The sequence below is a fragment of the Butyrivibrio sp. INlla14 genome, assembly GCF_900102515.1.
Lineage (GTDB): Bacteria > Bacillota > Clostridia > Lachnospirales > Lachnospiraceae > Butyrivibrio.
Genome location: NZ_FMVS01000006.1, coordinates 90198 through 147868 on the forward strand (window position 1 = coordinate 90198; position 57671 = coordinate 147868).

The following is a 57671-nucleotide window of genomic DNA, read 5'->3' on the forward strand; positions in this document are numbered from 1 at the left end:
ATGGGAAATGAACCAGGATACATGCGGATTTGTAATCTAATGTGTATGGCATGTACAATGCTCGATGGGAAATAAACCAGGATACACGCGGATTTGTAATCTAATGTGAATGGCATGTACTACGGCATGTACCAAGCAAAAGCTGGAATTGCGTACTATGCCAAAAACGGGAATTGAACTAGGATACACATAAAATAGAAGGAAGCATTTAATGGAATTAATTCAAGGAATATCAGGAAAAACAGATATAAAATCCCTTACTCTTTCTGAACTGACACAGGCTATGAAAGACCTGGGAGAGCCAGCCTTCAGGGCCAAGCAGCTCTATGAGTGGATGCATGTTAAAAAGGCCAGGGACTACGATGAGATGACCAACATTTCCAAGGCTCTCAAGGAAAAATGCAGGGAGAACTTTGATTTTGTTTCTCTACGAGCTGAAATGGTGCAGGAGTCCAAGCTTGACGATACCAAGAAATTTCTGTTTGTGCTCTCTGATGGAAATATGATCGAGAGTGTCTTTATGAAATACAAGTTTGGTGTCAGCGTATGTATCTCATCTCAGGTAGGATGCAGAATGGGATGTAAGTTCTGCGCTTCAACAATTGACGGTGTTGTGAGGAACCTTCTGCCATCTGAAATGCTAGATCAGATATATGCAATATCAAGGATAACTGGCGAAAAGGTGGGAAGAGTTGTTGTTATGGGAAGCGGCGAGCCTCTTGATAATTACGACAATCTTCTTAGATTTATTGAGCTTTTGTCCAATGAAGATGGAATGAACCTGGGACAGAGAAATCTTACGGTTTCTACCTGCGGAATTGTTCCAAATATATTAAGACTTGCTGATGAGAAGCTTGCTATCAACCTGGCACTTTCTCTTCATGCTTCCAATCAGGACAAGAGAATGGCACTTATGCCAATAGCCAACAAATATAATATAAAAGAAGTGCTGGATGCCTGCAGAACCTATTTTGACAAGACAGGAAGACAGCTAACCTTTGAGTATTCTCTTGTGGCTGGAGTTAATGATACTGACGAGGATGCAAGGGAATTATCAGAATTATTATCAGGTTTTAACTGTGTTGTAAATCTAATTCCTGTCAATCCGATCAAAGAGAGAGACTTTAGGCCTACAGACCGCACCACTGCGGTGGCGTTCAAAAATAAACTTGAAAAAAGTCGAATAAATGTTACTATTAGAAGAGAAATGGGCAGGGATATTGACGGGGCCTGTGGACAGCTTCGAAGGCGCCGTTTAGAGGAAAGTTAGTATTTCTGCTTATTTTGTGTTGATGAAAAAAGTTGTGTGATGCACACAAGGTTGGAGGGAACCTCTTGTTAAAAACTTTTTCCGTTACGGATATTGGAAAAAAGCGAAAATTGAATCAGGATTACGTTTTTTCTTCAGATAGAAAGATAGGTAATCTTTCAAACGTATTTATTGTTGCTGATGGAATGGGCGGACACAACGCCGGTGATTATGCTTCAAGATTTACTGTTGATACTATGGTAGAGGAGATAGAAAGGTCTTTTGAACAGAGCCCTGTCAAGATTCTTGAGAAGGCTATCAAGACAGCTAATTCCAAACTCCGCACCAAGGCTGCCGAGGATCCCAAGCTTTTCGGAATGGGAACTACAGTGGTAGCATGCACAGTTTTAGGAAGATATCTTCAGGTTGCCAATGTTGGGGATTCCAGATGTTACGTTATAGCAGGCGACAAGATCACTCAGATCACAAGAGATCATTCCCTGGTTGAGGAAATGGTGAGAATGGGCGGAATTGATAGAGAAACCGCCAGAAATTCTCTTGACAAGAATATTATTACAAGGGCCATAGGTGCAGATGAAACCGTGGACGTTGACTTTTTTAATGTGGAACTTAGTAAAGGGGATATAGTCCTCATGTGCTCTGACGGACTTACCAATATGTTAGAGGACGAAGAGATTCGCATGATAGTAAGTGGCCAGAGAGACATTATCGAGAAAGCTCAGAAGCTTGTTATCGCGGCCAATAACAATGGGGGGAAGGATAATATAGCTGTTATCCTTATAGAGCCGTTTGCTGAGGAAACGGCCCATGACGGAGGACTAAATGATTAAGATAGGAATGGTGATCGGCGATCGCTATGAGGTGCTTGAGAAGATTGGCACTGGCGGTATGTCTGATGTATATAAAGCAAAAGATCATAAGCTTAACCGCCTTGTGGCTGTTAAGGTCTTGAAACAGGAATTCTCAGAAAATGAGAACTTCGTTTCCAAGTTTCGTGTAGAGGCCCAGTCCACAGCTGGACTTATGCATCCTAACATCGTTAATGTTTATGATGTTGGTGATGAGGATGGCGTCAACTACATAGTTATGGAGCTTGTTGATGGCATCACTCTGAAAAAATATATTGAGAAGAAATCAAGGCTCTCTGTCAAAGAGGCTGTTAGTATAGCAATACAGGTTGCTATGGGACTTGAGGCTGCCCATAACAACAATATTATTCATAGAGATATCAAGCCTCAGAATATCATGATCTCCAAGGAAGGCAAGGTTAAGGTCACAGACTTTGGTATAGCCAAGGCTGCCACCAGTAATACTATAACTTCCAACGTAATGGGATCAGTTCACTACACATCACCGGAGCAGGCAAGAGGCGGATACAGCGATGCCAAGAGCGATATTTATTCACTTGGTATTACCCTGTTTGAGATGCTTACAGGCCGCGTGCCATTTAATGGTGATACTACAGTAGCTATTGCTATCAAGCATATTCAGGAGGATCTTCCAAGCCCTGCTGATTATAATGATGATATTCCTATAAGCGTTGAGAAGATTGTACTTAAGTGTTGCCAGAAGAGCCCCGACAGAAGATATCAGAATGCCGCAGAGCTTATTGCAGACCTTAAGAGATCTCTTATCACACCTGACAAGGATTTTGTTGCTCTGGTAGATCCTGATGAAGAGGGCGCTACAAGAGTAGCTACCCAGGATGAGACAAACTCTGTCAAGTCTGGTAACGGAAGACTTTCTGATACTGAGCAGATGAGACTCAAGGAAGATGCAGAAAGAGATTACGACAGGGATTACAGAGATAATTCCGATGAAGATTACGACAGAGACAGAAGACGCAGAAAACGTGATTACGAGGATGAGGAAGATGACTTCCTTGAGTATGACCGTAACAGATACAGAAATAAAGATCCTCAGGGACCTGGCAGAATAGAGAAGCTTACAATTGTCATGGCAATCGTACTTGCTGTGCTTATCGGATTTATGGGACTATTACTGGTTGCCAGAAAGATAGGGTTCATGGGAGGCTCAGATGCTGGTGCAGAGGGATCAAGTGCTGCTTCCGTGGCTTCATCAGTTACAAGCAGCGATACAGCAGAAAATGCTGATGGCATCATTATTCCTGATGTTAGTAACAAGACCTATGCAGAGGCTGTTTCTGAGCTTAATGCCAAGGGCTTCAAGGTAGAAAAGGGCGATGATGCTAATAGCACTCTTGCTAAGGGCGTTGTTTCCTACACTAATCCTGCTGCTGGAAACAGAGCTAAGAGCGGAGCTACAGTAAGCGTTTTTGTCAGCACAGGTGCTAATGCTTCTAGTACAGCTGCAGCTGCTGCTACAGAGGTTTCCGTAGCCAAGGCAGATGGACAGGTTAGTGTTCCTAACGTGATCGGAATGAGTTCTGAGGACGCGGTTATTACCCTTGTTGAGGCAGGACTTACAGCTGGAACAGTTGTTGAGACCAGCAATGAGGATCCTAACCTTACTGGTAAGATCTGTGCCCAGAGTATTGCCTATGGCACATCTGTTTCTGAGGGAACTACCATCAATATGGAGCTTTCAACAGGACCAGCAAGCGTTACTTATAGCTATACAGCAGACATTTCTGCTCCTACTGAGGGAGAGAATTACCAGAGTGGCGTTTCAGTACATGTAACACTTGTTACTTCAGATGGAACAACACTTCTTAATACAACAACATCAGATTTCCCTATCCAGATGAATTCCAAGGGAATTACATCACCTACTGGTACACTTACATTTGTGTACACAGCTACAGCCCCAACCTCCACCAATCCTGAAACTGGTGAGACAACTGGTGGCGAAACCAAGGAAGTTACAGTAACAAGAGCAGTTACTTTCACACAGGAGAATTAAGGACCTTTGAAAGGACGAATAATTAAGGGAATCGCCGGCTTTTACTACGTAGAGACCTTCGAGAAAAAGGTATACGAATGTAAGGCAAAGGGCGTTTTCAGAAATCAAAAACTAAAACCGCTGGTGGGCGATGATGTGGAAATCGACATTATCGACGAAGAAAAGAAACTGGGAAATATCGCAGATATACTTCCTAGAAAGAATCAGCTACTTAGACCGCCTGTTGCCAATGTGGATCAGGCGGTTATTTTGTTTGCAATCGTCAAGCCAAATCCCAGCTATAACCTGCTAGACAGATTCCTTATCATGATGCGTCAGCAGAATCTTCCTGTAATAATCTGTTTTAATAAACAGGATATTGCAACAGAGAAAGAGCAGAGAGAACTCTATGATGCCTATGAAAAGTGCGGCTACAAGGTTCTTTTTATCAGTGTCAGGGAGGAAAAGGGGCTTGATGAGCTAAAGAAGCTTCTAAAGGGCAAGACTACAACTCTGGCGGGCCCTTCTGGTGTTGGCAAATCCTCACTTTTAAATAAGCTTGTCCCTGATGCCCAAATGCAGACTGGAGAACTTAGTAAAAAGATTGAGAGAGGCAAGAACACCACAAGGCATTCGGAACTGTTCTTTGTGGATGATAGTGAAATTGCACTTGCAAGTGAAGATGATGCTACAAGTGCAGGAACTTTAGGTTCAGAAATTAAAACACCAGAAGGCGGAACATATGTTATTGATACCCCGGGCTTTACATCTCTTGAAATGAGGAATGTTACCCCTGAAACTTTGATGACCTACTATCCTGAGTTTGAAGCCTACGAGCCAGAATGCAGATTTGGGGGCTGTGCACATATGGCTGAGCCTGACTGCGGCGTAAAGAGAGCTGTAGAGGAGGGCAAGATTGCCAAAGTCCGCTATGACAACTACAAGCTCCTCTACCAGGAGCTCAAGAACATGAGACCGGATTATAGCAAGAAAGCCAAGAGAGAAGCAAGATGAAAATATACCTCACAAGGCACGGGCAGACTGATCTAAATGCTAAAAAGCTCATGCAGGGGAGAAGTGATATCCCCCTTAATGAGATGGGAAGATCTCAGGCCAGGGCTGCTCATGATAAAATTGCAGATGTGAAATTCGATGCTGTTTATTCAAGTCCTCTTGATAGGGCAATTGAAACAGCTGAGATCATAAGCGGAGTTAGCCGCTCTCAGATAATAATCGATGAGCGTATCATAGAAACTGACTTTGGCAAATATGAGCAAAGACCCTATGCCACAATGGGGCTTCCAATGAACCTTTATTGGATGCTTCCGGAAGTATTCAAAGCTCCAGAGACTGTTGAGTCAACAAAAGGGATGATAGAGAGAGTGAGATCTTTTTTTGAAGATCTTGAGAAAAAGAACTACGACACAGTTCTGATTGCCTGCCATGGCGGGATCATCCGCGTTATAAGAGGTTATCTTGAGGGCGCAAAAAGAGGCTACATATGGAGACCACGTCCCAAGAACTGCGAGATCAGGATATATGAATCCTGTAATGAAGAATATAAGCTTATTCAGGATATTTTAATCTAGAGTAAAAAATAAAAATGATAGTGCGGTATTACATATGCAGATGTTATAATAAACTGAATAAGGATTTTTCAGGAGGCTTGCATATGAAGAGAATATTAATTGTTGATGACTCGAGAGTTTCCCGTAAAATGCTCAGAAATCTGCTGGAACTAAGTGGATACGAGGTTGTGGCAGAAGCTGTAAATGGAAAAGAGGGACTTGAACTATTTGAAAAAATGAATCCCGACATTGTTCTTATGGATATAACTATGCCTGAAATTAATGGGATAGAGAGCCTTAGAGCAATCAAGAAACAGAGGGAGAGCGCTAAGGTTATCATAATCTCTTCTGCTGGACATAACCAAAGGAAAATCGAGGCCATTAATGCCGGCGCAGAGATTTATATCACCAAGCCATACGATGACAACGAAATCCTGGAAGCGTTACAAAACTGCTAATCATAAAAAAACAGCAAAATGAGAGAGCCATTTTGCTGTTTCTTTATATTTATTCCATTTCCTCAAGCATCTTCTTGGCTGCTGTAAGTCTTACGCAAACTGTGAAGATATCCATTGCTGTGCGAAGATCTGCAAGAGAAGGATATGTTGGAGCAATACGGATATTGCTGTCATGTGGATCTTTCTTGTAGGGGTATGTAGCACCGGCGTTTGTCATTGTAACGCCAGCCTTCTTGGCCCTGTCTACGATGGCCTTGGCACAGCCATCTGGAGCATCAAAGCTAATGAAGTAGCCGCCGTTTGGCTTGGTCCAGTCCCCAATTCCACAAGGAGTAAGGTCTCTGTCCAGGATCTCAAGAACTGCTTCAAACTTAGGCCTGATAATATCCGCATGTTTTCTCATGTGGGCTACCATTCCATCAATGTTTCCAAAGAATCTTACATGACGAAGCTGGTTAACCTTGTCGTGGCCTATTGTCTGGTTAGTGAGCTGAGCCTTGATATCATCAAGGTTATTAAGGGAAGTAGCAAGGGCTGCGATACCACTTCCAGGGAATGTAATCTTGGAAGTAGAAGCAAACTTGTAAACCATATCTGGATTACCAGCCTTCTTGCATTCTTCGAGGATCTCAATCAGGTAATCCTGGTTGTTATCATAAAGATGATGGATTCCGTAGGCGTTATCCCAGAAGATCCTGAAATCCTTGGCAGCAGGCTTAAGTCTGGCAAAACGTCTTACTGTCTCGTCTGAATAGGAGTAGCCCTGAGGATTTGAATACTTGGGGACACACCAGATACCCTTTATTGACTCATCTGAGGAAACCAGTTCCTCAACACGGTCCATGTCAGGGCCAGTAGGAGTCATGTCCACATTTATCATCTCAATTCCAAAGTACTCAGTGATCGCAAAGTGTCTGTCATAGCCTGGAACAGGGCAGAGAAATTTTACCTTATCAAGCTTGCACCAGGGAGTGTTACCCATGATACCGTGAGTATACGCTCTTGAAACTGTATCATACATTACGTTAAGAGAGGAGTTGCCGTAGATGATGATATTTTCAGGCTTGTTCTCCATCATGGCACCAATAAGCTCTTTGGCTTCATCGATACCGGTAAGAACACCATAATTACGGCAGTCTGTGCCATCTTCACAGGAAAGATCGGCCTCGGAATTAAGGGCATCCATAAGACCCATGGAAAGATCTAGCTGTTCTCTGCAAGGCTTACCTCTTGCCATATTGAGATTAAGGTTCATCTCCTGAAACTTCTTGTACTGAGCCTTGAGTTTGACTACCTCTTCCTCAAGCTCTTGTTTGTTCATTTCTGCGTACTTCTTCATAACGGCTCTCCTCACTTACATATGAAATTCTTTCGTAAAAACACTACGACAATATTACACGGACACCCGTTAAAATGCAAGATGATTTATCACGTTAAAACAATGAAATCCGCACACTCTTTTGAAAGGCTTTTTTTGTGGAATTTCAGTTATGTTATTCCAAAGCTTTTTTGGCATAAGGTTATCCTTTTTCTATGAGTGATTTCGTAAAAAATACTCAACGTGACAGATACTCTGATCCTGCTGCGCGGCCAAGCTCATAGACCCTTGTTATCTCCTTGGGATCTTTTTCTACAGCGCTTATATTAAGTGGCTCCTTGGGCCTTATCACACGGACTTTTCCAAGCTCTTCCTGATGCCTTATGTACTTCTTTTCCTGGTTGTACATAAGGTATCTTTCTTGCATGCACTTTATCATATTGGGATATTTGCGGAGACTAAAGCGCACAAGTGGCATGTATTTCTGAGGCTCTTTCACATAGTCTATTGGCTGGGTCTCTATTACAAGAATGTCGTCATAGCCCTGATCTTCCATGAATTTAAGGGGGATGGAGTCAGAAATCCCGCCGTCGAGATACACGCCGCCATCAATATGCACAGGCCTTGAAACAAGTGGCATGGAGGCAGATGCCTGGATCCAGACGATGTCTTCTTTTTTGCCAGTTTCGCATTTGTGATACACAGGCTTGCCGGTTTCTATATCAGTTGCAACGCAGTAAAATTCCATGGGACTTTTTTCAAAGGCTTCTATATCCCACTTATCAAGTTTGTAGGGGAGCTCGTCATAGCAGAAGGGAACATTGTAGATATCTCCAGTTGTTATAAGGGAGCGGATGCTGTGATACCTTGGGTCAGAGCAGTACTTTTTATTATATCTGTAGGCACGGCCTATTTGACCGGATTTTAGATTGCAGCCAAAAGTTGCCCCTGCAGACACTCCAATAGCGCCGTCAAAGGTCACTCCATTCTCCATAAGCACATCCAAAACGCCACAGGTAAACAAGCCTCTCATGGCGCCGCCTTCCATCACAATACCCTTCTTCATAAAACCTTCCTCCTACAAACATTATTAAATTGCACCAAATATAACCGTAGTTCATATTTTACACTCCCCACCTCAAATTACAACCACTTCACACAAATGTCATTTACACCTTTCACTATCCCTCCCCGCCAGAAGCAAGCAGATTTGATCGCTCGTCCTAAAAGTTTTTTTCGTCGGCTCCAGTTCGGGTATTCAAGGCCTCCTGGAGAGGGCATAAGAATTCTACTGTTCAAAGCTGCCCTCTGGTGCTCAGACATGTTGAACCGAAGCAGAATTCTTATGCCCCTCCAGGAGGCTCATGAATACTCCCTCCTTGCACAGACGAAAAAATACTTTCATGGACATCGCTGTAGCTGCTTGCTCTGGCGGGGAGGGGCGTGGAAACTGTAAATGACTTGGCTTTCGCATCTAGCTTTATTGGGAAATGTAGATTAAAATTGATATATTGGTGCGAGAGTTATTCGCGAGAAGGAAAAATTAATATGGAGCATAGACAAGATATGGACAAAAAACTAGAACCTCTTTTTACTCCTTGGAAAATTGCCACATGTCAGATCAAGAACAGGATTGTTCTAACATCCATGGGAGGAACAGATCTCTTTGGATGGATGGAGAGAAATCACTTTGACAAGGCAGGCGCTGACTTTATTTTAGAGGTTGCTAAAAATAATGCAGGACTGGTACTTCCTGGATGTCAGCCTATTTATAATCCAATGTTTGGGCAATGGCTTTATTCCAACAAGAAAATGTACCAGGATCTGGCTAAGTGGATGCCTGAATTTCACAAGACAGGAGCCAAGCTATTCGTGCAGCTGACTGCAGGATTTGGCCGTTCCTTTACTATTTCTCCCATGATGGAGAAACTTTATACCAATAAGTTCTTAAGAGTCCTGTCAAAGCCCGTTATGGACCTTGATAAGATAACAGCTTCTGCAAGTGAAGCCCCTAACAGATGGTCAGATAAGGTTCCATCAAGGGCTCTTACTGTAGAAGAGATTAGAGAGTACATAACAGCCTTTGGTAAGACTGCTAAACTTCTCAAAGAGGCTGGAGTTGACGGCGTTGAGATCCACGCTGTCCACGAAGGATACCTTCTTGATCAGTTCACTCTTAAATACGTCAACAAAAGAACTGACGAATACGGCGGATCTTTTGCTGGAAGATATCGTTTCGCTGTAGAAATAGTTCAGGAGATAAAAAGGCAGTGCGGCCTGGATTTCCCTGTTTCTCTAAGATACAGCGTAATATCAAAGACAAGAGGCTTTAGACAGGGAGCACTACCTGGCGAAGATTATGATGAAGTAGGACGTGATTTTGAGGAGTCCAAGAAGGCTGCCAAGTACCTGCAGGAAGCTGGCTACGACATGCTAAACTGTGACAATGGAACCTATGATGCCTGGTACTGGGCTCATCCACCAATCTATATGCCTGAAAACTGCAATTTAAGCGACGTTGCGGCCCTTAGGAAATACGTAGACATTCCAGTTGTATGCGCAGGCAGAATGGATCCAAGAGTTGCTGCTGAGGCAATAGAAAAGGGAGACATTGACGGAGCAGGCTTTGCAAGGCAGTTTTTGGCAGATCCAAGGTGGGTTACCAAGATGATGCACGGCCAGGAGGCTGATATAAGGCCATGTATCCTGTGCCACAACGGCTGCTTTAACATGTGCCATTACAAAGGCGTTCCTAACGATCAGGAGCTTTCTGATTCACTGCATCTTGCCCGCTGCGCTGTAAACGCAGAGACCATGCAGAAGGACAAGCACTATATAAAGCCCACCAAGCACCCCAAGAAGATCATCATTATCGGCGGTGGCATAGGTGGTATGGAGGCTGCCAGAGTACTTAAAAAGCGCGGCCATGAGCCTGTTATCTATGAAAAGAGTGGAGAACTGGGCGGAACCTTTATTGCTGCCAGTGCTGAGTCCTATAAGGGTAAACTCAGAGATCTTCTTGCCTGGTATCGCAGACAGATGAAGCTTCTTGAGATAGAGGTTCATTTGAATACTGAGATAACTGATGTAAGGCAGTTTGGCAAATCAGATATTATAATAGCTACAGGCGCTGTTCCCAGGAAACTTATGATGATCCCAGGAAATGAGCTTATGATAGAAGCCTGCGACTTCTTAAGAGGAGCTGAAGTTGGCGAAAAGGTAGCAGTAGTTGGCGGTGGCCTTACAGGATGTGAGATAGCCTATGAGCTGGCACTTAAAGGCAAGAAGCCTGTAATTGTAGAGATGAAGGATGACCTTATTTCTCAAAAGGGAGTATGCCTAGCTAATAGCTCATATTTAAGAGAATGGTTCGAACTCTACAGGGTGCCTGTATATCTTGAAACCACTCTCAAGGAAGTCTGGGAAGACTGTATCGTCTGCACAGACAAAAATGGCAAGGAATTCACCATAGAGTGCGACAGCGTTATATCAAGCGCAGGCTACATTCCTAATCCTCTTGTAAAAGAGAATGACAGGGAGAGCAATATGGACTACGTAGGTGACTGCAAGGCAGTTGGTAATCTTAGAAGTGTTATCTGGAGAGCCTACGAAGTTGCTATGAGACTATAAAGCAAAGTCAACATGCACAGACATTTGACTTATGGCGCATATATCATAAATTTAATGCAAATTTAATATTTTTTATTCTTTATATAGAGCATTGATTGACGGTAAAATGTTACAATTTACTTGTGGCATTTTATCGTTTTTTTTATGATATAGAAAATTTCTCCGAAATTCCTATATCATAAAAAGCGCTCCGCTATGGATGCGCACTCGCGCGATAGGTAAATGTTGCATAAATGCAACCGCGCTCGGCACGAGCATGTTGCAAGCAACATGCTTTCTAGTTGTAAAAAAATAAGTTAAGAATTGTCAACCAGAGCATAAGTTAGGAGAATGATATGAAAATCTTTTATGGTAAAAGTACTTCTGGAAATATCGCTGAGGCGACAAGAGGACTTGGTAATCCTAAGCTAATTATCATGGTAAGTAATGGAGATAGCTTTGAAGCTAATGTTGCGGCCATCGAGAAACAGTTTCCTGGAGTGCCCAGTATTGGCTGCGTTGGAATGGGATATGATACGACTGTTGTAGAAAATGGCGTTTCTATCACTGGTTTCGTTGACGGAGTTACAGTACAGACAGGGGTTCTTGAAAAGGTTTCAGTATCTCCTGCAAGGCATGTTGCAAGACTGGAAAAGGACATTCAGGCTGTTAAGCCGGGAAAAGAAAATACTGCGATCATAGACTTCTGCGCTGGCAACGACGCAGCTGTTTTGACGACCTTAAGTGGCCTTGTTACCAAATATAATCTTCAGGTTATGGGAGCCACAGGCGATGCAGGAAAGGTTTCCGTAAATGGCAAGGTTTATGAAGATGGAATGGCTTATGCTGTTGTTAAAAATGATGGCGGCAGGGTTAAGACCTATAAAGAGAATATCTACGAGCCAATAGATAAAAAGCAGCTTATTGCCTCTAAGACAGATAAGAGTAAATACTATCTTGGAGAACTAAACGGTAAACCTGCCAAGCAGTTCTACATGGATCTTACAGGCTGCAGCGAGAGCGGTATTGTGGATCAGACCTTCAAAAATCCATTTGGAAAGATGATTGGTGATGACGTATGCATCGCTTCTATCAAGGCTGTTTCTGGCAGCGGACTTATTCTTTACAGACAGATCAATGACTCGGATATCCTGACACTACTTGAAATGCGTGATCCAATGGAAATAGCTCAGCATACTGTTGACAGAATCCGAAGCGACTTTAATCATGTTTCAGCTATTTTCTCCGTTAACTGTATCTTCAGATACCTGGTATTAAAGCAGAGAAATGAGCTTAATGCTTATCTTGATAAGATTGGAACTTTAGGTACCAGCTGTGGACTGGTTGGCTATGGCGAGCACTACAATACCCAGTTTGTTAACCAGACCATGACCTGTGTTGTATTTGAATAATAAGGAGAAGAAAATGTTTGAAAATATCTTTGCCAAGAAAAATGATCAGCAATATACAACTACAGTAAATACAGTAGCTACAGGGACAGCTGTACCTGACTTTGAGGAAAGAAGCCGTTCCCTTGTTTACATCGCTGAATCTATCAAGACTTATCAGAAAAAACTTGTTGAGAACGAGGTAAACTCTCTTACAGAAATCCATGACATGAATGAGGCCGTAGGAAATGTGATTGAGAGTAATGCAAGACTTCGTGAAGATATGGATAACTTCAATGAGATGTTTGACGCAGTCAACAGAAGTGCTTCCAAGTTTGAGGATGTTAAAGTTAATATCTTAAATAGCGTGAAGAACGCTCAGAACAAGGTAGATGTCCTTAAGGATAGCTCAAATGAAGTAAGAGCAAGCTTTGATGATATGGCTAAAGGCTTTGATACATTCAAGGAGTCTGTTGACCAGATTTCTGATTACATGAAGAAAATCATCAATATCGCATCCCAGACAAACCTTCTTGCCCTTAATGCCAGCATAGAAGCAGCAAGAGCAGGGGCAGCAGGTAAGGGCTTTGCAGTTGTTGCTACAGAGGTAAGAGAGCTTGCTGACGAGATCAAGAACATGATCGATCAGGTAAATGCTTCTATTGCCAACGCCGGCAATGAGAGTGAGAATCTGACAGCACTTATGGAGAAGTCAATTGAGGCTATGGACAAGAGCCTTCAGGAGGTTGACGAGACCAAGGCTACTTTTGATGAGATCATAGAAAGCGCAAACGGAGCAAACGCTGTTCAGCAGGAAATCGCTGATACTGCAGATTCAGCTGCAGGAGAACTTAAAAAGATAGGCAGCAGGTTTGATGATATCAATAGAGAACATGACGATCTTGTTAATCAGCTTGATAAGGTTAATTCCCTTGGAACTACCAAGAGTAGCGTTTTCGAGCACATTGACAATCTGGTTTCCCAGATTGAACCTATTGTCAAGGAATGATAACTGCTTTTAAGGCAGAAACGATTCGGAATCTGAGGTAACAAAATTGAAATATTGGTACTAACATTAAGGAACTATAGGTGGTAAAATACCTATAGTTTCTTTTTTTACATTGCATTTGCAGGAAGGAAAAAGGTATATGGAGTTTATTTGTAAAGAAAACGCACTTATCTGTCGCAGACAGGGTGAGACACTAAGAATTGAGGCGTGGGGAGAAGATTCACTTAGAGTCCGCGCAACTATGAACAGAGATTTTACTGGAAGAAACTGGGCTCTTACAGAGAAGATAAAAGAGACAAAGGCTTTAGTTAAGACCTATATAGTACCAGAGAAGACCGGCGAAGGGACTATCGCAGAAAATGAGTGGGCCAGCATCACAAATGGCCGCATCAGAGCAGAAGTAAACTATGCTGGAGTTCTTTCTTTTTACAGGGATGACAAGCTCTTTTTACGTGAGTATTTCAGATCCTATGGAGGAACTATTTCCAAGGAGAGCCGCTGCCTTAAGCTGGTAAACAGAGAGTGGAAGGGCTTGTACGGCGGTGATAACTACTCACTTAAGGTTCGCTTTGAGAGCAATGACGGCGAGAAAATCTTTGGTATGGGACAGTATCAGCAGCAGAATATGGACCTTAAGGGATGTACCTTAGAGCTTGCCCAGAGAAACTCTCAGGCTTCAGTTCCATTTGCTGTATCCAATCTTGGCTATGGACTTTTATGGAACAATCCAGGAGTAGGCCAGGTTACATTTGGTAATAACATGACCTTGTGGGATATGAGATCCACCAAGGAAATGGACTACTATATCACAGTTGCAGATACTCCTAAGGATATCGTTGCAAATTATACACTTGCATCAGGACATGCAGATAAGTTCCCTGAGGAGCTTATGGGTTTGTGGCAGTGCAAGCTTCGTTACCGTACACAGGAAGAAGTTCTTTCTATTGTCAGAAAGTACAAGGAACTTGGAATCCACATCGACCAGATCATCATCGATTTCTTTCACTGGACTTATCAGGGCGACTGGAAATTCGACAAGAAGTACTGGCCAGATCCCAAGGCAATGGTTGATGAGCTCCATGAAATGGGCATAAAGGTCATTGTGTCAGTTTGGCCTTCAGTTGATAGAAAGAGTGAGAACTTCTATCCGATGCTTGAGAAAGGTCTTTTGATAAAGACTGAGAGAGGTGCTCTTCAGACCTATGACTATCAGGGAGACTGTGTAGAGATCGATGCCTTCAATCCTGAGACCAGGGATTATGTATGGGAAATCTGCAAAAAGAACTACTATGAGTTCGGAATTGACGGCTTCTGGCTTGATAATTCAGAGCCTGATTACGGCGTATATGACTTTGAAAACTTCCGCTACAGTGAAGGAACAGCTCTGGAAGTTACAAATATGTACCCTCAGATGTATTCAAGAGCTTACTATGATAAGATGAAGGACCTTAGAGATGGCAAGGTTGTTAACCTTCTTAGATGCGCATGGGCAGGCAGCCAGAAGTATGGCAACGTTGTATGGTCAGGAGATATCCCTAGTACCTTTGAGTCTCTGCAGGATCAGATCCAGTGCGGACTTAACATGGGTCTTGCAGGTATTCCATGGTGGAACACAGACATCGGTGGCTTCATGACTGATGATGTTGAGGATCCTGACTTTAGACAGCTCCTTATCAGATGGTATCAGTTTGCTACATTTACTGCAGTTATGAGACTTCACGGAGATCGTGGCCCTTACAATATTCCAGCTCTTGATGACAGAGACTGGGGCGGCGGATATCTTCACACAGGCCAGGACAACGAGATGTGGAGCTATGGCGATGATAACTTCAAGATCATGAAGAAGTATTACGACATCAGAATTGGCATGAAGGATTATCTTAAGAAGCTCTTTGACGAAGCTCATGAGAACGGCTCACCTCTTATGCGTGCTATGTTCTATGAGTTCCCTGAGGATGAGAAGTGCTGGGATATCAAGGATCAGTACATGTTCGGTGACAAGTACCTTGTAGCTCCTATTCTTCACCTCAATGAGTTTGAGAGAGAAGTATACCTTCCAAAGGGAGAGTGGACTCTTACAAGTGATGGTACCAAGTATACTGGCGGGCAGACTGTAAAGGTAAGCGCACCAATAGACTATATGCCATTATTTGAGAGGGCATAAGAAAAACATATAATGTGTATCTGGCGGGGATTCCGGGGGAGTAACTATTAACTTTTAAGGCAATGGAGGATTTATGACACAGAAAAAGATAAGGGAACTCCTTTCACAGATGACGCTGGATGAGAAAATTCAGATGATACACGGAACAGGCTTTTTCCACACAGGTGAGGTAAAAAGGCTTGGGATTCCGCAGCTTATGACTTCTGATGGCCCAATGGGTGTCAGAGGCGAATTCTATGATAATAAGTGGGTATTTTTAGGTCATAACGATGATTATGTGACATATCTTCCCTGCAACAGTGCTCTTGCCTGTACCTTCAACAGGAAACTTGCCGAGATGGCAGGTTTTGTCCTTGGAGAAGAGGCAAGGGGACGTGGCAAGGATGTGATACTGGCTCCTGGCATCAACTTAAAGAGAAGCCCTCTATGCGGCAGAAACTTTGAGTATTTCAGTGAGGATGGATACCTTACAGCGGAGCTGGCTATTCCCTTTGTGAGGGGAATACAGAAAAACGACGTAGCTGCCTGCGTCAAACACTTTGCCGTCAACAATCAGGAAACACAAAGGCTTGAAGTGGACACTGAGGTTGACGAAGAAGTTTTAAGAGATACTTATCTTGAACATTTTAAAAAGGTACTTGTGGACGGCGGCGCCTACACAGTAATGAGTGCCTACAATAAGCTTTATGGTGAATACTGCAGTGAAAGTGAATTTCTTTTGACAAAAGTCCTTAGAGATGAATGGAACTATAAGGGCCTTGTTATTTCTGACTGGGGTGCTATAAAGGATGGTAAAAAAGCTGCTCTTGCAGGCTGTGATATCGACATGTCAGTTACTGATGATTTCGATAATTACAAATTCGCAGAGCCGCTTAAAAAGGCTGTACTTGCGGGCGAAGTTCCGGAAGCTGTCATTGATACAAAGGTCATGAGGATACTAAATCTTATGAACAGGCTCCACATGCTAGATGGCAGGAGAAAAGCCGGAAGCTACAACTCAACTGCTCACCAGAAGGCAGCTTATAGTGTAGCTACAGAGTCAATAGTTCTTTTGAAAAACAATGAAAAGATCCTTCCTCTTGATAAGAGTAAGCTAAAGAGAGTGTTGGTTGTGGGCGATAATGCCATAAGAGCGCATTCTCTTGGTGGAGGAAGTGCTGAGATAAGGGCTCTTTATGAAGTGGCACCTCTTCTTGGACTCAAGGAAAGACTTGGCGGAAATACCAAAGTTGATTACCTTCAGGGCTACTGCACTGAGATTGCCAAGGATGCTACAGAATACAACTGGCAGGAAAAGAGCCTTGAGTCTCAGGGAATAATTTCAGATAAGAGACTTGAGGAAAAGAGAATACTTCTTGAGAAAACAAAAGAAGAAATAGAGAAGGTCAAGAAGGCCCTTGAAGAAAATGATTATGACAGCGTTATTTTTGTGGGTGGTCTGACTCATAATCAGGATGTTGAGGGATGCGACAGACAGGGGCTTGAGCTTCCTTATGGCCAGGATGAAACTATAAAGGAAATCCTGAAGCTTAGAAAGGATGCGGTGATTGTTCTGATCGGCGGCAGCAGCGTCACCATGAATGAATGGATAGATCAGGCTGATACGCTTGTCTGGTCCTACTATAACGGCTGTGAAGGCGGAAGAGCTATTGCTGACGTCCTTCTTGGTAATGTGAACCCTTCTGGCAAGCTTCCTGAAACCTTTTACAAGGACATCAGGGACTGCTCAGCTCATAGCGTTGGAACCTTTGGAGATACTAAGGTTTCTAGCTACAAGGAGGGACATTTTGTGGGCTACAAGTACACCGATGCCAAAAACATCCCTGTACAGTTCCCGTTTGGTTATGGCCTTTCCTATACCACCTTTGCCCTTGAAGGAGAGACGGTGGATATGGAGAAGAGAGAACTGGCAGTTAACCTTCACAACAAGGGCCGCAGAGAAGGAAAAGAAGTTGTCTTTGTATATGGAGACAGTATAAAGAAAGGCGTTCGTGAGCTTATTGGTTTTGAAAAGATAAGCCTTGCCAGAGGCAAGAAGACCAAAGTCAGGATTTCTTTTGCCGACGGTTATGAAAACGTTAGTACAAGCAGGGTATAAAACTATGTGGAGGGGGATAAATGGCAATTGTAGGTGCATTTATGGTTCCACATCCGCCGCTTATTGTTCCTGAAGTTGGAAGAGGCGGAGAAGAGCAGATAAAAGAAACAACTATGGCGTATGAAAGGGTGGCTGAGAGGATAGCAGAGCTTGAGCCTGAAACTATCGTTATCACGAGCCCGCATACTGTCATGTATTCTGATTATTTTCATATTTCTCCAGGGAATGCTGCCATGGGCTCTTTTGCCCAGTTTGGTGCAGGGGGCGTAAGATTTCTTGAGGCCTATGACATGGACCTGGTAAAAGAGATCTGCAAACAGGCAGACAAGCAGGGCTTTCCTGCGGGGACTCTTGGAGAGAGGGACAAGGATTTAGACCACGGGTGTATGGTCCCGCTTATGTTTATAAGAAAGAAGTATAAGGGAGGTAAGATCGTCAGGATAGGCTTGTCGTCCCTTCCTCTTACTGACCACTACAAGCTGGGGCAGATGATCCAGAAGGCAGTTGATAAGCTTGGCAGGAAGGTTGTGTTTGTGGCAAGCGGGGACTTGTCACACAAGCTTCAAAGCTACGGGCCTTATGGCTACGCTCCGGAGGGGCCTGTCTATGACCAAAAGATCATGGATGTGTGTTCCAGAGCGGCTTTCAAGGAACTCTTTTACTTCGATGAATCTTTTTGCGAAAAGGCAGCAGAGTGCGGGCATAGGTCTTTTGTCATAATGGCAGGGGCTCTTGATGGCTACAGAGTAAGTGCTGTAAAGCTCTCACACCAGGACGTGACAGGAGTAGGCTACGGAATATGCATGTTTGAGCCTCTTGAGAAGGATAGTAAGAGGTGCATGCTAAAGGCATATTATAAGGACCTTGAAAGGGACATGGAAAGAGAACTTGAGAAGGTTTGCGACAAACCGGATCCATATGTGAAACTGGCCTATCAGAGCGTTGTGAGCTACATTTTAAAGGGCAAAAAACTCGCTCTTCCCGGAAATCTTCCTTCTGAAATGCTTAATATCAGGGCAGGAGCCTTTGTATCTATTCACAAAAACGGAGCCTTGCGGGGATGCATTGGTACTATAGGGCCAACACAAAATAACGTGGCACTTGAGATAATAGAAAACGGTATCAGTGCTTCAACAAGGGATCCAAGGTTTTCGCCTATAAGGCCGGATGAACTCAAAGACCTTGTGATAAACGTGGATGTTCTGGGAAGACCTCAGGATATATCAGGACTTGATGAACTTGATGTAAAGCGTTACGGAGTTATAGTAACTAGCGGACACAAGAGAGGCCTCCTTCTTCCTGATCTTGAGGGAGTTGATACTGTAGAAGAGCAGGTTGCGATAGCTATGCAAAAGGGCGGTATCACAGAGGATGACGAGATCAAATTGCAGCGCTTTGAAGTAATAAGACATACATAAAGTCATATATGCAGGGAGCCGCTTTGTGGTGGCTCTCTGTTTTAATGCCACAATTTCTTTTTCCATTTAAAGTGTAAAACTTGGGCTTTGGGGCTATTTTAAATAAAGAGAATTGATTTATAATATGTTGTAGGTGCCAAAAGTAAATTTTGAAAAAGGCAGGTGAGTTTTTTTCTATGACATATCTGGCAGTTGTGTTAATGGCAGGGGCAGTGTTCACTGCAGTTATACTGTATCTTGCCCTTAACCAGGACGATAGGGAAAAGTGGATAGGTTTTACATTTGCAGTTGCTTCTGCTGGAGGAATCTGCCTTTATGGAACAGCCAATGCCCATGAGACCACAAGTATATTGGCGGCTGTATTTGAAACTGTAGTTGATGTGGGCAGAATGTTTGCCGGAATCAACGATGTAGCTGTCTTTGAGAAACTTGTGGGCATCAATTCAAAGTGGATGATTCTGTTTTGGTTTGTGCACTTTCTTGCCTATTATTCTCTTGCCAGTGCCATTATCATGGCGGTTGCCAAGGGGATGCTTAAGAGGATCAGAACCTGGTTTTTGCGTATTAATGATGTTGAACTTATATACGGTATCACAGATAATTCCCTTACTTTTGGAAGAAATATCGCAGGCAATAAGAGAACTTCCATAGTCTTTGTGGGAACAAGCGCAGGGGGAAGAGAAGCCCAGATAAACCAGATGGGAGGGCTTTTATTTACTGACAGCCAGGCTCTTTCACCAGATAGTGCTTTTTTAAGGAGGCTTGCAGTTAAGAGGGGCAAGGGAAAGTTTAGACTCTGTGCCCTGTCCAAGAATATTGATGAAAATCTTGCCTATGCAGTCAAGATGCTGACTGCTCTAAAGAGCATAGGGGTAAGGCCGGAGCAGACTGAGGTTGTGCTTTTGGGCCATGAAGAGCATAATGGCGAGATGCTGCAGGCAATAGGTGATAGCTATGGATACGGCACAGTCAGGGTCTTTGATAAAGCGGAGCTTTTATCAAGGCTTCTTATGCAGAAGTATCCTATCTGCGACGCTATAACCTTTGATGAAAACGGAAGAGCTACCTGCGATACCAATGTTCTCTTGATTGGATTTGGCAGAAAGGGACAGGAACTTGTTGAAAAGATAATCATAAATGGCCAGTTTGAGGGCAGCAGGTTTGGAATAAAGATCTTTGATCCAAGTGGACGTAGTACTGACGGCTTTTTCAGGACCAGGTTTGCAAGTCTTATTGAGAACTTTGATATCTCTTTTGAAAATCATGACGGAAGAAGCCGGGAGCTGGCTCAGTACTTGGATGAGAACATAGACAAATTAAGATATATAGCTATTGCGGTGGGAGATGACAAGACAGGCCGTGAGATAGCCATGAATATACTGGAGTTTATGAGAGGCAGGGGAATAAAGCTTCCTGTTTATCAGTGCCTTTCTAATTCCGTTGCCAGGTATGAACTTGGCAAGCTGGTGGAGAGCCACAGCCTTGATGATGCAGATATTCTCTACGGCGGAGAAATGGATGACCTTGCTAAGAGGCTTAACCACCACTACATGGGAAACAGGGCTTCTGCCAAGAAAAACTGGGCAGACTGCCACTATTTTGACAGAATGAGTTCAAGAGCTTCTGCGGATTATCTGGCAGCTCTTTTGACAAAGCTTGGGATTGACAAGGGGAGGGAACTTACGGATGAAGCTCTTGAAAACCTGGCCAGGTCTGAGCACCTTAGGTGGTGTGCTTTTTATTACGCATCAGGCTATACCAAAATGAGTCTTGATGATTTTAAGGCAAGAGGTGAGAAGTTATCAGAGGATGGCTCCATCAGAATGGCCAAGGATGCTGATTTAAAGCAACATGCATGCCTTGTTCCATGGGAGGAACTTGATGAGATTTCAAGGATTGAGAGCTTCTATACCGGCAAAGAGGTTGATTATAAGCAAAAGGACAGAGACAATGTCCTTGTGATCAAAAAGCTTTTGGAGGATTGATTTTTCGGCTTAAAAAGTAGGGGGAATAAAGGCTATGGAAAATAAGTCACTTGATAAGTATACTGCAGAGGATATTAACAATTTCCTGAATGAAAATGTAGATGCCATTGTGGTGGTTGATAGAAAGACTGAGAAGTACAGATCTATTACCAGAAAGGGCATTTTTACACAGATTTTGGATGAGGAGGGGGATTATGCAGACCTTATTCAGAAGCTTTGGTTTCACAGAAGTGATTCAACAGAGAAAATCACTGACGATTACAAGGCTTTTATTGATTACTATGGCGAATTTAAGGGCAAGTATAGCCGCAGGATAAAGGTTTTCCCTGAGGGGAAGACTACGCCTAGCGTTGTACAGATGAATGTTTATCCTTTGCCTGAAATTGACAAGTATGTATTTATCATAAATATGCTGGATGACGAGGAATATGTTGATGAATACCTGACTGCTAAAAAGGTCAAGACTATCCAAAATACATATCTCTTTTCCATGTTCGTAAATCTTGTGACCGATACTACCAGCAGCATCAGCGTGACAGAGATTTCTGATGAGCCTGTAAAGACGAGCCTTGACTACTCCAAGTGGAGGCTTATGACTGTAAATATGATCTATCCCGACAGCCAGAAGCAGTTTCTGGAGTTTACTGACCCTGAGAATTTAAAGAATAATCTCTCTCCCGGCAATACTATTTCTTTTGACTGTCTGATGAAAAATCTTGAGGGCGTATTTATCTGGGTTAAGCTCATATTTAGCAGGGCTAAGCCAATGTCAGATAACGATTACAGGTATGTCTTTATGGTTCAGAACATCCACGAGGATGTGATCGAGCGTATGAACACCATCAAGAAGTATGAGAGACTTTCGCACTTGGATCCTTTGACTGGCCTTTTAAACCACGGCGGCATACAGTCAGAAATCCAGAAGGCGATAGATACTTATGACAATGCTAAAGAGTCTGTGGCTCTTATGATGATGGATCTTGATGACTTCAAGAATATCAATGACACCTATGGCCACTCTGTGGGTGATGCTACTTTAAAGAGCATGGCGGAACTTTTGAAGGATTCTGTAGACGATAAAAAGGCCTGTGTCGGGCGTTGGGGCGGTGAGGAGTTTGTCATAATCCTTAAAGGTGCTTCTTCAGATGGTGAATTAAGTCTTGCTGAGCACATCAGAAAGACTGTGGCTGAAAATGTCTTTGGACAGGCGGGACATCTTACCTGCTCAATCGGCGTCAGCAGGTTAAATAGCCAGGATTCTATGGAAGATATTTTTGATCGTATCGACAAGGCTATGTATACTTCCAAGAAGATAGGCAAAAATAAAGTGACTATTCTGTGAGACTCCGTTCCTAGGGATCATTTTGGCTTATAGTACAATTTTCTGATATAATATTATTGGAATACCGTTTTATGGAGGTGCAAGCGTGAAAAAATCAGAGGAAGCCATACAGCTTCTTTGCACACACCGTCGTATACATACTCTATCGATGAAGTCTCAGCCTTGTTGCTGTAGGGCATTTGCCTGGTCATGCCTTCTGGCATATTAGCAACATCTATATATGGATGGTAAAAGAGTGTTCCGTCTGCATCACTTAAAAAGGCATACCCGTTATCGTACAATCTAATGCTGTTAACCTCTTTTGCCATAGCTGAATAATCAATTTCAATTCCCACAACTCCAATAAACTGGCCCTTAAAATATATAGGTGCATCGTATGAGATTACCTTGACATCAAGATTGTCTGTGACATAGGGAGGAAGCCAAATGGACTTTCCTTCAAATTTGGGAACAGTGAACCATACTAGCTTTGAGGTGTCATCAACGTCATAAAGCGTGATATCAGTAACTTCGTGCGGAACAAAGCCCTTGCCGTCAAGATTTGTGTACCAGAAGCCTTTTTCTGTAGATGAGATGGAAGGGTCAATGCGATAGTAATATGTCAGAACACCATTAGTCTTCGGGATGATAAAGTTAAAGTATTCCTGGGCGTTTTTCATGTGCTCTTTTAACTGAGCATCGCTAAGCCCCTGCAAGTCGTCCTCTACAAAAGAAGTGATATGATCTACCGAATATTGAACGCTGTCAAAATAATAGTTAAGGCTATACTGTCCATTTTCGCACAGCATCAAAAGAAGCTGGTCAGACTTGCGGCTTGCAGTCCTTCGTATGAAGACTACGCTGAGTAAGGTGATGACCATGATAACTGTAAATATCATAAAAAGCATTGTAATTGCTAGTTTAGTCTTTAATGATCGCATGCTAATCTCCTCTATATCATTTATATCGGATGAAAACTTGAGATGTTTAATGGAGCGCGGGCGTCTCGTTGCCGAAAATGCCCTAATGATAGAAAAAAGTTGCCTGGAGGCATATAATTGGATGAGGCTAGTTGGAATTCTAGTCCGAAATATGCCCCAAACAAGTTAAAAGAGTCAGGTGGGGCATATATAGAAAAATTTAGTGTGCAGAAAATAAAAAATCGACACAAGCAAACACAGGGGGATCAGGCTATGAGGGGAATCAAGAGTCATAAGTTGCAGTTAAAAGACCGGATTTTGGCAAAGACAGGCGGAGTATGTGCCGCATGTGGGAAACAACTTGAAAGGCAGAAAGTGACTATAGATCATTTTGTTCCAAAGTACCATGGAGGCACAGATGATGAGAGAAATCTTTTGCCATTGTGCAGGAATTGTAACAAGCATAAGGGCTCAAGGCTAGTCAATGCCGAAGAGTACTACCACTATCTGGAAGATAAGTACTGCGCTATGGCTAGCGAATATAAAAAGGAAACAGGAAAGTTGGTTAACAAGTTTTAATGAAAAAGAAGATTTTTTTAACTAAAGTTAGTCGTTTACAAGATAATCGCACAACAAAAGAGATTCTTATCAATATGGTTATTGCTGCGATAAGTCTTTTTATCAATGGATTTGGAGTTTATATGACTATTCAGGCCAATATAGGTGCTGGCCCATGGGATGTCCTTAATCTGGGACTGTCCAAGACATTGGGAATTCTGTATGGTACAGCTTCAGTTGCAGTATCGTACGCAATTCTTGGCATTGACATTGTTCTCAGGGAACCTATCGGAATAGCGATGTTTATTGACGCTTTTGTAGTTGGCAAATCCGTTGACTTTTTTAACAAAATAAACATCATACCTAAGTGCGATTCGCTGGCTGCCGGCATTCCTGTGATGCTTATAGGCCTTGTGATCATGGCGTACACGCAGTTTACCTATATGAGCGCTGCGCTTGGTTGCGGCCCCAGGGATACTCTGCTCGTGGCACTTGCTAAGAGGGCAAAAGAGATACCTATCGGGGTAATAAGTATAGCACTTCTGGGGCTTGCAACCCTTGTAGGCTGGCTTCTTGGCGGGCCTGTAGGAATCGGCACGCTTATATGCGCTTTTGCAACCGGGCCAATCATGCAGTTTGCCTTTACAACAGTGAAGTTTGATGCCACTAGGGTCCATCACCAGCATCTGGCGGAATCTGTCAAAGTGTTTATCGATAAAAAAGCTGCATGACTCCGTCCCCTAGGACCAACAAAGGACCATTTGTATCCCCCTTGAATTTCAAGGGGGTACTTGTTACAATTTAAATGAACGCGTTCATTTAAACTAAAGAGGAGTATTAAATGCCCAAAATCATAGAGAATATCAAGGAACAGATAATAGAAGAGGCCAAGAGGCAGCTTTTTGAAAATGGCTATGCCAAGACAACGATCCGCTCAGTTGCTAAGGCGTGTGGGATAGGAGTGGGGACAATCTACAATTATTTCCCGTCAAAAGAGATGCTGATATCAGCATTTATGTTGGATGACTGGAAAGGCTGCATTGCGCGGATGAAGAAGCTTAAGACTTCCGACAAACTTAAATTTCTGGAAGGAATTCACGACTGCCTCAAGGATTATGCAGACAAGTACAGCTTTCTGTTTAAGGATAAGGATGCTACATCTGCCTATCTGGCGGTTTTTACAGAAAGGCACACGCAGCTGGTCGGGGTACTTGCTGACATAATAATGCCTGTTTGCACAGATGGAAACTATGATGATCCAAGGTTTGTGGCGGAACATATCGCAGAATCAGTACTCTACTGGGTTCTTAAGGGGATTCCCTTCGAGAAGCAGGCAGAAATTTTGAGAATTCTTTTGAATAACATCAAAACTAATTAGGCGCAGATTGGGGCTGCGTCTTTTTGGCTATATATTACATTAGCGGAGGGTATGAAATGAGTAGTTTTGAAAATCTACGAATCGTAGACAACTTTTATCAGACATCGCTGTTTTTTCCGATGCCAACAGTGCTGATAAGCACACTGTGCGAGGATGGCACAACTAACCTTGGACCATATTCCCTGATCCAGCCATACTATGTTGCGGGCAAGGACTATTACGCTATGCTCCTTAATTGCCGCAATTCTTCTAACACAGCCCAGAATATTCTGCGCACGGGCAAGTGTGCCATCAATTTTATCGACGACAATCCCAAAAACTTCCACGAGGCAGTCAAGCTCTCATGGCCTGGTGACAAGCCATCTGAGAAGATGCCAAAGTGCAATTTCAAATTGGAAAAGAGCCTTCTTGAGGAAGAAAATCCTGAAGAAAAGCGCCCTATGGTCATGACTGATGCAATCGAAGTAATAGAGTGCACCTGGATGAGAGATCTGGACGGAGCCACAAACGATGCGCCAGGCCAGCTTGAGGGTTATGAGGGACCGTACCACGACTTCAACGGAATCACCAGCAAATTCGGCGCCCACTTCATCCTTAGGATTGACAAGATCCTCATGAAAAAGAAATACCGTGATGCCATCATAAACGGCGTGACCGCAAGGGATTTCCCGCCTCTTCCTGTTGACTACGGCTACAGAGACTCCAAGAACTTCTGGTTCCATAGGAAAAGACGTATGAGAGCGGAGCTTTTGCAGGTTCGCGAGGCTTCCCTGGCTTCAGTTCGCTATGCAGCAGAAAGAGCAGATGACAAGATCAAGTTCACTGATGATGCTCTGAAATGTCTTCTGGGAGTGCCAAGAGTATTCCTGCCTGCGGCACTTAAAGGGTGCGTTGAATGGGCAAGAGAAAATAATGTTGAGCTTGTCACAGAAGAGCACATGAAGATCATTAACGACAAGCGCGCTCAAGAGAAAAAGAAAAAGTAAAAGAAAAAACAAAAAATAAAAAACACAAAAACAAGAAAAGAAATAACAAGAAAATAGATAACAAGAAAAAAATAACAAGAAAAAAATAACAAGAAAAGAAATAACAAGAAAAAAATAACAAGAAAAAAAACAAGAAAAGAAATAACAAGAAAACAGAGATAGTAATAATAGGAGGCAAAATATGAAGGTTGTACTTGCAGGCGCCTACGGCAATCTAGGCGCAGATATATTTAAAGCTCTTTTAAAAGAAGGGCACGAGGTGGTTGCACTTGACATGATGCAAAGAGACCTTGAGCTTGAGGGCAAATACTCTTTTATCAAGGTGGATGTAACAAAGCCTGAGACACTTAAGGGCACATGCGACGGTGCAGACGTGGTCATAACAACAGTAGGACTTACCAAGGGTTCTGCCACAATTTCCAATTACGACATTGATTATCAGGGAAACCTCAACATACTTGAAGAGGCTAAAAGGGCTGGAGTTAAGCACTTTACCTACATCTCTGTAATACGAGCAGACCAGGCGCCAGAGAATGTGCCAATGGTACATGCTAAATATCTTTTCGAGCAAAAGCTCAAAGAAAGCGGCCTTACCTACGTCATCCACAGACCAACAGGCTATTTCTATGACATTGTAAAGGTATTTAAGCCAATGGTTGAAAAGGGCGCAGTTACCCTTCTTGGCAATACACCGGTTAGCTGTAATGTCATCTCAACCGAGGATTTTGCTGACTTTATCGTAAAAAACATGATGAATGATAATAAAATATACGATATTGGAGGAAAAGAGACTTACACCTACGAAGAAATCGCAGAAATGTGCTTTAAGGCAGCAGGAAAAGAGCCAGTGATAAAGAAGGCTCCTACATGGCTCTTTGACGTTCTTGCATTTGTTAACAAGCTTAAAAAGAATGGAAAAGAAGCCATCATCCGCTTTTCAAAGTTTACCTTATCACAGGATATGGTTGGCTCCACCAAATATGGCGATATGAGCTTTGCAGAATACATAAAAGACAACTTTAATGCCTGATGGAGGAAAAAAGATGTATTGGGATATTTTACTGATAATATGCATAGTTTGCGCAGTTTTATGCGCGGTAGGTTTTTATAAATATGTTTACTTTTTGTCTATTGGCTACGGCTTTGCAATAGCTGGAGGCGGGCTGACAGTCCTTATCATTGCTCTTAAAAATGGATGGGCAGAGGGCGTCACTTTTCTTTTGATCTTGCAAGCTCTTTTGTTTTTGGCCTATGGTGCCAGGCTTTCGGGATTTCTTTTGGTAAGAGAAATTAAGAACGCCGCATATCGTAAGACTTTAAAGGAAGCCACAGGAAACGACAAGAAGATTCCAGTATTTGTCAGCATTTCAATCTGGGTATGTGTAGCAATCCTTTATACAGCCCAGGTAAGCCCTATGCTCTTTAGATATGCAAACGGTTCCAAGGATATTGTGCTTCCTATTATCGGAATCATAATTTCTGCTTGCGGCCTCTGCCTTGAGTCACTTGCTGACAAGCAAAAGTCAGAGCAAAAGAAAATTGATCCAAATATGGTAGCGACAAAAGGACTCTACAAAATGGTAAGATGCCCGAATTATCTTGGGGAGATTATTTTCTGGACAGGAGTTTTTGTATCTGGAATCACAACATACACAGGAATTGGACAGTGGCTTATGGCTGTAATTGCCTACATCTGCATCATCTACATCATGTTTAACGGAGCCCAGCGTCTTGAAAAGCGCCAGATGGCCCGCTATGGAAATGACAAGGCCTATAACGCCTACGCTGATAAAACACCAATAATAATTCCATTTTTGCCAATTTATCACTTGAATAAAAAATAATCGATTGTGAATCATGGGGGTTACGTATGAAAAATTTTTCGATTCCAATGGGAATTATAGATTTTATTCCGGTTATATTTTTTACCATTGCAGCCATAATCCTGCAGAGAGAGCTTTATAACAAAATGAGCAAAGGAGCCTTTGCACTTTTTGCCGTTGGCACCATCGATATCATCTGCGCAGGCATTGCCAAGGCGCTTTACAAGCTTCTTTATGCTGCGGGCATCTGTGACTTTAAGGTTTTAAGCGATATCTTTTTTCCTGTCCAGTCTATTGGCTTTCTCCTGGCAGGAATCGGGATATTGGCAATGCTCATACACAGACAGGGCAAAAACGCTGCCCTCTGTGTGGTTCCACCAGTCTTTACCGGAACTGCCATCTTTGTAAGCTGCATGTGCATTGGACTTGCCATGATTTACATAGCGCTCTGCATTATTTCAGTGAAGCTTAAAAGGCCACTTCTCATAATTGTGTTTGTCTTATCCTTTCTATGCTCACTGACTATGGGATATCTCTCATCAAAAGACTTTGCGCAAAGCTACATGAACTGGCTTGCACAGGTGATCAACATCGCCGGGCAGGGACTATTTTTCTATGGCGTAATAGCCATGCATAAGGCAGGCCTTGCAGACCTGGTCCTTGGAAAGTAGTGAGGACGGAAATGGTATGTATACTGTATAATGATAATGACAAATAATTTTTGATTGTGGAGGGGCTATGCCAAAAAGTAGTAATCAGAAATTTAAGTTTACATACCTTATGAAGATCATGCTGGAGAAAACTGACGATGAGCACGCACTTACTCTTTCCCAGATCATAGCAGAACTTGAAAAATATAGTGTGACTGCAGAGAGAAAGAGCATCTACAGTGACTTCCACGAAATGACTGACAGGTTTGGAATAGAAGTCATTAAAGAGCAGATTGGAAGAGAAACATATTATCATGTGGGAGCAAGAGAATTTGAACTTGCAGAAGTCAAACTCCTTATCGATGCTATCCAGTGCGCCAAATTCATAACTGAGCGAAAGTCCCGCGAACTTATAAAGAAGGTAAAGGGCTTTGTTAGCGAACATCAGGCAAGCCAGCTCCAGAGACAGGTCTTTGTCAACGGTAGAATAAAAACCATGAATGAGAGCATATACTATAGCGTTGACGAAATCTACAATGCCATAGAGCACAACAAAAAGATCAGATTCAAGTACTTTTCATGGCAACCCGATAAATCACAGTATATCCTGAACAATGGAAACTTCTTCACAGTTAGCCCCTGGGCCCTGACCTGGTGCGATGAGTATTATTACATGGTTGCCTTTGACGACTATAGCAGGCAATGCAAACACTATCGCGTAGACAAGATGCTAAAACCACAAGTAATTGATGAAATGCGCGAGGGTGCTGAACAGTTCAGAAACCTGGACATGGCAGCATATTCCAAAGCCACTTTTGGTATGTACGGTGGAGAAAAGAAAAGAGTCAAAATCCACCTGCATAATAAGATGGCAGGAGTTTTCATCGACAGATTTGGCAAAGACATAACCCTAAGGCCTATAGATGAAAAGCACTGCGAGCTTAACGTAGAGGTCTTTATCAGCCCACAATTTTACGGATGGATCTTCGGCCTTGGCAAGGATGTAAAAATAGTGGGCCCAGACGAGGTCGTTACTCAAATGAAGGAACACCTCCGCACCCTCACGGAAATCATGGAGTGATGGCTGGAAATTGAAGATGCATGCGAAAAGTAAAAGATCATTAGTGAGAACAAGCATAATTATAATATTTATAGCAATCTTCCTGCTTGGCATATATTATTTCATCGGAAGACCCATGATTGCTTTTGTGGGAGATGTGGATGCCTTCAGGGCTTACGTTGAAGAAAAGGGAATTCTTGCCTATCTGGTGTTTGGAATATTCGTATTCTTCCAGACACTCTCAAATTGCATTCCCGGCCTTCCATTTTATCTGACAGCCGGATTTATATTGGGAGGCGTTAAAGGAGCTATCTTGTGCGATTTTTTTGCCACTCTTGGCAACACAGTAGCTTTCCTAATTGGGAAAAAATTTGGTAGAAGTTTTCTTCTTTATCTTTTCCCGGAGGACAAGCTCACTCGAGTTGAGGAGCTTATCTTTAACAAAAATCCGAAATTGGTGCATATCATGTTCATGCTCCTGCCACTTCCCAAGGATACTTACGCTTGGCTTGGCTTTTACTCAGGGGAAAATGTGATCATGTGGCTCTTAATAACCTTCGTTGCAAGATTTCCTCACATTTTCCTATACACATTCAGTGCAGAAAAGATGATAGATAATCAGTATGGCTTTTTTATCCTGGGATCAGTGATAGCTGTTCTAGTTTATTTGGTTGTGGTTGTTTACTTGAAAAAGAATAAAGAGCAAAGTAAGAAAAACAAATAAAGGCGGGAAGACGAGGTTTAAGAGGCACCATTGGTGCCTTGGCTTCTCTTCAGGTACATCCTACCGGCGCAGATAGCTGCGGCAATTGAGAAGATATAAAAGGCGGCCAGGATTCCAATGGCCATTCTCATTCCCAGGTGTTCTGCATTGAAGCCGGTGAGGGCTGTGAAAACAACACCGCCGATGCCAGTTGCAGTGGTGATCATGCCGGTTGAAAAGGCGGTGTTTTTTCCGGCGAAAGGAATCATCATATTGAGAACGCATGGATAGATGGCGCCGCTGGCAAAGCCAAGAGGGATGCAGAGCGCAAATACCACGAGGCTGTTATCCACAAGAGCTACAAGGACGGTGAGAAGTGGAATTGCCACAAGGGCAGTAAGCAGGATGGCTCTGGCTCTTTTAGCAAAATAGCCCACGAATACTCTCGAAGGGATCATCATCGCCCAGAATACTGAGAGGGCGTAGCGGCCGAGGCCGGAGTCCAAAACGTCCGCGAACAGAGTTTCTACAAAGTACGCGAAGCCGTTTTCAAATCCAACATAGATGCACATGATAACGCAAAGAAGCAGGATTCCCATAAGGAAGAATTCTGTTTCTTTTTTTGTGGACCCATCCGCTGAAGCTCCCCTGGCAGCAGCTTCTCTTTTCCCTTCTCCTGATGCCATGATCCCGGCAAAAGAAATGAGGCTTCCCACTGCGAGAATGGCAAAAAGAACTTTCCAGGTAAGCCCATGTCCAAGGTAATATTCCACAACAAGCGGAGCCACCAAAGCTCCCAGGGCATACATGGAGGTCATGAATCCGATTTTTTTGCTACCGCTGATGGGATAGGAGTCTGCAAGAGCAGCGATAGATATGAACTGAAGTGCACTGGTGGTTAGGCCAAGAAAGAACACACCTACAACAAATGCACTTTGTAGACCAATTATCTGGATTCCTGCGGCGGCCACAAACTGGATCACCAGCAGGAGCTTTATACATTTTGTTTTGACGTTGGCATCTGCCCATGCGCCAAGAATCAGAGGTGCAAGCATGGTGGCAAAGAGCTCAGTTGCAGCAAAGAGGCCTTTGGAGGTCTCGGAAAGATCGTAGTTTTGCCCGATGCTTCGAAGACTGGCCTGATAGCCGCCTGCTTCAAAGCCGTTAATGAATATGATCAAAAAAAGCACAAGCCATAAATAGTCGAACTTTTCAGATTTATCATTACTGTTCATAGAAACCTCCTGGCAGATATGCTTTTTTAAGTATCTTCTACTGCTGAACGCGGTCGAGAACCTTGGAGTACATATTTTCATCTGTGGCTTCTTTGTCAGATCTGAGCATTGCTGAAATGCTGACTTTCAGCGTCATCTTGTTGCCATCGAGCTCTCTGATAGATTCAATTGCTTCTTTTAACTGACTGCACAATTCATCAACTTCAGACTGCTTGTCAGTATATAAAAGCAGCGCAAATTCTGACTGTATCATTCTTGCTACAGCGCATTTGTCCTTTGTGACATTCAGTATTTCCTGCCCCATTCGATGTAAGAGCTTTTTGATAAAGTCTTCTCCATAGTCAGCAGCAACTCTGGCATGCTTTGTGTCTCTAAGTATAATAAGCGCAAAATCACGCCCCAGATTATGGTAGTTCTGGGAATAATCTATAAGGGCATCAAGGAAACCTTTTTTATTCATACAACCGGTAATGGTGTCAGTTCTATTAACGTTATAAAGTTTGTCTATTCTGGCCATCTCCTCATCAACATCAAAGAAATAGCCCATCAGGCCGGTAATCTCGTTGCCGTCATATATAGGAGTCTTGAAACACATGATGTTATGGACAACGCCTTTTACGATGCAGTATCCCGGAACGCCTGAAATCACGGCACCATTTGTAAGAACGTCAATTTCGTCGTCTCTGTACATTTTGCCGTCGGTATGCCAGCCCATGTCCTCATCATCTTTACCGAGGATATCGTCGATGGTAAAGCCGTAGAAGTCAAGGAACGCTTTGCTTGCGCCCAAAAACCTTCTGTTTTTATCCTTCCAAAAGAATTTAAGATGAGAGGCAGTTACAGTGTTTTCCCACATTTTTGCATACATTTGTGAGTCATCTGACTTAAGCCCGTAGTCTTCGCGGTTATATAATTCCTGGATTTTGTTAAGGATTGAGTGGGTATCGTCAGGAGTTGGCTTTGTACACATGAGGAATTCTTTTCCCTCTGTTCCTGGAATAAGCATGAGCGATAGGCCTTTCCACTCATAATTACCGTCGCTTTGTTTGATCCTGAACATATTCTCGACATAGCCTTTGAAACTATTTTCTATGCGGCTGTTAAGTGTAGACCAGTCGCAGAAAACATCAAACTTCTTGGCGTCAGCCAGCGCAATATATTCCTCTTTGAACTTTTGGGTATAGGTATTAAGATCCTTGCCATCGCTGGAGCTGCCCTTCATATAACGGAATTTTCCAACCAGTGGAATAATTGTGTTATTAGATGGATTGATCTGAGCCACAGTGTCAAACATGTGATTTATTTCTTTTAACCTGAAGTCAAGGCTGTTTCTCTTTTCAATATTTGCATCAGAAGATATATTGCGAATGGAGCTCATAAGGATATGGCTTCCGGCGTTTTCTGCAATCTCTTTTCCCTTGAGGCACAGAATGTTTCCATCAACAGTAAAGTAGAAGGTTTCAAGGTTCTTACTCTGCTCAACAGTATCAGCGAATTTTCTGAGCTGAGAATTTATGGGAGAGTTGGAATGGAATACTTTCTGATCGATATCTTCCTGGTCGTAGGATCTGCCAAAAGCCTGTATTTTGTAGATGTCATTCATGAAAAGAGTTCTGAGAACTCCGTTGTTATCTTCCAAAATGGCCAAAGGTTCATCAGTATGCCTTGCAGAGAAGCTGGCCACATCGTAGAAATGGCGCCACTGCCTCTTTTCAATCTCAATTTTGCTCTCTTTGATATGGTCAAAAAAGTCATTTATGGGCATTGGTTTGCCGTAGTAATAGCCCTGAAGTCGGCCACAGCCGATGTTTTTGAGAAACTCCACCTGTTCCTGGTTTTCCACGCCTTCTGCCAGCGTCATGATATCAATTTCTTTTGCCATGATGACTGTGGAAGTTATTATGGCCTTGGATTTGTCGTCAAAGGAGCGAAGAAAAGACATATCGAGCTTAAGGGTGTCGAAATGATAGTCCTTAAGGACGGTAAGAGAAGAATAGCCGCTACCAAAGTCGTCCATCCACACCTCATAGCCGGTGCTCCTGAAGCGCTCTATCATGCCGGACATCAGCTCGGCGTCAGATACGATCATGCTCTCGGTTATCTCAACATGAATGTAGTCCCTTGGAATATCGTACTCGTCCACGGCATCTTCCAAAACCTTGAGCATGTCAGTGGCTTCAAGGTCAAGGCGCGAAAAGTTGATGGACACAGGAACTGCGTCGAGTCCATTATGAATACGCTCTGAAATGTCGGAGCAGACTTTTTTAACAATCCAGCAGTCAAGCTTGTGGATTTGCCTGCTCTCTTCGAGAGCGCCTATGAATTTATCAGGTGAAAGAAATCCCATTTCAGGGTCGATCCATCTTGCCAGAGATTCAGCGCCGCAAAGCTGCCCTGTGAGCGCGCGAACAACAGGCTGGTAATATACTTTAACCCAGCCATTTTCCAATGCTTTCTCGATATTGGCAACCACGTATTTCGCGATTTCTTTGCGTTCCTGACTATTGTCTGAGGCAAGTGGCATGAACGTAATCTCCGTGAAAATTTATTGCTATATTGAGCATAACATATATTGCGTACCAATAGTTAATAATATTGATAAAATGATTATAAACATGACAAATTTAATTATTATTTCCAAATAAGCTGTTTGCATTAAGTGGTAGTTACCGCGTAATATAATTATGGAGCTTTAACACGTATTTGAAAGGATATAAGTATGATAATTCAGACCGGGTCTCGCACAGATATTCCGGCTTTTTATGCTGACTGGTTTGCAAACAGGCTAAAAGAGGGCTTTGTCTATGTGCGGAATCCTTACAATATGACATATATTACAAAGTATTTGCTAAATCCTTCGGTGGTTGACATAATCTGTTTTTGTTCAAAGAATCCGAAACCCATGCTTAAATATCTGGATCTTTTGAAACCATATGGATTGTACTGGTATGTGACGATCACGGGCTACGGAAGGGACATAGAGCCCAATGTTCCGGATATACCGGATGTGGTAGAGACCTTCAAAAGGCTCTCTGAGTTTGCGGGCGTGGATTCAATGGGATGGCGATATGACCCGATTTTCCTGGATGGCAAATATACGAAGGATTATCATCTTGAGAAGTTTGAGGAGATTGCATCGGCCCTTGATGGCTACACGCAGACGGCAGTTATCAGCTTTATAGATATTTATCAGAAAGTGAAAAAGAACTTTCCCGAGGCGAAGCCTTTAGAAAAAGCAGACAGAATGTACCTTGGTGAAAAGATGGCTCTGATTGCGAAAGATCATGGAATGACGCTTCGGCCCTGCGCTGAGGGAAATGAGCTGGAAGTATTTGGTGCAGACTGCAGTGGCTGCATGACTCAGGCAATGTATGAAAAGGCCGTTCATAACAGCATGAATTTTCCAAAGGTAAAGAAAGCGCGGGCTTCCTGCTCGTGCTACCTTGCGAACGATATACTGGTAATAGAACTCGATGGTAAGGAGCATCTCGAAGATGAAATCGTCATAAGACGCGATGCTCAGAAGAATAAGATTTGTCGCGAACATAATATTCAGCTAATTCGTGTAGAAAATAGCTATGCACGAAGATACAATTACATTAAAAGTATATTGATAAGTTATTTTGCTGTTAAACGCTAGGATAGAAAAAGATAATGTTGTGGAACTTATAAATATTCAGGCCATATGATGGCAAGAAGTTTGTGAGGTCAATATGAGATCAGAGGATGATATCAGAAAGAAGCTGACAGAAGAAATCGATAGCTACCTTACATGTCCCAAGTTTACAGTTGAGGAGCATGCCCATAACGTATCTATGCTCGCATGGGTTCTTGATGTTTCTGATAATGAGCTCAGTAACATGATAAAGGAATCGGAAATGTCTTTTGGGGATATCCATGGCAACTCCATTAGCGAAGACAATATGGATGATATCTTTTCAGATTTCTAGTGTTGTATCTTTTCCCATTTGGAACAAGGGTTGTAAGGGTTAAGTATTAATCAGCCTCCTTTGAGACAGTGATCATATAGAGCATCAGGAATATAAGGCCAAATCCTGCTGCATCGTACATTGTAAAACTGCTCTTGAGCACAAAGGTTGAAAGGATGGCAGCAGTAATGGGTTCTGCGAAGCTGTACAGGATTGCCTTCTGAGGTCCAATCTTGGATACACCGCTAATATAGAATGTGAATGCGCAGATGTTGCCTACGACTACGACAAAAATAATGCCAATCACACCGTAAATATTTGGAACATAGTGAATTGTCCAGCTTTGAAAAAGAAGTTCTAAAAGGATTCCGCCAAATAAAAAGGACCAGCCTTGCGCTACGATAACGGGGATCTCCCGGGTTATCTTAGGGGCAAGCACATTGTAGACCATAACGCAGAAGGCGCTGCCAATGCCGGTTATAAGAGCTAATGGTGACATTGAAAGGTGACCTAAATCGCCATGAGTTGTCAGAAGGAATACTCCGGCAAGGGCCAGTGCGATAGATATTATCTCGGATACCTTAGGGAGTCTTTTTAGATGAACGCAGGTAAAAAGAAGTATAAAAATAGGTGCAAGATCCTGCATGATAGTCCCAATAGCAGCAGTAGACAGTTCTATTGTCAGGAAATAAAGAAACTGACAGGCACTAACTCCGGCTATGCCATACACTAGCAGCCAAAACGCTGTTTCTTTTGATTTCCAGGGCTTTGTAACAGTATCTTTATGCTTGATCAAACAATATATTAGGATCAGAATTCCTGACAGTCCGAGTCTTATAGGTACAAGCCATCTACTGTCCATATGCTGTACATCGAACAGATACTGGCCCATAGTTCCAGAAAAGCCCCAGCATGAGGCGCCGAGTGTAGTCAATATAATTCCTAATACATTGTCTTTCTTTCTATTCATGATGATTCTTGATTTCCTTAATTTCCTTAAATTCTTGCTAATAATGCTAAAGATATTATATTATTGCTCTGTTAGGGTAATGTCAACGTTTAGTATGGACCTGGGGGACAAAAGTCATGGGACCATTTTACAGATATATAGAAAAGAGGTGTCGATTTAATGGCAATTGATAGGTTTAATGTACACAATAAAAGAAGAAATGCATGTATGCTCCATGGACCTTTTGCACATCAAGGTTATGACTGGTGGTGGCACTCCTTTACTGCACAGGATGCGCTGACAGGAGAGGACAAGCCATTTTTTATAGAGTTTTTCATCTGTAATCCGGCTCTCGCAGAAGATGAGCCTGTTTTGGGGCAGTTACCCAAGAACAAAAAGGAAGAAAGACGCCCATCATATTTAATGGTAAAAGCTGGAACTTGGGGAGAAGATGCCTGTCAGCTCCATAGATTCTTTTCGCTAAAGAATGTGAAAATGCATAAAAGTGCGCCCTACAAGATAGCGGCAGATGATTGCCTGGCATCAGAATCTCGCCTCAAGGGACATATTTCAATATCAGAGGATGCCGCTAAAGCTCATCCTGAGTGGATGTGCGATGCTGGAGAAATCTCTTTTGACCTAGTGATAGACAAGCAGATAGCATTCAACGTCGGATACGGTGCGAGCAAGCCGCTTAGGGACGCGGAAGCTTTTGCTATGTACTGGCATGCTGAGGGGATGAAGAGCGCCTATGGCGGAACGGTGACTTTCAACGGAAGGCAGTACATCGTTACTCCGGAAAAGAGCTATGGCTATGCAGATAAGAACTGGGGAAGAGACTTCACAAGCCCATGGGTATGGCTGTCATCAAACTGCCTTGTAAGTAAAAAGACAGGGAAGCAGCTTGAAAACAGCGTTTTTGATATTGGTGGTGGAAGGCCAAAGATTTATTTTGTTCCTTTAGATAGAAGACTTCTCGGAGTCTTTTACTATGAGGGAAAAGAGTATGACTTCAACTTTTCCAAGCTTCATTTGAAGGTAAAGACTGAGTTTAGCTTCGATGAGACTGAAAACGAGGTTATCTGGCATGTAAGACAGGAAAATATAAAGGCAGTAATGGAAACAGAGATACACTGCCTGAAAAAAGATATGCTTTTCATAAATTACGAGTCCCCCGATGGCAAGAAAAATCACAATCATCTGTGGAATGGCGGAAATGGCTGGGGAACCATAAAGCTCTACGACAAGAAGGGTCAGGACCTTGTTCTGGTGGATGAAGTGGAGGCCACACATGTTGGCTGCGAATACGGGGAGTATGGGGAATAAAAAAAGCTTAAAAAAAGCTTGTAATCTTGATGTTTCTTTGCTAATATAAGCGAGTATTTTATCGATATAGGTCAAATAATATGGATTTGATGTTTCTACCCGGTTACCGTAAATTACCGGACTATCGAGTGTTTGATGCTGCATATACAATAAGTTTATATATTAATTTAATTGTTGAAGATATCAAATCAGATAGGTGTAGAAACTCGTGTTTCTATGCCTTTTTCTTTTGCTCAATTTGCTCTAAAGAAAAACAATAGAACATCCTACAAATGACCTGTGCTCGATATCAAAAAATGGAGGATGAGATGAAAAAGTTTAAAAAGATTCTGTCAGCAGTTCTTGCTGCAACAATGGTAATGGCATCATTATCTGCCTGCGGAAACGCAAATGAAACAGAAACAGCATCTGAGGCTACAAGCACAGGCGCAGAGGCTACAGAGGCTACACAGGCTCCTGCATCAGATGTTAAGATTGGTTTCATTTTTCTGCACGATGAGAACTCAACATACGATCTGAACTTTATCAACGGTGCTACACAGGCTTGCGAGGCAGCAGGTGTTGAGTACATGTTCAAGACAAATATCCCTGAGGGACAGGAGTGCTATGAGGCTGCATGTGAACTTGCAGATGCAGGCTGCGATATCGTATTTGCAGATTCTTTTGGCCATGAAGATTACATGATCGAGGCTGCCAAGGAATATCCTGAAGTTCAGTTCTGTCATGCAACAGGTACAAAGGCACATACAGAGGGCCTTTCCAATTACCATAACGCTTTCGCTACAATTTATGAGGGTCGTTATCTTGCAGGTATCGCTGCAGGAATGAAGCTTAACGAGATGATCGCAAATGGTGACATCACAGAAGACCAGGCTAAGATTGGTTATGTTGGTGCTTACACATATGCAGAAGTTATTTCAGGTTATACATCATTCTTCCTCGGCGCCCGCTCTGTATGCCCATCAGCTACAATGGAAGTAACATTCACAGGCTCATGGTACGATGAGACAGCTGAAAAGGAAGGCGCTAACAAGCTTATTGAAGATGGTTGTGTTCTTCTTTCACAGCACGCTGATTCAATGGGAGCTCCTACAGCATGCGAAAAGGCTGGTGTTCCAGACGTATCCTATAACGGAAGCACAGCAGCAGCTTGCCCTAACACATTTATCGTTTCTTCAAGAATTGACTGGGCACCATATTTTGCATACATCATTGACGCTGTAGCAAACAAAACAGAGATTGCTACTGACTGGGTTGGAACACTTGAGACTGGTTCTGTAGTTCTTACAGACCTTGGAAATGCAGCAGCAGAGGGAACTGCTGAGGCACTTGCAGAGGCTGAAAAAGCTATGAATGCAGGAACACTTCATGTATTTGATACTACTACATTTACTGTAAACGGTGAGGCGCTTACATCTTATGTTGCTGATGTTGACACAGATCCTGAGTACACTGCTGATACAGAAGTTATCACAGATGGTTACTTTGCAGAGTCTGGTTCTGAATTCAGATCAGCTCCTTACTTCGATTTACAGATCGATGGAATTTCACTTCTTGATACAGCATATTGATCTTTAATTATGTGAGCTGAGGAAATCTTTGTGAGCACAGCTTTTTGCTGTGCTGCAAAGATTTCCTATTTTTAGTCTATATTGATTTTTTTGAAAGGTGATAATTGTGGAAAAGAGAGAAGTAGCCATATCGCTTCGTGGCATTACAAAGTCTTTTGGTGATGTAACAGCAAACAGCAATGTCAATCTGGATGTTTACAAGGGCGAGATATTATCTCTTCTTGGTGAAAACGGAAGTGGCAAAACAACACTTATGAATATGCTTGCTGGAATCTATTATCCTGATGCAGGCCAGATAATCATAAACGGCAAAGAGGCTGTCATCCGCTCTCCTAGAGATGCGTTTGATCTTGGAATAGGCATGGTCCATCAGCATTTTAAGCTTATTGATGTGTTCAATGCCACAGAGAATATAATTCTGGGGCTTGAAGGCAAGCTTAATATCAAAGAGGCTGAGAAAAGAATTATAGAAATCTGCGACAAATACGGATTCGAGATCAATACAAAAAAGAAAATATATGACATGTCCGTTTCTGAAAAGCAGACAGTTGAAATTGTAAAGGTACTCTATAGAGGAGCGGATATCCTGATATTGGATGAACCCACAGCCGTACTGACTCCTCAGGAAACTGAGAAACTTTTTAATGTCATGCGCAATATGAAAAAAGATGGAAAGTCCATAGTTATTATTACTCACAAGTTAAACGAAGTGCAGAGCATATCTGATAGAGTTGCGGTTCTTCGTCATGGAGAATTCATAAGTGACATGAAGACCAGTAGTACCAACGCTCAGGAAATGACAGATATGATGGTAGGCCATTCAGTTTCTCTTAATATTGACAGACCTGAGCCTGTAGAGCCTAAGCCTCGTATCGTAGTGGAGAATCTCACGGTCGTTGATGAAGATGGAATAGTTAAGCTTGACGATGTATCTTTTACCGCCAACACAGGAGAAATACTGGGAATCGCGGGAATATCCGGTTGTGGACAAAAAGAACTATTAAGGGCAATTGCAGGTCTTGAGATGATCGAAAATGGAAAGATCACATATATTCACCAGGACGGAAGGACAGAGGAACTTCTCGGTAAATCACCAAGGGAAATCTCTGATCTTGGCGTAAAACTGTCATTTGTTCCTGAAGACAGACTTGGAATGGGACTTGTTGGAAATATGAACCTCGCAGATAATATGATGCTCAGGTCCTATAGAAGCGGTAAGTCCAGATTTTTTACAGAGAAAAAAGAGCCCAGAAAGCTCGCAGAGAGGGTTGTGTCAAAGCTGCAGGTTGTAACTCCAAGTATTGATACCCCTGTGCGCCTTTTGTCCGGCGGAAATGTACAAAAGATCCTTGTCGGCAGAGAAATATCCTCAAGACCTAAGGTGCTGATGACTGCATACGCCGTAAGAGGCCTTGATATTAGTTCTTCCTACCAGATATACGATCTTATCAATCAGCAAAAGAAGCGTGGAGCAGCAGTTCTTTTTGTCGGCGAAGATCTGGATGTTCTCGTTGAACTCTGCGACAGGATTCTTGTCCTTTGCGATGGCAAGGTTACGGGAATTGTAGATGGCAGAAATACCGATAAATATACCTTGGGGTCAATGATGACCAAGAAAGGAGAGGCTTCATAATGGCACAGATAGTAAAAGAGCCTCGTTTTCACATTGTAAAAAGAGCTGACATCAGCAGCAAAAAAGCGTGGACTATAAGAATAATTGCGATTCTGGCTGCACTTGCCTTATGCGCACTTATCACTATGGTCTGCACAGGCGATAATCCTATATCTATATTTACTACAATTTTTAAAGGGGCATTTGGCACTCAGAGAAAGAGCTGGATAACACTTCAGTATGTTGCCATTCTTCTGATCATTTCACTGGCCCTGACACCCGCATTTAAGATGCAGTTCTGGAATGTCGGCGGCGAAGGACAGGTCCTGATTGGAGGTCTTGCAGCGGCGGCATGTATGATCACACTATCAGACAAGCTTCCAAATGCAGTCGTGATCATCCTTATGATAGTATCTTCTATACTGGCAGGTGCAATTTGGGGAGTAATTCCTGCCTTCTTTAAAGCCATGTGGAACACCAATGAAACACTCTCAACACTTATGATGAACTATATCGCAACACAGCTTGTGGCGTATTTTACTATTGTGTGGGAAGTTCCTAAGGGATCAGGCAAGATTGGTATTATTAACCAGAACTCAAACATAGGCTGGCTTCCAAACGTTGGCAATAAATATCTTCTGAGCATTATAGTTGCCGTTTTAGTCACTATTGGAATGTATATCTATCTGAAATTTACCAAGCACGGATATGAGATAGAAGTTGTCGGCGAAAGCCAGAACACAGCCAGATACGTAGGAATAAGTGTTGGAAAGGTTGTGATCAGGACCATGTTTTTATCTGGTGCAATTTGCGGCTTGGCAGGACTTCTTTTGGTGGGAGGTATTAACCATACAATAACCACAACTATTTCCGATGGGCAGGGCTTTACAGGCGTTATGGTTTCATGGCTCGCCAAGTTTAATCCGGTTGCCATGATCTTCACCAGCCTTCTTATCATTTTCATGGACAGAGGCGCCAGCGAAATATCCACTGTATTTGAGCTCAATCAGAGCTTTGCAGATATTCTGACTGGAATCATCCTTTTCTTTATTATTGGATGTGAGTTTTTTATCAGATATAAGATCCTTGTACGTAAAGATCTTGGGAAGGAGAACGCATAATGTTTAGTTTGGTTGCATTTATACCAAGAGCTGTACAGCAGGGCGTTCCTCTGCTATTTGGAAGTACAGGTGAGACAATCACGGAAAAATCAGGGAATCTGAATCTTGGAATTCCAGGTGTCATGTATGTTGGTGCAATAAGCGGTGTTATAGGATCTTTTTTCTATGAACAGGCAGCCTCAGGGCAGCTAAATGGCTTCCTGGCAGTCTTTATACCTCTTATCTGTGCACTTGTAGGCTCCTTTTTAATGGGGCTGTTATACTGCTTTTTGACAGTAAGTTTAAGAGCCAATCAGAATGTTACAGGCCTTGCTATGACTACCTTTGGTATAGGCTTTGGAAATTTCTTTGGCGGATCACTAATTAAGCTGGCAGGTGCTGATGTTCCATCAATTTCACTCTCAGCCACCTCTGCATATTTTAGCAGAACTCTGCCTTTTGCTACGAAAACAGGCTGGTTTGGCAAAGTTTTCTTTTCCTACGGATTTTTGGCATACGTTGCCATTATCATTGCTTTAATATGTGCCTATGTCCTTAAAAAGACAAGAGTAGGCCTTCACCTTCGCGCTGTGGGAGAAGATCCTGCTGCGGCGGATGCAGCTGGAATCAATGTTAAAAGATATAAATATGTCTCAACATGTCTTGGCTGTATGATTGCTGGACTTGGCGGTTTATACTATGTAATGGATTATGCATGCGGAGTATGGTCAAATGATGCCTTTGGAGACAGAGGATGGCTTGCTATTGCCCTGGTTATCTTTACAGTATGGAAGCCTGATGTGAGCGTTTTATCTTCTATACTTTTCGGAGGACTGTACATTTTATACTTGTACCTTCCATCGGGAACACACACTGAGTATAAAGAGCTATATAAGATGATTCCTTACATTGTAACTCTAGTGGTTCTTGTTTTTACCAGTATGAGAAATAAAAAGGAAGATCAGCCTCCAAAGAGCCTTGGAACCAACTATTTCCGCGAAGAAAGATAAAGTAAAAGAAGGTGCAAAAAATGAATTTTCTTGAAGAGAGAATTATCAAAGACGGCGTTGTAAAAGAAGGCAACATCTTAAAGGTGGATAGCTTTTTAAACCATCAGCTTGACGTTGAGCTTTTTGATCAGATGGGCGCTGAATGGGCAAAAAGATTTGAAGGTGTTGAGATAAATAAATTCCTTACTATCGAAGCATCAGGCATAGGAATTGCCTGCGTTGCTGCAAGACATTTTAATGTTCCTGTGGTCTTTGCCAAAAAGTCCCAGAGCGTCAACCTCGATGGCGAGATGTATACAGCAGACGTTGAGTCTTTTACCCATAAAAACAAGAATCATGTGATTGTATCCAAAAAGTTCCTGAATGAAAATGACAAGGTTCTTATCATTGATGATTTCCTTGCAAACGGATGTGCATTGCAGGGCCTTATTTCAATAATAAATAGTGCAGGAGCCACTGTGGCAGGCATTGGAATAGCTATAGAAAAGGGCTTCCAGCCAGGCGGACAGATAATCAGAAACCTGGGCTACAAACTTGAATCCCTTGCAATAGTTGATGGAATGGACCCTGCAACAGGCAAGATCAATTTTAGAAGTTGAATTACTGCTGATTCCAGTGTGAATCAGCAGTAGGTATAGGCCAGTACTTTCTGGAAGTGCTCAGAAGTACTGGTCTATTATTATGTAGCACAAGACCGGCAAGCGAATGGATGCTTGCATACAAATTCATTTGCCGGTCGTAAGAACATGGAGCACTAAGTGCGGAATGTTCGTGTGCGAAATCGAGTAGGAGTCAGCCTACTCGATCCCAAAATGAGCCTTAGGACGGGGTTAGTGGGCCATTTTCTGTGTCCATTGCTGGTCCGCTTACACGAAAGTAGCTGAAAGGCGTAAATGCATATAAGCAAGTTAAGCATAGTGGAACTAGTGCGCTTACACGAAAACAGCTGAAAGGTAGGATTTCATGTAAGCCAGAAAATTAGCTGGCTTATACGAAAATGGTAGTAAGGCGTAGTTTCATATAAGCAAGTAAAAATGAAGTTCTTAATGTGGTATATTTATTTAATGAACGCTAGAGGAGAAAATGCATTGTAAATATTGTGTGATTACACGAAGTAGCTAATTAACTCCAGAGGAAAACAATATGAGCTTATATACAAAAATCAACGGAATAAACAAAGACGTATCCAGGATATTTCTAGGGACAGGCTTTTTACCTAATTTGGAAGACTATGACGCTTGGCTTACAGGAATACTTGATACAGGTGTTAATGCAATAGACACCGCGAGAATCTACCCGGATTCTGAGAAAACCATAGGAAAATGGCTGGATAAGACAGGAGTCCGGGACAAAGTTGTGCTCCTTAGTAAGTGCGGACATCCTGATGGCGCCATAAAAAGAGTCAACCAAGAAGCCATGATGTCAGACCTGCAGAAATCTTTAGAGGAACTGCGGGTAGATTTCATAGACATATATATTCTCCATAGAGATGATCCTACTACAGAAGTTGCAGAAATAGTTGAAACCTTCAACGAGATGAAAGAAAGGGGCAGCATTGGAGTTTTTGGGGGCTCTAACTGGACTTATAAGAGAATACAAGAGGCCAACGAGTATGCCTACAAAAAGAACCTTGCCCCATTTTCAGTTTCAAGCCCGGGCTTTAGTCTTGCAGACCAGTTGGGAGATGTGTGGGATGATACTTGTGTAACACTCACAGGCAAACAGGGGCAACAGGAAAGAAAATGGTATCAGGAAAGTCAAATGCCCGTGATAGCATATTCATCCCTGGCTCATGGCATGTTTTCAGGCAAGATGAAGAGCACTGATGCTAATCATGCCAATGACTTCCTGGATATGTTTGCTCTAAGGGGATATGCTTTCCCAGAGAACTTTGAAAGGCTAAGGCGCTGCGAACTTTTGGCAAAAGAAAAACAGGCTACCGTTTCTCAGATTGCCCTGGCGTGGATTTTTAGGCAATCTATGAATATGTTTGCTGTTGTCAGCACTAGCAGCACAGATAGAATGAAAAAGAATATAGAAGCCTTGGAAATTCCTCTATCTGACCAGGAGTGTGAGTTCTTAAATTTGGAGAGAGATATTTAGAACGGGGAAAAGATGAAAAAAGTAACTAAGATCATAGGAATAATACTAGGTGTATTGGTGGTGATACCTCTTATATTGCTTCTGATTGTGGGTGTTCGCACACACTTTACTCAGGATGATTATTCTGCGGTATATACAGATCCCAAGTACCAGAATCCGGTAAAAATCGCTAATGTTGAAGTAATCCAGCAGCATATTTCTTGTGGATTTGCGGTCATTGAGATGTTCTCTGCTTGGAATGGTGGAAACGTAACGGAGGATAGCCTGTACGATGAATATGGAACTGTGGTGACTTCAAGTGGCAAGTATTTTTGCAAGGAGATGAACAAGCAGTTCCCGGAATATACCACAACGATGCACAAATATGTAAAAAATTCAGAGTTTATCGATATCATGTACGAAACCCTGGAATCCGGCAAACCTGTTCCTTTTGAGTGGGCGGCATTGTATGGGAATGAATGGACATTGCACTATTCACTGATTGTAGGGGCAGATATTCCAAACGATACAGTCACAGTTGCTAATCCATATGGATACTACGAAGTGTTGACGCTGGATGAACTTTTGGAACGCACCAGTTTCCGGGCGTATGAGAATATGCCATTTTTCCTGAAAATGGGATTTGCCATCGGATTGTTTGAGAAGAACACACTATATTCTGTGGAGTAAAAAGCAAAATGGACCGCAAACCCTTTACGTGAAGAGTGGAACACAAAGCAGTTATCTAACTGTTGGTGCCTGACACGCGGAGAAATGTTTCCTGTGTCAGGCATTAATGGTTAATGAATGGATTTTACTTAAAGGATTTGAGGTAAGTAGTAGGAGAGAGGTACTTAATATGTATAGTGTTGAGGTAGTCAGTAAAGAGCGCTTTTTGCTTGGGGAAGGACCATGCTACGATCCTAGATTTAATAGATTATCATGGGTAGATATTGAAAATAAAAAACTTTTCTATAGCAAGAATGGAACAGTGGAAACGCTGGATGTTGACCAGCATATAGGCGCAGCAATTCCATTGAACACTTCAGATGGATTTGTTCTTGCATTAGAAGATGGTCTCTACGTATATCAAGATAAAAAAATATCTCTATTAGCAAGCTTTAACAACATTTACAAGGATTATTGGCGCTCAAACGACGCAAAAGCAGATTCCAAAGGGCGAATCTGGTTCGGCGCGATGGTTAAAGGTGATGGACATGATCCAGAAGGTAACTTGTATTGTTATGATAAAGGCCAAATAAGGTGTATGGTGGAAGGCACCAAAATCTCCAATGGAATGGCTTTTAGTAGTGATAAAACAAAGTTCTTTTTCGCTGATTCTGGGGAACATACGGTGTCAGTATTTGATTATGATGAGGACAGCGGAAATATTTCCAATAGAAGAACTTTATTCACATTGGAGGATGGAGTCCCGGATGGCATGACTATTGATTCAGAGGATAATCTTTGGGTGGCTGTTTGGGGCGGCAGTCGTGTTGAAAAACGAAGCGGTCAGACCGGTGAACTATTACAAACAGTTTTAGTTCCTGCCAAGCAAACATCTTGTTGCTGCTTTGGTGGGGAAGATATGATGACTCTTTACATAACATCAGCAGGAATCGGGCAGAACGGGGAGTATGATGGATGCCTGTTTAAGGTCAGAACTGATGTTAAAGGTGTAGCACCTGAGTATTGTACGACAGTCTAAGGCGTCTAGGACCATTCCATGGGGATATCTTATGATACCATTGCACGAAAATAAATATGAGCCTTAGGGACGGGAAATCCTTATCTAAATGACATTGACTCCGTCCCCGAGGGCCATTAATAGCAGTTATCTCAATTGAGGTAGCTGCTTTTTTATGATACGAGGAATTTTCTCCGAAATTCCTATATAGTTCATTGTATGAAAGCAGCTAAGAAGCAGGTTTTCATGTAAGCCAGAAAATTAGCTGGCTTATACGAAAATGGTAGTAAGGCGTGGTTTCATATAAGCAAGTTAAAATGAGCAGAACTAGAGCCTTACACGAAAGTAGTAGAAAGAGGAAATGCATATAAGCAAGTTAAGCATAGTGGAACTAGTGCGCTTACACGAAAACAGCCGAAAGGTAGGTTTTCATGTAAGGCATAAAATTGGGTGGCTTATACGAAAGTGACATGTAGGCAAAATTCATATAAACTAATCATAGTCCTTAAGAAAAAGGCAAAAAAGAAAATATGAGGATAGCGAAAAGACAGATGAGTATATTTGATTTTTTAAAGAAGGCAGAAGATAAAGAAGAGATAGCGGAAGAAACTGTTGATACACCTAAAATACAAAATATGAAGAGTGGCAAGCAAAAAAGAAAGACTCTTCCAAAAGATATCGAGGATTACATTAGTGACGATGAGGCTGTGAAAGCAGTTTTTGAGAAGTGTGATATAAATGCCTATGGAGGCTATAGGAAAGGAAACATTTTCTTTTACAAGATTTCTGAGAATATGATCAAGTGGTGCTTGGAACAAGGAGCGGACATTAACTATCAGGATCAGTTCCATAGCACGGCTTTGATGGAGCATCTGGGAATTGCCAGTAAAGAAAGTGAGAAACAGGCTCTTTTGCTGATCCAAAATGGAGCTGATGTGAACTATGTTGGAGGTACTACAAGGGATTGCGCCCTGTCCAGAGCTATAAGTAGCGGGCACATGGAGGCAGTAGAGGCGCTTCTGGCTGCAGGCGCCGATTTAAATGCAGAGAATTTCCATCATCACACCCCGCTTGAAGCTGCTTTTGCCAGAGCTCTGCCGATAGATCTGATAAAGCTATCTCCAGTAACGGAGATGCTCTTGGAAAAGGGAGTTGTTGCCAGCGACACTGTTAGGAATGAGTTCCTGCGTGTGGCAAAAGATATAGAGTTCAGAAGAAGTGATGCTAATGCAGATTTCATGAAGCAGGTGGATGAAGCGATGGATAAGCTGTACGAGCTTTTGGATGTTCAAAGGGTTCCCAGGAGACAGCAATATGACGGCGTTAGCGAAATAAGGCCAAAGGCAGATACATGGCAGAAACAGTACCAAGAGCTGTGGAATCTTCTGGTTCCGGGCAGTGGACATGCATCAACTGTGCAGGGCGAAGTTATCAGGATTACTGGCCGGCTATCTTATGAAATTCTGGACAATGGTAGTATAAACTGGGATTCGGATTTTGGAGAACTGGTAAAAGCGTTTGTGCGATATCTTAAAATGGGGCAGCAGCTTTCAGATGCAGAATCTGCGGAAATAGAAGAGCTTGTAAAAGACATTAAGGATAAAGGCGATAAAGAACTAGGGAGACTTACTGAACTTGCTGTGAAGTGGGTTACACTGAATCCGCTGCCGATAAAGCTTGAAAACGCAGAATATAAGAGATGATATGAATAGACCAAATTTTAAAGTAATAGATTGATAATTTTCCGCAAGATATCATATTTGAGTTGATATCTTGCGGAATATTATTCCCAGAGATGTCATATTTGAGTTGATATCTTGCGAAATATTATTCCTAGAGATGGAATCCCTGGGCCCATTGTACGAAAGTAATCAAAAGTAGAATTTCATGTAAACCAGAAAATTAGGCGACTTACACGAAAGTAACATGTAGGCGTAAATTCATATAAGCAAGTATAAAAGAGAAGAAGTGGAGGCTTTACACGAAAGTAGCTGAAAGACGTAAATTCATATAAGTAAGCAAAGCTTGGTAGAACTGCTACTCTTACACGAAAATAGTAGACAAGCAGAGTTGCGTGCAAGAGAGGGTTTTAGTGGCCTTACACGAAAACAGCATGTAGGCGTAGCTTCATATAAACAAGTCCAGGATGAACTTGATGATATTCAGATGTATTTTATATAATAATGACAACTGATATTATCGCATGATTGCAGGAGATTAGCTGCTATGGGGAGTTTAAGGATGGCTGAGATAGATAGGTTAAAAGAGATAGTTGAAAAACTGCGAAGCGAGAACGGATGCCCTTGGGATAGAGCACAGACTCATGAAAGTCTAAAAGCGCCAGTTATTGAGGAAGCAGCTGAAGTGGTATGCGGAATAAACATTCTAGAGGAGACAAAAGATCCGGATAATCTCAAGGAAGAACTGGGAGATCTCCTTCTGCAGGTAATGTTTCACGCCGTTATTGCTGAGGAAGAAGGCCTTTTTACATTTGACGACGTGGTAAAAGGCATATCGGAAAAAATGGTGAGAAGGCATCCGCATGTGTTTGGCGGCGTAACGTATGCATCTGAGGAAGAGATGCATGAAGCCTGGAACAAAATTAAGAAAGAAGAAAAAGCAGGTAAAGAGTGGCATGAAGAATATCTCCCTGCAGCATTCCAAGAGGCTACCCAGCTGATCAGGAAGGCAGAAGAGAGAAAAAAGAAGAAAAACTAATGTATATGACGAAGGCTGGTGGGAGTCATTGTGAACATGGCCCTTCAACAAAACTTACTTCTAAGATGTATTATAGGTAAATACTATTGTTGGAGGATTGCTATGAAAAAAAATAATAATCATCATAAAGGAAAGCTGTGGAAGTGGCTACTACGCGGGTTTGCACTGATTCTTTTTGTGATCGCCTGGTTTGAAATTCCTGTCACAGAACACATCAGTCTTGATGGCAATGGGAAGATAAGTGCACCTGTGAGATTTGCGTTGGTTACGGACCTTCATTCCTGCTACTATGGCAAGAATCAGGCCCAGCTTGTGAAAATGCTGGAAAAAGGAAAGCCTGATGCAGTTCTTTTGTCTGGGGATATATTTGATAATAAGTTTCCTGACGGTAATTCCAAGACGTTCATTGAGGCTATAGCTTCTAAATATCCCTGTTTCTATGTTACCGGAAACCATGAAATCTGGAGCAAAAGAGATCACGAAACCAAGGAATACCTTGTTTCTAAAGGGGTTGTGGTTCTTGAAGGAACTTGCTGTACAGTGAACATAAATGGAAATGACATTGACTTCTGCGGAGTGGATGATCCCACCTACATGTCATGGGAAGAGTGGGGAGCGCAGCTTGATGAGGCTCAGGCTGGTACTTCTCCGGAAAACTTCAAAGTTCTTTTATCCCATCGCCCTGAGAAGAAGGACACATATTCTGAGTATGACTTTGATCTGGTGGTCTGTGGCCACGCCCATGGCGGACAGTGGAAAATCCCATTTACTCAGATGGGAGTTTTAGCCCCAGACCAGGGCCGATACCCTAAATACGTGGATGGCAGATATGACCTTGGAAATGGCCACAACATGGTTGTCAGTCGCGGACTTTGCCGAGAGAGAATGCCCTATCCCAGATTCTTCAACCATCCGGAAATTGTGATGATTGATGTAGAGTAGTATATTTATCACTTAACAATTATCACTGCCGCTCGTGAAGCATAAGCCACGTAAAGTGAAATGGTTGTGTGATTGTTTCGGGCAGAGAGCCCACCCAATTCGCAATGTACGAAAGTGACCAAGAAGCAGGATTTCGTGTAAGGCAGAAAATTGGGGGGCTTATACGAAAGTGACTGAAAGGCGTAGTTTCATATAAGCAAGTTAAAATGAGCAGAACTAAAGCTTTACACGAAAGTAGCAGAAAGAGGAAATGCATATAAGCCAATTAAGTATGTCAGAATTGGTGACTTTACATGAAAATGGTAGAAAAGCATATCTGCGTGTAAAGAGAGAACTGTAATGGCTTATACGAAAGTGACATATGAGCAAAATTCATATAAATAAGTTAAAATGAGTAGAGGCAGAGGTCTTACACGAAAGTAACAGAAAGACGAAAATGCATATAAACTAATCAAATTTTTGTTGGTAACAATATCTTGATTTCTGAAGATATGGATGAATTAATGAGGAGGAAAAGACATGCCATTTATTTCAACAAAAACAAATGTGACAGTATCAAAGGAAAAAGAAATACAGCTGAAGCAGCGCCTGGGGCAGGCAATATCTATTTTGCCAGGCAAGAGCGAGAACTGGCTTATGCTGGCTATTGAAGGCGATGTGCCTATGTATTTCAGGGGAGATGATTCTCAACCTACAGCATTTATTGAAGTTAAGGTTTATGGAGGTGCGCCGTCTGATGCTTATAACAAGATGACGCAGGAACTGACAGGAATATATGGTGATATCCTGGGTATAGCCCCTGATCACATGTATATTAGGTACTTTGGATCTGATGACTGGGGATGGAATGGAAGTAATTTCTGAAGTAACTTCTCATTTTTCCCATTAAACGTCTTTAATATGCATTTTTGGATATTTATCGCCTATCGTTGCGGATCTAAAATATAGTCAATAGATAGAAATGCGCTGATTGAAAGGAGGAGGCCAATGAACAGCTTTTGGAAAGGTTTTATAGTAGCTTTGCTTGTTGTTTATGTTATCTTGCCGAGGGATTTTGTTCCGGGGCCTGTTGATGACTTCCTGCTGATGTTTCTTTTGTTTGTGGCGTGCACAAGGAAATCACATACAGAGGAACATGACAAAGATAAGCGTATAGAAGTAGTTGACTCTGATTGTAAAGAAAGCAAGTGAGGGCAAATGTTATGGAAAAGAAATTGTATAGAAGCAATGATAGAAAAGTCTTTGGTGTATGCGGTGGCATCGCAGAATACTTTGGCTGGGATCCAACAGTAATAAGAATCCTCTGGGTAGTGTTTACATTATCAGGCGGTTCAGGCGCAGTATTTTACTTGATTGCAGCATTTTTGATGGACAATAGGCCTGATTACGTTAGCAGATATGAAGATCAGTAAGTGTAAAGCGAGCTCTTTTGAATAAATGATATAAAGAGGTTACGAAACAAAAAACATGAAGTTATTTAAATGCAAGACACTTAACAATAATACAGATGCTATTGATATTGGAAAGTTAAACATGCTAACTTCTGAACCTGTTAATAAGGTAAAATATAAGCCGAATCCGTGTAATAGAAGAATAGATTTTTACTATGATGAAGACAAAGTTTTTATAGAAGGGTCGGCTGACAATTACTGCACATTTTGGTTGTCAAAGACAGATATTGCAGATGTTTCGATAAATGCTCAGATATGCAAACATATTTTACATGATTCATTTAAGGTATATTTTTCTAAAGACAAATATTTTCAGGAATTACATTGTTTATTTAAGGAATCTATCTATAGGACGTGTGTGATGGGGGATTGTGCAGATAGAAGATGGCATACTCCGTTTGGAGGGTATATTAGTGATGATGATAATGCAGGATCGTCCATAGCTAAATCTCTAATTAGTTTTAAAAGTGAAATAGATAAACTGTGTGAAGCAAGAGAAGATGGTGGTAATTATTTAAGTGTCATGCAGAGTATTTTGGAACATTTATCGCAGAGGACTAATGATTCTGTATGGGATTATGTTGCTGCCACTCCATGGATTAAGATTGTGAAGAATGAAGACTATTTATTATGCTCTAAGAATGAACAGATTAAAGGCTTATACTTGCAATTAGCTAAACATTGCTCGGAACTTTATGACAGGTATATGACAGCGGTACGTTAGCCAATACATTCAAGATTGCAGAACTGAAAGGCTGGATATACTTAACACTCTGATTCTAAAAATAGCATCCCTAGGCTCGCTAAATATATTAAGAAAACAAGTAAGTTGGAAGTAGGATGAGTATGAAAACAGTAAATGTTGTCGCAGCTATAATCTGTGACGATTACAAGAAGAAAACAAAGATATTTGCCACACAGCGTGGATATGGGGAGTTTAAGGATGGCTGGGAATTTCCCGGGGGAAAGATCGAGGAAGGTGAGACACCTGAGCAGGCCCTTATTCGTGAGATAAGGGAAGAACTTGGAACTGAGATTGAAGTACATGATCTGATCGATATTATAGATTATGACTATGAGAAGTTTCACCTTCACATGAATTGCTATTGGGCAACAGTAGTGGAAGGTGAGCTAAAGCTCTTAGAGCATGAAGCCGCAAAATGGCTTGAGTACAGTGAGCTGAAAAGTGTCGATTGGCTTCCTGCAGACTTGGCGCTCATTCCAAAGATTGCAGCTGGAATGGTAACAGGCCTGGCAGAGAAAGTGAAATGTGGGTTGAGGTAATAGCATCTAAGACGTAATTATAAAAAAGTGCCAGTCAGTGCGAATTTTTCTTCACAGCGGCTGGTACCACTACCATATTACAGTGGAAATGCAACGGCTTCGTTGTAGAGCTTTTGCAATACATTAATAAAAGCATTAAGGCTCTCACGTCCATCTGCTTTATGTGTGCACAAGACGCAAGAGAAGGTATCATTGCAGTCATAAGGAATCCATGCAAACTGTCCGCTGTGGTCATTAAGAAAACCGGGAGCCAGGCAGATTCCTTTACCAGAAGCAACGTTCGTAAGTGTGGTGTCATGATCTGGGCTATTAAAATACTCAATCTTACCTGATGAAATAAGCTTTTGCTGAACTGAGCGGAGAAGTGCCGGTGAGCCGCCACCTACCATAAGAATGCGGCCATAGATGTCTTCATCAGTTATGAGATTTTTTTCTGCAAGAGGATCGTTCTTATCACAAATTAAATAAATATGACTTTGAAACAGCTTGTGGACAGTGGTGCCTGCAAGCTGTTTTGTCTGTTCTTCTAAGGCAAATACAACATCTGATTCATTTTTAAGAAAGCTGTCCATACTATTTCTGTACTGGAATCGTGGTGTAATCTGAGTGCCTGGTTCTTCCTTTTCAAATTCTTTGATTGCTTCTGGCAGGAAGTAGAGGGCCTGTCGTACTGACATACTTATAGTGATGTTTTCTTTGTATTTCGCACTGAAGTTTTGCCCCTGTTCGATAGCTCTTTTCATTTCTTCGCGCATATTTGAAAGGTAGGTTACAAACTGTTCTCCGGCAGGAGTAAGAGTAGCGCCTTTTCCGTTTCTTACAAATATTTCAAAACCAACTTCCTCTTCAAGGAGCTTTATCTGATATGAAAATGTAGGCTGGCTTACAAACATGTTCTCAGCACCTCTGGAAAAGCTCTCTGTACGAGCCAGCTCTATACAATAGTCTATCTGCTTGGTTGTCATGGCACACTCCTGATATTTAAAAATTAAATCAACTATCTGATGTTTCTATTGGAAATTATAAAACTGGCGTGAGATAATGTAAACAACAAAGGACAAAATCAATTGGTATAAGCAGTTATCTATAGAAAATTTAGATGGAGGAAATTCAAATGGCAAAAACATTAATCGCTTTCTTTTCAAGAGCGGATGAAAATTATTTTGGTGGAGCAATGAGATATGTAAAGGTGGGTAACACAGAAATCGTTGTTAACCAGATGAAGGAACTGATCGATGCAGATACATTCAAGATTGAGATGGTAAATCCTTATTCACCTGTGTACATGACCTGCATTGATGAAGCCAAGAAAGATTTAAGAGAAAATGCTCGTCCTGAGCTTACAAATTATTTAGATAGCATAGATGAATACGACACCATTGTGCTTGCTTATCCAAATTACTGGGGAACATTTCCTATGGCAGTTGCAACTTTCCTTGAAAGATACGATTTTACAGGGAAAAACATTCTTCCTCTTTGCACTAATGAGGGAAGTGGCATGGGCTTAAGTGAACGTGATGTAAAAAAGTATGCAAAAGGCGCAGAGGTAAGAAGCGGTCTTGCAATTACTGGTAGCCAGGCTGCAAATGCGAAAACAGCTGTAGAGAAGTGGTTTTCCGCTAACGGGTTGATGTAAAGGAATAATGCTATGGGTGAAGAAGCAAAAATTTCAGAATTATATAAAGACTACTGGGATTATATGATAGAGAAAAACATAGAAAGTCTTAGAAATCTTATGTCTTCAGACTATTGTCTTTATCATATGACTGGTGTGAAGCAGTCTGCTGATGAATTTATAGAGGGATTAAAGAATGGTACCTTCAATTATTATTCAGCCGAGCATGATGACATTGTAGTAAGTATTGATGGTGATGAGGCAACCATGACAGGAAAAAGCAGAGTAGTTGCTGCTGTCTACGGTGGAGGAAAAGGAAGCTGGAGATTGCAGGGAAACTTTACTCTTAGAAAAGAAGATGGAAGCTGGAAGTTTACAAGTTCCAGAGCATCAACATATTAAGGAGGATTTCGCAAATGGAAAATGGGAAATTGTTCCTCAGTTTATCCAGGTAGAAGCACATCCATATTTTACACAAACAGAGCTTCGTAAGACTTTGGACAAATATGATATTAAGCTTATGAGCTGGTATCCACTTGGCCATGGTGACAAGTCTCTCATCAACGAGCCTGTATTTGCTGAGCTTGGTAAGAAATATGGCAAGTCATCAGCACAGATTATACTTCGCTGGCATACTCAGATGGGATTTGTAGTAATTCCCGGAAGCAAAAATGTAGATCATATCAAGGATAACTTGGACATTCTTGATTTTAAGCTCACAGATCAAGAGATGGCAGAAATCGCCAAGCTTGATAAGAATGAGAGATATTATCATAGAACTGATGCTCAGCTCGTTCAGTTTGCAGGGTGGAAACCGGATTTTGAAAAATAGGCTTTATTTAGTGTAGAGGATCTTAGGATCCTCTATTTTTGTAGTGGGAAAAGAGGATTTAAGAGCTGGGGACAATCGTATATTATATATAGTTTAAGTGTATATATATTTGTAGTCAAAGAATGAACAGTTAGTTTAAATGTGATATGCCATAGAACGGGAACCAGCAGAGGATGGCTTCCCATTCTATGTACTGCTGAGAGTATGTTAAGCCAGTTATTTATAGTCAAACAATAACAGCGTTCTTCATCAACAGATTTCTCTTTACCACTGTCCATAATGTCGATCCAGCAGTTCCTGAACCGATTCTTTCAAATCATCGCTGAAGTCAGCGAGATCTTCCTGTGTAATGATTCCAATATTTATCATGGTCACAATATCAAAAATGGCTTCACCTTTATCAAGCTGCACTTGCACACCGGGATTCTTCTTATCTTTCTTGATTCGTTTATCGAGATCCCAGAACTTGGTAGATGCAGGCTTCTTACTCTGGAGCATTTTAACGTACTCTTTTAATATTCTTTCCATATATGCTTCCTGCCATTCAGGAACCTTCTCCATGAACAATTTCCAATCAGCTTTTGTAATGCCATTCATAATTATAGAACTCCTGTGGTTATCACTTTTTGTAAATGATCATAGCACATATCTATGCCTATTTGCATTTGAATCTCTGGTTGGGTCTCCGAAAGCCACATGAATACTGGGCGGAAAAGCTGTCATTTTTATGGGACTGATAGAGGTTTACACTTTAGTTACAAGGTGAAGAGAAAGTTGCTTTTTGGGGAGAACACATTATGGAGAGACTTTTGTATTGGCTAAGAAAAAGTATTTATAGGAACAACAAATTCTGTAAACACTTCTGTGTCACTTGCGAGTTCTATGAAATCTGCAAGAGAGACGGAAGCCTGGATTGAAAGAGAGGTAGAGTTATGACTTTTGGAAAGAAAGATAAGAATGTCAGATTAACAGATAAGCAGTACAAGGATATTACAAGCAATATGAGTAAAAGAGAACGTAGAGAATTTGACCGCCGACAGGATGAACTCAAAAGAGAAAGAGAAGAAGACAGGCTGCTCGGGTGGCTGGAGTTCGAGGATGAGCTTGATGATATCTAGGTGTTTTTAATATAATAATGATAACTGATATTATCACATGATTGCAGGAGATGAGCTTCTATGGGACATAATAATCGTTGTTTATATGACAGTGATATTAAGGTGTTTTTGGCCAAAGATAAAGAATCTATATTTGGTGTGTTGTGTGATAGATATCATGGTGATGCGCTTACCACCACAAGAATGGCATGGATGGGGGAAATTGAGATATTGCAGAATGCGCTCATTCCATGGAAGGAAAGCAACGGCCGAATAATCTTCGAATATGATATTCCGCGATTGGGAAAAAGACTGGATGTGGTACTACTACTCAAAGGTATTATTTTTTGCCTGGAGTTTAAAGTAGGCGAGAGTAATATAAATGAAAGTGATGTAGATCAGGTGTTGGATTATGCGCTGGATCTGAAAAACTTTCATAAGTATAGCCATGATAAATTAATCGTACCGATTCTCATAGCTACAAAGCATAAGAGAACATCTTCTGTAATACAGCCTTCTGTTTATGATGACAGAGTTGTTAATCCGCTTGTGACAGGCGAGGGAGGCATTTCAACTCTGATTGAGGAAGTGCTTCATCGATTCCCAAATGAAATGGAAATTGATTCTAACTGGATAATAAGTCCTTATGCTCCAACGCCTACAATTATAGAAGCTGCAAAAGCGC

Annotated in this window: 55 protein-coding genes and 1 riboswitch (1 of these 56 only partly in view); of the genes, 47 read left to right on the forward strand and 8 right to left on the reverse strand. The window is 42.0% G+C overall.

The window, feature by feature from the left end:
- The first annotated feature begins 211 nt into the window (after positions 1 to 211).
- From rlmN to BLO53_RS05020, 6 genes are all read left to right on the forward strand, one after another.
- The gene (gene rlmN, locus BLO53_RS04995) at positions 212 to 1270 is read left to right on the forward strand and encodes a 23S rRNA (adenine(2503)-C(2))-methyltransferase RlmN (protein WP_092059392.1); all 1059 of its coding nucleotides are present in this window, start codon (positions 212 to 214) and stop codon (positions 1268 to 1270) included.
- 65 nt (positions 1271 to 1335) lie between these two features.
- Entirely contained in the window at positions 1336 to 2100 is a 765-nt protein-coding gene (locus BLO53_RS05000) for a Stp1/IreP family PP2C-type Ser/Thr phosphatase (RefSeq protein ID WP_026489583.1), read from the forward strand.
- The gene (pknB, locus tag BLO53_RS05005) at positions 2093 to 4153 is read left to right on the forward strand and encodes a Stk1 family PASTA domain-containing Ser/Thr kinase (protein WP_092059393.1); all 2061 of its coding nucleotides are present in this window, start codon (positions 2093 to 2095) and stop codon (positions 4151 to 4153) included. Before BLO53_RS05000 ends, pknB begins: the two co-directional genes overlap by 8 nt.
- A 6-nt stretch (positions 4154 to 4159) precedes the next feature.
- On the forward strand, positions 4160 to 5146 hold the full coding sequence (gene rsgA / locus BLO53_RS05010; RefSeq protein WP_092059394.1) for a ribosome small subunit-dependent GTPase A: 987 nt from the start codon (positions 4160 to 4162) through the stop codon (positions 5144 to 5146).
- A complete protein-coding gene (locus BLO53_RS05015) occupies positions 5143 to 5721 on the forward strand; it encodes a histidine phosphatase family protein (RefSeq protein WP_092059395.1) in 579 nt (192 codons plus the stop codon). The genes rsgA and BLO53_RS05015 overlap by 4 nt, the downstream gene beginning before the upstream one ends.
- Before the next feature lie 83 nt (positions 5722 to 5804).
- A complete protein-coding gene (locus tag BLO53_RS05020) occupies positions 5805 to 6158 on the forward strand; it encodes a response regulator (RefSeq protein ID WP_092059396.1) in 354 nt (117 codons plus the stop codon).
- A 49-nt stretch (positions 6159 to 6207) separates the two neighbouring features.
- Here BLO53_RS05020 and BLO53_RS05025 read toward each other — a convergent pair whose 3' ends face one another.
- Both BLO53_RS05025 and BLO53_RS05030 read right to left on the reverse strand, forming a co-directional pair.
- A complete protein-coding gene (locus tag BLO53_RS05025) occupies positions 6208 to 7497 on the reverse strand; it encodes an aminotransferase (RefSeq protein WP_092059397.1) in 1290 nt (429 codons plus the stop codon).
- 217 nt (positions 7498 to 7714) lie between these two features.
- On the reverse strand, positions 7715 to 8542 hold the full coding sequence (locus tag BLO53_RS05030) for a patatin-like phospholipase family protein (protein ID WP_092059398.1): 828 nt from the start codon (positions 8540 to 8542) through the stop codon (positions 7715 to 7717).
- 500 nt (positions 8543 to 9042) lie between these two features.
- On the opposite strand from BLO53_RS05030, the gene BLO53_RS05035 reads away from it, so the two are divergent.
- The 8 genes from BLO53_RS05035 to BLO53_RS05070 all read left to right on the forward strand — a co-directional run bounded on the left by BLO53_RS05035 (position 9043) and on the right by BLO53_RS05070 (position 22489).
- On the forward strand, positions 9043 to 11106 hold the full coding sequence (locus BLO53_RS05035; protein WP_092059567.1) for an oxidoreductase: 2064 nt from the start codon (positions 9043 to 9045) through the stop codon (positions 11104 to 11106).
- Between the two features lie 335 nt (positions 11107 to 11441).
- A complete protein-coding gene (locus tag BLO53_RS05040) occupies positions 11442 to 12497 on the forward strand; it encodes an FIST signal transduction protein (RefSeq protein ID WP_092059399.1) in 1056 nt (351 codons plus the stop codon).
- A 13-nt stretch (positions 12498 to 12510) separates the two neighbouring features.
- Entirely contained in the window at positions 12511 to 13482 is a 972-nt protein-coding gene (locus BLO53_RS05045; protein WP_092059400.1) for a methyl-accepting chemotaxis protein, read from the forward strand.
- A 139-nt stretch (positions 13483 to 13621) separates the two neighbouring features.
- Positions 13622 to 15646 carry a glycoside hydrolase family 31 protein gene (locus BLO53_RS05050; RefSeq protein WP_092059401.1) on the forward strand — a complete coding sequence of 675 codons (2025 nt, stop codon included), beginning with the start codon at positions 13622 to 13624 and terminating at the stop codon, positions 15644 to 15646.
- Positions 15647 to 15719: 73 nt separating this feature from the next.
- A complete protein-coding gene (locus BLO53_RS05055) occupies positions 15720 to 17744 on the forward strand; it encodes a glycoside hydrolase family 3 protein (protein ID WP_092059402.1) in 2025 nt (674 codons plus the stop codon).
- A gap of 20 nt (positions 17745 to 17764) precedes the next feature.
- On the forward strand, positions 17765 to 19162 hold the full coding sequence (gene amrA / locus BLO53_RS05060; protein WP_092059403.1) for an AmmeMemoRadiSam system protein A: 1398 nt from the start codon (positions 17765 to 17767) through the stop codon (positions 19160 to 19162).
- 176 nt (positions 19163 to 19338) lie between these two features.
- A complete protein-coding gene (locus BLO53_RS05065) occupies positions 19339 to 21147 on the forward strand; it encodes a hypothetical protein (protein WP_092059404.1) in 1809 nt (602 codons plus the stop codon).
- 34 nt (positions 21148 to 21181) lie between these two features.
- A complete protein-coding gene (locus tag BLO53_RS05070) occupies positions 21182 to 22489 on the forward strand; it encodes a GGDEF domain-containing protein (RefSeq protein WP_092059405.1) in 1308 nt (435 codons plus the stop codon).
- A 53-nt stretch (positions 22490 to 22542) separates the two neighbouring features.
- On the opposite strand, the gene BLO53_RS05075 is transcribed toward BLO53_RS05070, so the two are convergent.
- Positions 22543 to 23409 (reverse strand): PDC sensor domain-containing protein, encoded by an 867-nt coding sequence (locus BLO53_RS05075; RefSeq protein WP_242875306.1) that lies wholly within the window; start codon positions 23407 to 23409, stop codon positions 22543 to 22545.
- Between the two features lie 252 nt (positions 23410 to 23661).
- On the opposite strand from BLO53_RS05075, the gene BLO53_RS05080 reads away from it, so the two are divergent.
- The 9 genes from BLO53_RS05080 (at position 23662) to BLO53_RS05120 (ending at position 30567) form a co-directional block, all read left to right on the forward strand.
- Positions 23662 to 23967, forward strand: coding sequence for an HNH endonuclease (locus tag BLO53_RS05080; RefSeq protein ID WP_143003208.1), 306 nt, complete (start codon positions 23662 to 23664; stop codon positions 23965 to 23967).
- Positions 23968 to 24041: 74 nt separating this feature from the next.
- Positions 24042 to 24677 (forward strand): YczE/YyaS/YitT family protein, encoded by a 636-nt coding sequence (locus BLO53_RS05085; RefSeq protein ID WP_092059407.1) that lies wholly within the window; start codon positions 24042 to 24044, stop codon positions 24675 to 24677.
- A 110-nt stretch (positions 24678 to 24787) separates the two neighbouring features.
- Positions 24788 to 25324, forward strand: a complete 537-nt coding sequence (locus BLO53_RS05090; protein WP_092059408.1) for a TetR/AcrR family transcriptional regulator — start codon at positions 24788 to 24790, stop codon at positions 25322 to 25324.
- A gap of 56 nt (positions 25325 to 25380) precedes the next feature.
- The gene (locus tag BLO53_RS05095) at positions 25381 to 26310 is read left to right on the forward strand and encodes a hypothetical protein (protein WP_092059409.1); all 930 of its coding nucleotides are present in this window, start codon (positions 25381 to 25383) and stop codon (positions 26308 to 26310) included.
- 181 nt (positions 26311 to 26491) lie between these two features.
- Positions 26492 to 27340, forward strand: a complete 849-nt coding sequence (locus BLO53_RS05100) for an SDR family oxidoreductase (RefSeq protein WP_092059410.1) — start codon at positions 26492 to 26494, stop codon at positions 27338 to 27340.
- A 13-nt stretch (positions 27341 to 27353) separates the two neighbouring features.
- Positions 27354 to 28154, forward strand: a complete 801-nt coding sequence (locus BLO53_RS05105) for a DUF1295 domain-containing protein (protein WP_092059411.1) — start codon at positions 27354 to 27356, stop codon at positions 28152 to 28154.
- A gap of 26 nt (positions 28155 to 28180) precedes the next feature.
- The gene (locus tag BLO53_RS05110; RefSeq protein ID WP_092059412.1) at positions 28181 to 28804 is read left to right on the forward strand and encodes a hypothetical protein; all 624 of its coding nucleotides are present in this window, start codon (positions 28181 to 28183) and stop codon (positions 28802 to 28804) included.
- Positions 28805 to 28871: 67 nt separating this feature from the next.
- Complete coding sequence (locus BLO53_RS05115; protein WP_092059413.1) at positions 28872 to 29864, forward strand: helix-turn-helix transcriptional regulator; 993 nt, start codon at positions 28872 to 28874, stop codon at positions 29862 to 29864.
- A gap of 115 nt (positions 29865 to 29979) precedes the next feature.
- On the forward strand, positions 29980 to 30567 hold the full coding sequence (locus BLO53_RS05120; RefSeq protein WP_143003209.1) for a TVP38/TMEM64 family protein: 588 nt from the start codon (positions 29980 to 29982) through the stop codon (positions 30565 to 30567).
- A gap of 17 nt (positions 30568 to 30584) precedes the next feature.
- Here BLO53_RS05120 and BLO53_RS05125 read toward each other — a convergent pair whose 3' ends face one another.
- Together BLO53_RS05125 and BLO53_RS05130 are read right to left on the reverse strand one after the other, a co-directional pair.
- Positions 30585 to 31781, reverse strand: coding sequence for an MFS transporter (locus BLO53_RS05125; protein WP_176757168.1), 1197 nt, complete (start codon positions 31779 to 31781; stop codon positions 30585 to 30587).
- A gap of 37 nt (positions 31782 to 31818) precedes the next feature.
- Positions 31819 to 34305, reverse strand: a complete 2487-nt coding sequence (locus tag BLO53_RS05130; RefSeq protein ID WP_092059416.1) for an EAL domain-containing protein — start codon at positions 34303 to 34305, stop codon at positions 31819 to 31821.
- Between the two features lie 195 nt (positions 34306 to 34500).
- On the opposite strand from BLO53_RS05130, the gene BLO53_RS05135 reads away from it, so the two are divergent.
- Complete coding sequence (locus BLO53_RS05135) at positions 34501 to 35421, forward strand: DUF1848 domain-containing protein (protein ID WP_092059417.1); 921 nt, start codon at positions 34501 to 34503, stop codon at positions 35419 to 35421.
- A gap of 73 nt (positions 35422 to 35494) precedes the next feature.
- A complete protein-coding gene (locus BLO53_RS05140) occupies positions 35495 to 35731 on the forward strand; it encodes a hypothetical protein (protein ID WP_092059418.1) in 237 nt (78 codons plus the stop codon).
- Between the two features lie 46 nt (positions 35732 to 35777).
- On the opposite strand, the gene BLO53_RS05145 is transcribed toward BLO53_RS05140, so the two are convergent.
- Positions 35778 to 36680 (reverse strand): DMT family transporter, encoded by a 903-nt coding sequence (locus tag BLO53_RS05145; protein ID WP_092059419.1) that lies wholly within the window; start codon positions 36678 to 36680, stop codon positions 35778 to 35780.
- A gap of 159 nt (positions 36681 to 36839) precedes the next feature.
- On the opposite strand from BLO53_RS05145, the gene BLO53_RS05150 reads away from it, so the two are divergent.
- From BLO53_RS05150 to BLO53_RS05230, 17 genes are all read left to right on the forward strand, one after another.
- Positions 36840 to 37985 carry a tocopherol cyclase family protein gene (locus BLO53_RS05150; protein WP_176757169.1) on the forward strand — a complete coding sequence of 382 codons (1146 nt, stop codon included), beginning with the start codon at positions 36840 to 36842 and terminating at the stop codon, positions 37983 to 37985.
- A gap of 42 nt (positions 37986 to 38027) precedes the next feature.
- Positions 38028 to 38129: riboswitch (purine riboswitch) on the forward strand.
- A gap of 164 nt (positions 38130 to 38293) precedes the next feature.
- Positions 38294 to 39556 (forward strand): BMP family ABC transporter substrate-binding protein, encoded by a 1263-nt coding sequence (locus tag BLO53_RS05155; protein ID WP_092059420.1) that lies wholly within the window; start codon positions 38294 to 38296, stop codon positions 39554 to 39556.
- A 97-nt stretch (positions 39557 to 39653) separates the two neighbouring features.
- Positions 39654 to 41189, forward strand: a complete 1536-nt coding sequence (locus tag BLO53_RS05160; RefSeq protein ID WP_092059421.1) for an ABC transporter ATP-binding protein — start codon at positions 39654 to 39656, stop codon at positions 41187 to 41189.
- Entirely contained in the window at positions 41189 to 42289 is a 1101-nt protein-coding gene (locus BLO53_RS05165; protein WP_092059422.1) for an ABC transporter permease, read from the forward strand. The genes BLO53_RS05160 and BLO53_RS05165 overlap by 1 nt, the downstream gene beginning before the upstream one ends.
- Positions 42289 to 43278 (forward strand): ABC transporter permease, encoded by a 990-nt coding sequence (locus tag BLO53_RS05170; RefSeq protein ID WP_092059423.1) that lies wholly within the window; start codon positions 42289 to 42291, stop codon positions 43276 to 43278. Before BLO53_RS05165 ends, BLO53_RS05170 begins: the two co-directional genes overlap by 1 nt.
- A gap of 20 nt (positions 43279 to 43298) precedes the next feature.
- The gene (locus tag BLO53_RS05175) at positions 43299 to 43877 is read left to right on the forward strand and encodes a xanthine phosphoribosyltransferase (RefSeq protein ID WP_092059424.1); all 579 of its coding nucleotides are present in this window, start codon (positions 43299 to 43301) and stop codon (positions 43875 to 43877) included.
- Between the two features lie 544 nt (positions 43878 to 44421).
- Positions 44422 to 45381: an aldo/keto reductase gene (locus BLO53_RS05180; protein WP_092059425.1), complete on the forward strand. Its 960-nt coding sequence runs from the start codon at positions 44422 to 44424 to the stop codon at positions 45379 to 45381.
- 12 nt (positions 45382 to 45393) lie between these two features.
- Entirely contained in the window at positions 45394 to 46050 is a 657-nt protein-coding gene (locus tag BLO53_RS05185; protein WP_092059426.1) for a C39 family peptidase, read from the forward strand.
- A gap of 169 nt (positions 46051 to 46219) precedes the next feature.
- On the forward strand, positions 46220 to 47068 hold the full coding sequence (locus BLO53_RS05190; protein WP_176757170.1) for an SMP-30/gluconolactonase/LRE family protein: 849 nt from the start codon (positions 46220 to 46222) through the stop codon (positions 47066 to 47068).
- Between the two features lie 530 nt (positions 47069 to 47598).
- Entirely contained in the window at positions 47599 to 48750 is a 1152-nt protein-coding gene (locus tag BLO53_RS05195) for an ankyrin repeat domain-containing protein (RefSeq protein ID WP_242875307.1), read from the forward strand.
- 538 nt (positions 48751 to 49288) lie between these two features.
- Positions 49289 to 49765 (forward strand): MazG family protein, encoded by a 477-nt coding sequence (locus tag BLO53_RS05200; RefSeq protein WP_092059430.1) that lies wholly within the window; start codon positions 49289 to 49291, stop codon positions 49763 to 49765.
- A 102-nt stretch (positions 49766 to 49867) separates the two neighbouring features.
- Complete coding sequence (locus tag BLO53_RS05205; protein ID WP_176757171.1) at positions 49868 to 50707, forward strand: metallophosphoesterase; 840 nt, start codon at positions 49868 to 49870, stop codon at positions 50705 to 50707.
- Between the two features lie 519 nt (positions 50708 to 51226).
- Positions 51227 to 51571, forward strand: a complete 345-nt coding sequence (locus tag BLO53_RS05210; RefSeq protein WP_092059434.1) for a phenylpyruvate tautomerase MIF-related protein — start codon at positions 51227 to 51229, stop codon at positions 51569 to 51571.
- A gap of 123 nt (positions 51572 to 51694) precedes the next feature.
- Positions 51695 to 51898, forward strand: a complete 204-nt coding sequence (locus BLO53_RS05215) for a hypothetical protein (protein ID WP_092059436.1) — start codon at positions 51695 to 51697, stop codon at positions 51896 to 51898.
- Between the two features lie 11 nt (positions 51899 to 51909).
- Positions 51910 to 52119, forward strand: a complete 210-nt coding sequence (locus tag BLO53_RS05220) for a PspC domain-containing protein (protein WP_092059438.1) — start codon at positions 51910 to 51912, stop codon at positions 52117 to 52119.
- Positions 52120 to 52174: 55 nt separating this feature from the next.
- Positions 52175 to 52882 (forward strand): hypothetical protein, encoded by a 708-nt coding sequence (locus BLO53_RS05225; RefSeq protein ID WP_092059440.1) that lies wholly within the window; start codon positions 52175 to 52177, stop codon positions 52880 to 52882.
- Between the two features lie 122 nt (positions 52883 to 53004).
- Positions 53005 to 53442, forward strand: coding sequence for a (deoxy)nucleoside triphosphate pyrophosphohydrolase (locus BLO53_RS05230; RefSeq protein WP_092059442.1), 438 nt, complete (start codon positions 53005 to 53007; stop codon positions 53440 to 53442).
- Between the two features lie 77 nt (positions 53443 to 53519).
- Here the strand turns inward: BLO53_RS05230 and BLO53_RS05235 are convergent, their stop codons facing one another.
- Positions 53520 to 54407 (reverse strand): LysR family transcriptional regulator, encoded by an 888-nt coding sequence (locus tag BLO53_RS05235; RefSeq protein WP_092059444.1) that lies wholly within the window; start codon positions 54405 to 54407, stop codon positions 53520 to 53522.
- A 149-nt stretch (positions 54408 to 54556) separates the two neighbouring features.
- On the opposite strand from BLO53_RS05235, the gene BLO53_RS05240 reads away from it, so the two are divergent.
- The 3 genes from BLO53_RS05240 to BLO53_RS05250 are packed head-to-tail and all read left to right on the forward strand — an operon-like array spanning position 54557 to position 55889.
- A complete protein-coding gene (locus BLO53_RS05240) occupies positions 54557 to 55078 on the forward strand; it encodes a flavodoxin (RefSeq protein WP_176757172.1) in 522 nt (173 codons plus the stop codon).
- Between the two features lie 12 nt (positions 55079 to 55090).
- Positions 55091 to 55459 (forward strand): nuclear transport factor 2 family protein, encoded by a 369-nt coding sequence (locus BLO53_RS05245; RefSeq protein ID WP_092059448.1) that lies wholly within the window; start codon positions 55091 to 55093, stop codon positions 55457 to 55459.
- Positions 55416 to 55889, forward strand: coding sequence for an aldo/keto reductase (locus tag BLO53_RS05250; protein ID WP_330388817.1), 474 nt, complete (start codon positions 55416 to 55418; stop codon positions 55887 to 55889). Before BLO53_RS05245 ends, BLO53_RS05250 begins: the two co-directional genes overlap by 44 nt.
- 264 nt (positions 55890 to 56153) lie before the next feature.
- On the opposite strand, the gene BLO53_RS05255 is transcribed toward BLO53_RS05250, so the two are convergent.
- A complete protein-coding gene (locus BLO53_RS05255; protein ID WP_092059450.1) occupies positions 56154 to 56486 on the reverse strand; it encodes a multidrug transporter in 333 nt (110 codons plus the stop codon).
- Between the two features lie 335 nt (positions 56487 to 56821).
- Here BLO53_RS05255 and BLO53_RS05260 point away from each other — a divergent pair, with 335 nt between their 5' ends.
- Together BLO53_RS05260 and BLO53_RS05265 are read left to right on the forward strand one after the other, a co-directional pair.
- On the forward strand, positions 56822 to 57007 hold the full coding sequence (locus BLO53_RS05260) for a hypothetical protein (protein ID WP_092059452.1): 186 nt from the start codon (positions 56822 to 56824) through the stop codon (positions 57005 to 57007).
- 60 nt (positions 57008 to 57067) lie between these two features.
- Positions 57068 to 57671 carry the 5' portion of a DNA/RNA helicase domain-containing protein gene (locus BLO53_RS05265; RefSeq protein ID WP_092059454.1) on the forward strand. 1535 nt of this gene lie beyond the right edge of the window, so 604 of the gene's 2139 nt are visible here — the first part of the coding sequence; its start codon is at positions 57068 to 57070; its stop codon lies beyond the right edge, outside the window.

What these genes read in the sequence shown, in the direction of transcription:
- BLO53_RS05165 (WP_092059422.1), top strand. Translation starts at nt 41,189, where the DNA reads ATGGCACAGATAGTAAAAGAGCCTCGTTTTCACATTGTAAAAAGAGCT.
- BLO53_RS05100 (WP_092059410.1), top strand. Translation starts at nt 26,492, where the DNA reads ATGAAGGTTGTACTTGCAGGCGCCTACGGCAATCTAGGCGCAGATATA.
- BLO53_RS05250 (WP_330388817.1), top strand. Translation starts at nt 55,416, where the DNA reads ATGGAAGCTGGAAGTTTACAAGTTCCAGAGCATCAACATATTAAGGAG.
- BLO53_RS05085 (WP_092059407.1), top strand. Translation starts at nt 24,042, where the DNA reads ATGGTTATTGCTGCGATAAGTCTTTTTATCAATGGATTTGGAGTTTAT.
- BLO53_RS05230 (WP_092059442.1), top strand. Translation starts at nt 53,005, where the DNA reads ATGAAAACAGTAAATGTTGTCGCAGCTATAATCTGTGACGATTACAAG.
- BLO53_RS05240 (WP_176757172.1), top strand. Translation starts at nt 54,557, where the DNA reads ATGGCAAAAACATTAATCGCTTTCTTTTCAAGAGCGGATGAAAATTAT.
- BLO53_RS05150 (WP_176757169.1), top strand. Translation starts at nt 36,840, where the DNA reads ATGGCAATTGATAGGTTTAATGTACACAATAAAAGAAGAAATGCATGT.
- BLO53_RS05155 (WP_092059420.1), top strand. Translation starts at nt 38,294, where the DNA reads ATGAAAAAGTTTAAAAAGATTCTGTCAGCAGTTCTTGCTGCAACAATG.
- BLO53_RS05210 (WP_092059434.1), top strand. Translation starts at nt 51,227, where the DNA reads ATGCCATTTATTTCAACAAAAACAAATGTGACAGTATCAAAGGAAAAA.
- BLO53_RS05090 (WP_092059408.1), top strand. Translation starts at nt 24,788, where the DNA reads ATGCCCAAAATCATAGAGAATATCAAGGAACAGATAATAGAAGAGGCC.
- BLO53_RS05105 (WP_092059411.1), top strand. Translation starts at nt 27,354, where the DNA reads ATGTATTGGGATATTTTACTGATAATATGCATAGTTTGCGCAGTTTTA.
- BLO53_RS05225 (WP_092059440.1), top strand. Translation starts at nt 52,175, where the DNA reads ATGAAGTTATTTAAATGCAAGACACTTAACAATAATACAGATGCTATT.
- BLO53_RS05030 (WP_092059398.1), bottom strand. Translation starts at nt 8,542, where the DNA reads ATGAAGAAGGGTATTGTGATGGAAGGCGGCGCCATGAGAGGCTTGTTT.
- BLO53_RS05035 (WP_092059567.1), top strand. Translation starts at nt 9,043, where the DNA reads ATGGACAAAAAACTAGAACCTCTTTTTACTCCTTGGAAAATTGCCACA.
- BLO53_RS05195 (WP_242875307.1), top strand. Translation starts at nt 47,599, where the DNA reads ATGAGTATATTTGATTTTTTAAAGAAGGCAGAAGATAAAGAAGAGATA.
- BLO53_RS05065 (WP_092059404.1), top strand. Translation starts at nt 19,339, where the DNA reads ATGACATATCTGGCAGTTGTGTTAATGGCAGGGGCAGTGTTCACTGCA.
- BLO53_RS05045 (WP_092059400.1), top strand. Translation starts at nt 12,511, where the DNA reads ATGTTTGAAAATATCTTTGCCAAGAAAAATGATCAGCAATATACAACT.
- BLO53_RS05185 (WP_092059426.1), top strand. Translation starts at nt 45,394, where the DNA reads ATGAAAAAAGTAACTAAGATCATAGGAATAATACTAGGTGTATTGGTG.
- BLO53_RS05130 (WP_092059416.1), bottom strand. Translation starts at nt 34,305, where the DNA reads ATGCCACTTGCCTCAGACAATAGTCAGGAACGCAAAGAAATCGCGAAA.
- BLO53_RS05120 (WP_143003209.1), top strand. Translation starts at nt 29,980, where the DNA reads ATGATTGCTTTTGTGGGAGATGTGGATGCCTTCAGGGCTTACGTTGAA.
- BLO53_RS05125 (WP_176757168.1), bottom strand. Translation starts at nt 31,781, where the DNA reads ATGAACAGTAATGATAAATCTGAAAAGTTCGACTATTTATGGCTTGTG.
- amrA (WP_092059403.1), top strand. Translation starts at nt 17,765, where the DNA reads ATGGCAATTGTAGGTGCATTTATGGTTCCACATCCGCCGCTTATTGTT.
- BLO53_RS05220 (WP_092059438.1), top strand. Translation starts at nt 51,910, where the DNA reads ATGGAAAAGAAATTGTATAGAAGCAATGATAGAAAAGTCTTTGGTGTA.
- BLO53_RS05245 (WP_092059448.1), top strand. Translation starts at nt 55,091, where the DNA reads ATGGGTGAAGAAGCAAAAATTTCAGAATTATATAAAGACTACTGGGAT.
- BLO53_RS05180 (WP_092059425.1), top strand. Translation starts at nt 44,422, where the DNA reads ATGAGCTTATATACAAAAATCAACGGAATAAACAAAGACGTATCCAGG.
- BLO53_RS05055 (WP_092059402.1), top strand. Translation starts at nt 15,720, where the DNA reads ATGACACAGAAAAAGATAAGGGAACTCCTTTCACAGATGACGCTGGAT.
- BLO53_RS05170 (WP_092059423.1), top strand. Translation starts at nt 42,289, where the DNA reads ATGTTTAGTTTGGTTGCATTTATACCAAGAGCTGTACAGCAGGGCGTT.
- BLO53_RS05020 (WP_092059396.1), top strand. Translation starts at nt 5,805, where the DNA reads ATGAAGAGAATATTAATTGTTGATGACTCGAGAGTTTCCCGTAAAATG.
- BLO53_RS05200 (WP_092059430.1), top strand. Translation starts at nt 49,289, where the DNA reads ATGGCTGAGATAGATAGGTTAAAAGAGATAGTTGAAAAACTGCGAAGC.
- BLO53_RS05235 (WP_092059444.1), bottom strand. Translation starts at nt 54,407, where the DNA reads ATGACAACCAAGCAGATAGACTATTGTATAGAGCTGGCTCGTACAGAG.
- BLO53_RS05115 (WP_092059413.1), top strand. Translation starts at nt 28,872, where the DNA reads ATGCCAAAAAGTAGTAATCAGAAATTTAAGTTTACATACCTTATGAAG.
- BLO53_RS05205 (WP_176757171.1), top strand. Translation starts at nt 49,868, where the DNA reads ATGAAAAAAAATAATAATCATCATAAAGGAAAGCTGTGGAAGTGGCTA.
- BLO53_RS05255 (WP_092059450.1), bottom strand. Translation starts at nt 56,486, where the DNA reads ATGAATGGCATTACAAAAGCTGATTGGAAATTGTTCATGGAGAAGGTT.
- BLO53_RS05080 (WP_143003208.1), top strand. Translation starts at nt 23,662, where the DNA reads ATGAGGGGAATCAAGAGTCATAAGTTGCAGTTAAAAGACCGGATTTTG.
- BLO53_RS05140 (WP_092059418.1), top strand. Translation starts at nt 35,495, where the DNA reads ATGAGATCAGAGGATGATATCAGAAAGAAGCTGACAGAAGAAATCGAT.
- BLO53_RS05095 (WP_092059409.1), top strand. Translation starts at nt 25,381, where the DNA reads ATGAGTAGTTTTGAAAATCTACGAATCGTAGACAACTTTTATCAGACA.
- BLO53_RS05110 (WP_092059412.1), top strand. Translation starts at nt 28,181, where the DNA reads ATGAAAAATTTTTCGATTCCAATGGGAATTATAGATTTTATTCCGGTT.
- BLO53_RS05015 (WP_092059395.1), top strand. Translation starts at nt 5,143, where the DNA reads ATGAAAATATACCTCACAAGGCACGGGCAGACTGATCTAAATGCTAAA.
- BLO53_RS05145 (WP_092059419.1), bottom strand. Translation starts at nt 36,680, where the DNA reads ATGAATAGAAAGAAAGACAATGTATTAGGAATTATATTGACTACACTC.
- BLO53_RS05070 (WP_092059405.1), top strand. Translation starts at nt 21,182, where the DNA reads ATGGAAAATAAGTCACTTGATAAGTATACTGCAGAGGATATTAACAAT.
- BLO53_RS05135 (WP_092059417.1), top strand. Translation starts at nt 34,501, where the DNA reads ATGATAATTCAGACCGGGTCTCGCACAGATATTCCGGCTTTTTATGCT.
- BLO53_RS05175 (WP_092059424.1), top strand. Translation starts at nt 43,299, where the DNA reads ATGAATTTTCTTGAAGAGAGAATTATCAAAGACGGCGTTGTAAAAGAA.
- BLO53_RS05075 (WP_242875306.1), bottom strand. Translation starts at nt 23,409, where the DNA reads ATGCGATCATTAAAGACTAAACTAGCAATTACAATGCTTTTTATGATA.
- BLO53_RS05040 (WP_092059399.1), top strand. Translation starts at nt 11,442, where the DNA reads ATGAAAATCTTTTATGGTAAAAGTACTTCTGGAAATATCGCTGAGGCG.
- BLO53_RS05260 (WP_092059452.1), top strand. Translation starts at nt 56,822, where the DNA reads ATGACTTTTGGAAAGAAAGATAAGAATGTCAGATTAACAGATAAGCAG.
- pknB (WP_092059393.1), top strand. Translation starts at nt 2,093, where the DNA reads ATGATTAAGATAGGAATGGTGATCGGCGATCGCTATGAGGTGCTTGAG.
- BLO53_RS05190 (WP_176757170.1), top strand. Translation starts at nt 46,220, where the DNA reads ATGTATAGTGTTGAGGTAGTCAGTAAAGAGCGCTTTTTGCTTGGGGAA.
- BLO53_RS05215 (WP_092059436.1), top strand. Translation starts at nt 51,695, where the DNA reads ATGAACAGCTTTTGGAAAGGTTTTATAGTAGCTTTGCTTGTTGTTTAT.
- BLO53_RS05025 (WP_092059397.1), bottom strand. Translation starts at nt 7,497, where the DNA reads ATGAAGAAGTACGCAGAAATGAACAAACAAGAGCTTGAGGAAGAGGTA.
- rlmN (WP_092059392.1), top strand. Translation starts at nt 212, where the DNA reads ATGGAATTAATTCAAGGAATATCAGGAAAAACAGATATAAAATCCCTT.
- BLO53_RS05050 (WP_092059401.1), top strand. Translation starts at nt 13,622, where the DNA reads ATGGAGTTTATTTGTAAAGAAAACGCACTTATCTGTCGCAGACAGGGT.